This window comes from Frankia sp. CcI49 (assembly GCF_001983215.1).
GTDB classification, from domain to species: Bacteria; Actinomycetota; Actinomycetes; order Frankiales; family Frankiaceae; genus Parafrankia; species Parafrankia irregularis.
The window spans coordinates 57,672-113,053 of record NZ_MOWP01000032.1; the positions used below are offsets into that span (position 1 = coordinate 57,672).

Below are 55,382 nucleotides of genomic sequence, written 5' to 3' on the forward strand. Positions count from 1 at the left end.
TGATCGGGCCCAGCAGGCTCGCTGCGGATCCGATCTCCACACCGCGCCCGATGTGGGGAACGGTGGTGCGAGGCGCGGCCGATCTGGCGAGGCCGATCGTGACGTTGTGCCGCAGGAGACAGTCGTCGCCGATCACGCTGAACGGCGGTATCTGCACAGCCTGGTGATGTCCAATGAGGACGCGTCGGCCGATCACGGCCTGCGCGGACACCTCGGCCCCGTAGAGGTTGCGGATGACGAGGTTGTTCACCGTCTTACACAGCAACCCGACGGCGCGGGCGGCCGGGCCTGCCGTCGCCGTCGACCAGCGGGTGAGCCGGTAGACCAGCAGGACATGGAAACCCGGATGCGCTATCGACCCGTAGTGGCGTTTACGGTCCTCCCGGAGGAGCGTTGCCAGACTAGCGGTACTCGCCGCCCCACCGGTGCGGTCCGCTGCCTCGGGCCCGTCTCCCTGCGGACCCGGCTGGATGTCTGGGCGGTCAGGCCGGGGGCGCGCCGTCATGCGGCATGCACCCGGGACTCCAGGAAACGTCGCAGTTCACCAACGTTCGCGAAGCTCGTCAGCTGATCGTCCGTGAACCGCACACCGAACTCGTTCTCGATCGAGAACATGAGGTTGATGTGAGCGAGCGAGTCCCAGCCAGGGACCTCCTCCGMCGTCGTGGAGTCCCGGACAACCAGGTCATCGTTCCCGAAGACCGCACGGAAGACTCCCACCAGACGCGCCTCAACAGTCACCGCGTACCTCCCTCATCGACAGACCGCTGCCTCCCACTTGCGTGTCGATCCGTGTGCGGCGAACGGCTGACGATTCCCTCCAGTCCGCATACACCCCCGAACTCGACACTAACGTAAGGGTAGAGTTGTCCTTGTGACGCGATCCCACCGGGTGGGGTACGCCCTCCTGAACCAGCCGTCCCCCCGCTCGCAGCCACACAGCGCCTGACCACGCCGTGGGCAAACCCCGCTTAGGATCCGGCCAGGAGACGGGGACTCCCCGCGCGACGCCGCGGACACCAGCACCAGCGAGCTGCCCGCAGGCAGCGGGGCCATCCGCGACGCCCCACAGCACCCACCTGGTCACCCACCTATGGCGGCGGGAGCCGCCTACAGAACGCGACGGCGGGCGACAACAACACGGCCTGCCCGTGCTACCACGCCCTCCCGACGCTGCGGCGGCACGACGAAGGCTCTGTGGACAGTCGTTGACCAAGTCGCATCCGCGGAACGAACGCCGCGGTCAACATCGTCAACCGCACGGCGCGCAGCGCCGCCGAGTTCGGCGCGTTCGCCACCTCCTACACGATCTTCGCCCTGGTCGTAGGCCTCTCCCTCCTCACCTCGACCGCACCACTCGGCATCCACTTACGTGACCGCCACCCCTGACGACTTTCGCTCGGCAGCCAGGGCCTCCAGCGGCACGGCGCTCACCATCGGCGCCGCTGCCGGGACAATGCTCCTTGCCAGTACTGCGGTGAGTACCGGCACTCTGGGCGTCAGCCTCGCGGCCATGGGCATCGTGATGCCCGCGCTGCTTCTCCAAGACTCCTGGCGTTACACCCTCTTCACCGAAGGCCGCCCCACGGCCGCCCTCCTCAACGACCTCGTCTGGGCAGCAGCGATGGTCGCCGGATTCGCCGTACTGCCCGCGTGCCTCAGATCCGAGATGGCCAGCCTGCTTCTGGTGTGGGGCACAGCCACGCCCCCGGGGTCCTCGCCCGCGCAGCGCACCCGACCCCACCCGCACAGTCCGCTGGTACACCACGCACCACGAGACCACCGGATTCATGACCGCCGAGTACATCGCAGTACAGGGCGCCCAACAGACCTCCAACCTGATCATCGACGCCGTCGGCGCACCGTTCCCTGGTCGGCGCCTCACCCGCGTGAACCCTTTCTTAAAAACGCAGAACATTGCCACAGAATGAACGCCCCCATAAGGAAAGCGCGCCGAAGAACCGCTGACACACGCAACGGATCGGAACCTGAGATGAGGTGAGGGGTCGTACACTGGAACGGTCCGATTGATCCTGGATGACATGGAGATCCAGTGGATCAGCTGTGCGCGGGATGACTGGCCTACGAGGCGAGATTCCAGATCAAACAATCTAACAGTCTCGCGAGCACGACGATCAACGGAACGGCTTTCTGCGCCCAAGACGTCAGACTGGCCAACGGCCGCACCAACAGGATCGATCAACGTCAGATCCTCGTGCGCAGGCCCCTGATCGGAACACTCGACTGGTCTCAGTTGACCCATCCGACTCGGAATCTTGGGTCACCTGATGTGAGTTCAGGGACGGCGGTACGGAAACCTCACCGGACCCCGCCCTGCGGCGCGATCGAAGACGCCGCCCATGCAACAGTCTCACGATCCCCGCAACGTCGAGGGGTCGGATCTCGCCCTTACCGCGCGGGGCCGAAGACAGCGGCGAGGCTGTTCATGGCACCCGGGACGGGCCGGAAGTAGGCCCAGACGCCGCGTTTGTCGCGGGTGATCAGGCCGGCGTCGACGAGGACTTTCAGGTGGTGGCTGACGGTGGGCTGGGTCAGCCCGAGGGGTTCGGTGAGCTCGCAGACGCAGGCCTCGCCACCCTCGCGAGCGTAGATCATCGACAGGAGGCGCAGCCGAGTCGGGACGGCGATCGCCTTCAGAACGGCGGCGAGCCGGTCGGCATCGGCCGCCGAGAGGGGCGCTGCGGCCAGCGGGGTGCAGCAGGCCGCGATCGCACCGCCGAGGTCGTCAGGGATGTCCAGGGCGGCGCTGGTAGTCGGCCGGGCGGATGCGGAGGACGTGGCCATGGGGGCCAGCATGCCATCCGGTATTGACAGCGGTCTATGTCTGCGGGCATGCTCGCTCCCGCCAGGACATAGACGCATGTCGATGTGTGAGGGGTGAGGGTGATGGCGCGGGTGCAGCTGGCGTTGAACGTGTCCGATGTGGACGCGGCGGTGGTGTTCTACACGAAGCTGTTCGGGGTGGAGCCGGCGAAGCGCCGGCCGGGGTACGCGAACTTCGCCGTGGACGTGCCGCCGTTGAAGCTGGTGCTGATCGAGAACCCGCAGGCCCGTGGCGCCGGGGTGGCGGGGGCGTTGAACCATCTCGGGGTGGAGGTCGAGTCCACCGACGAGGTGACCGCCGCGGCGACCCGGCTGGCGGGTGACGGGCTCGCGACCGCAGTCGAGGAGAACACGGCCTGCTGCTACGCGGTTCAGGACAAGGTGTGGGTCRATGACCCGGACGGCGCGCCGTGGGAGGTGTACACGGTGCTGTCCGATGTGGTCGACGGGTCGGTGCCGATGCTGCGGACGGTGCAGCCCGACGGCGGGCCGGGGTCGGCGTGTGCCTGCGGTCCGGGGGTGGACTGCGGCCCGGCCACGGACACCAGCGGCGTCATGGGTGTCGAGCCGGCGCCGGCTGCGGCCGGCTGACCGCGGTGGGAGATGCCGACAGGCCGGACAGCCGGCCTCCGCTGGGGCGGCGTCTGGTGGCCGAGGCGGTGGGCAGCATGCTGCTCGCCGCCCTGGTCATCGGTTCCGGAATCGCGGCGACCACGTTGAGTCCCGGGCAGGTGGGGCTGCAGTTGGTCGAGAACGCGGCGGCGACCGCGGCAGGCCTGTTCGCGGTCATCCTGATGGTCGGGCCGGTATCCGGGGCGCACTTCAACCCGGTAGTCAGCTTCGTCGACGCGGCGTTCGGGGGGTTGTCGTGGCGGGACGCCGCCGCCTACCTGCCCGCCCAGGTCGCCGGCTGTGTGGCGGGGGCGGTGCTGGCGAACCTGATGTTCGACCAGTCGGCGGTGTCGATCTCCACGCACCATCGGGCCTCGGGGGCACATCTGCTCGCCGAGATCGTCGCGACCGCCGGCCTGGTCCTGCTGATCTTCTCGCTGGCCCGGTCGGATCGGGCCGAACGGGCCCCGGCGGCGGTCGGTGCCTATATCGGGGCGGCGTACTGGTTCACCAGCTCCACCAGCTTCGCGAACCCGGCGATCACCGTCGGGCGGATGTTCTCCGACAGTTTCGCCGGGATCGCCCCCGCCTCCGGCCCAGCGTTCATCGCCGCGCAGGCCGTCGGCGGGGTGGTCGGTTTCGGACTGGTCCGGCTGTTCTACCCACCCACCGCGGCGGCCCGCGCCCAGGCCGCGCAGATGCTGCTACCCCCCGCGGGCTCCGAGGCGACGGCGAACAGCGCCGCGCCACACGCGACCCGAGGGGTTTCCTGACCGGCACCAGCAGCCCACCGCGCCGGGCCTGTTCGGAGCCTTTGACCCGTCGACCGGCCGGGCGCCCTGCCGGCGACCCTCTCGCGGCCGGCCTACGACGACACGACGTTCACCGCCGACGCGGTGGACGAGGTGCCCGCCGGCTTCCTTCCTGCCGCTCGCGCCTGACCTCACATGCCTCACCGCTGTGAAAGGACCTGTCTGCCGTGCATCTGGTCGCGATCGGGGGCAGTGACGCGGGGATCTCCGCGGCACTGCGCGCCCGTGAACTCGACCCGTCCGCCGACGTCACCGTGATCGTCGCAGACGACTACCCCAACTTCTCGATCTGCGGGATCCCCTACTACCTGTCCGGCGAGGTCGGTCACTGGACCCACCTGGCCCACCGCACCCACGCCGACCTGGAAGCCACCGGCATGCGGCTACGGACGAACACCCTGGCCACCGGCATCGACGTACCCGGCCACCGGCTCACCGTCCGCCGCCCCGACGGCGGCGAGGAACAGATCCCCTACGACAAGCTGGTCATCGGGACGGGGGCCTTGCCGGCCGTCCCGCCCATCGCCGGGCTCGCCGACCCCGGTGACCTGCTCACCCCCACCACCGGCACCGGGTTAGGCCCGGCGGACGGGGTGCACCTGCTGCGCTCCATGGCCGACACCCACGCGATCATGCGGGGTCTCGTCGATGACCAGCCCGCGACCGCGATCGTCATCGGCGCCGGGTACATCGGCCTGGAAATGGCGGAAGCCCTCACCACCCGCGGGCTCGCGGTCACCCAGATCGAGATGGCTCCGCAGGTCCTGCCCACCCTGGACCCGCAGCTGGGTGCGCTCGTCACCGACGAACTCACCCACCACGGCGTCACTGTCCTGGCCCGGACCACCGTGCGGTCCCTCACCCGCGCCGAACCCGGCGCGCCGGGTCGGCTCCGCGTCGACGCGGCCACCACCAGCCCCGACGGCACCACCACCCCCACCATCCGCCACGCCGACCTCGTCCTCGTCGTCACCGGTGTCCGCCCCGACAGCCGCCTGGCCGCCACCGCCGGAGCCACCCTCGACCCACGCGGCGCGATCATCGTCACCGAACAGATGGAAACCGGCCTGCCCGACATCTACGCCGCGGGCGACTGCGTGCGGACCCACCACCGGCTGCTCGGCACCACCTGGCTGCCACTGGGCACCACCGCCCACAAACAAGGCCGCGTCGCCGGCGAGAACGCCCTCGGCCACCGGCGGGCCTTCACCGGCAGCCTCGGCACCCAGGTCGTGAAGGTCTTCGACGCCATCGCCGCCCGCACCGGTCTGCGTGACCACGAAGCCGTCGCCGCCGGCTACCAGCCCGCGACCAGCCAGACCCGTGCCGACGACCACAAGGCGTACTACCCAGGCGCCCAGCCCCTCACGATCCGTCTCACCGGGTCGACGACCACCGGGCAGCTCCTCGGTGCGCAGCTTGTCGGCCGCCGCGGCAGCGAGATCGCGAAACGGGTCGACACCTACGCCACCGCGATCCACCACCACATGACCATCGACGCCCTCAACGACCTCGACCTCGCCTACACACCACCCCTGGGCTCCCCCTGGGACGCCGTTCAGATCGCCGCCCAGACCTGGACCCGCGAACACAGGAGCAGCACACCCACCGCCGCTCTCTGACATCCCCCCAGCACCCGGCACCGWCATCCCGAGCGCCCTGCCCCGCCACGGTCACCAGCGGGCACGGCAGGCCGCGCATACTCGGCGTCCTGCCAGCTGTCGGCGCCGAACGCGTCATCCTCCGGCCCCATCCGCGGCGTCACCGGCCCCCCATTCCCTGGGGCATCCTCCTCACGAAAGATCGCCCTTTCATGACCACGAAGCCGTCCGTGCTATTCGTCTGCGTCCACAACGCCGGCCGCTCCCAGATGGCCGCCGGCTGGCTCACCCACCTCGCCGCCGGCCGCATCGAAGTCCGCTCCGCCGGCTCCGCTCCCGCCGACCAGATCAACCCCACCGCGGTCGCCGCCATGGCCGAAGTCGGCATCGACATCACCCACGAGACCCCGAAGATCCTCACCATCGACGCCGTCGAAGCCTCCGACGTCGTCATCACCATGGGCTGCGGCGACGCCTGCCCCGTCTTCCCCGGCACCCGCTACGAGGACTGGAAACTCGACGACCCAGCCGGCCAGGGCATCGACGCCGTCCGCCCCATCCGCGACGAGATCCACAGCCGTGTCCAAAAGCTCATCGATGAACTCCTCCCCACCCCCTCCTGACCCCACCCGCCATGAACGACCGAGCCGCACAGCACGCCACCGCCGTCAGCCGACGCCGGCACCCCCACGCATCCGCGGCGGTGCCGGCTCCGCGCCGGAACACACCCCGCATTCGAACCGCCGGTCGGTTGACCTGGGGATCACTACTGGTCAGCAGCCTGCTCCTCACCGGCTGCTCCCCACACCCGCCCACCACCGAGCCGACGACGCCGCATACCTCCCCAGGCCCTTCCCTGACGATCCACTCCACCGGCGACCCAATCAACGACACCTACCTCCAGTTCTGGGCCGCCTTCACCGACGCCCAGAGCCGCGGCGAACCGGACTACCCACTCATGACCCGCCACGCCGACGGACAAGCCCTCAAATGGGCACAAGCAGTTATTCGCGGCTACACCAACAGTGGATATATACGCACGATCAAACCCGGCTACGCGTCCCACCCACAGGTCACCAACAGAAGCAACGACGCCGGCCAGGTCACCGACAGCCAGGACTGGACCCTCTGGCCCCTGGAAGACCGCCAGACCCGACGGCCCATACCCAACACCCCGTCCCAGCAGTGCATCACCGCCGCGCTGACCCGCCACGAAAACACCTGGCTCGTCACCACACTCACATTCACCAACAGCAAATGTTGAACCCCGCTGCTGGCACTCCCCTAGAGAACGCAATGAAGCTGTTGATCGGACACTCTCGATGTTGATGGCTATGTAGGTGGAGTGGGGACCGTTCGGGACGAGGCGAAGTCTTCGATGCCATGCAGGCCGACGGACCCTGCGTCCGTTCCGAACGCCAGCAACGCTGAGGACGAGCCGACCGCGATCCTTCTCGGGCTGGTCAGCAACGTGTGAAAGCATCCGGTTGCACCCCGGCACGCCATCCCGTCCCGTCCAAGTAACGCCGGCTACGGCGCGGAAGGATGTGTGGCCGGCGGGTGCGCACCGGCTACCCGCTGGGGGTTTTCCGCGTCGCCCGCAGAAGCACCACGAGCGCGAGCGCCATCCAGGCCGCGAGGTAGCCGAACCCGAACACCGGTGAGGCCACCGTGTACAGGAGCCCGGCGACGCCACTGGTGTCGATGTTCCCGACCGCCTGCATGGTGGCGCGGCCCGAACGCCGACCTGCGGATCTTCTCCGGAGCGGACGCGGCGACCTCCGCGGTCTCCGCGCACCCGATCCCGATCCCGACGCCGGCCAGCACAAACGAGACCCCCAGCAGCCAGACCTGCGGCGCGGACACAGCGGACAGCAGGCAAGAGACCAGAAACGCCATCACAGCGCCGGTCACCAGCATCGGCTACGCGGAGGCCAAGCCGATCGGAGATCCCTCCAGCGGGGAACGACGGCGATCAGGCCAGCTGCCCCTACTCGGCCGCGAGGTCACGAGGACCTAGATGGATCAACAGGCCATCAGCCTCACTCCGCGCGCCCGCACGCGGCCCGGAAAAGCTCCCCCGCGCGCGCCACCGATCCGCCAGCATGATCACAAAATTGCCCACGGACCTGTACGGATCGATACTGCGACACGGATCGATACTGCGACGAAATCGCCACACCACTACGCTCCGCAGTCGGAACCTCCGGCGACTTCCAAGGAGTCGAACCAACCGATCAACGCCCCGACCTGGGTATCTACTACTCGATCAAACGTCAAATCTCATAGCTCTTACCTATTTACCCAGGTCAGGGCATTGTTACGCATCGTGGTGGAGGTGGCGGGAATCGAACCCCACCGGCCACCGGGTGAGCGAGAGTGCGAGTAGGCGGAATCCCCTGAAACATAAGGGGTTTTGAGCCTCGGACGGGTGCGGACGAGGGCCGTCGGATGGCCGAAAGTGAGCCCGGTGTCCGCACCATGTCCGCACCGGTACCCGCACCGGGCCATCCCGCGACGGGGTGACAGTCCGTGACGGCGGCCGGTCGTCGTACCGCGGACCTACTTAGGGGCAGAAGTCCTCTACCGGGGTGCCGATGACGTCGGCGCAGCGTGGCGGGGTGGCAGTGAGTGCCTGGCGGGCGGCGTCGCCTTCGCGTGCCGCAGCCACGGCTTTGTCGTGGAGGGTGCTGTAGGTAGCGCCATCGAGGAGGTCGACGCCTTCTTGGCCGCGGCAGAAGCCTTGCCGCCAGGAGAAGCGGACGTATTCGGGTCGGGGGTCGAGGGTCGGCGCATCGGTGGGCGGGGTGGTTGGGGTGGCGCCCTGACAGATGACGGGATAGGCGCGCTGGTACGGGGTGAGGGCTGGTGTGGTGGGTGCCGTGACGGCTGATTCGGGCGTGGTGYCGCATCCTGCGGTGAGCGTGAGCGCGGCGATCGCGAGCGCGCCAAAGACGGTGTGTGTCCGCATGTGTCCCCCCGTGTGAGGGGGTCAGGGTAGCGGGCCGCCGCGTCGGGGCCGACGTGCCCTTCCTCGCCAGCCAACGACCACGCCGCAGCCGGGGCGCTGCTTCAGGAACCAGGTGTGACCGGCGGTCGGCATGCCCATGACTACCCGGCTGACAGGACGACCCGGCCGGTCGAGGGGCTCTGGCCTAGCGGGTGTCTGGACGGCTTCGTCGAGGCACCGCCTCGCCACTCAGTCGGAATCTAATACCGCAAACCCCGCAATCCCCGCAGTACCAGCTCTGAACTGCGGTTTTACAACTGGATCTTCGCGGGTTTTGCAGGCTTTTGCGGATTTCGGGTTGCGACCTACTCCGCCTTGTCTGGCCTGTTCTCGCCGGCCCACCGCTCGATGTCGTCTGCGGACCACATGCGGATGTGCCCGACCCGGCCGATCGGGGCGGGGAACGCCTCGTCGTGACTCAGCTGGCGGGCCCGCTCCCGGCTGATGCCGAGCCGGGCGCCGATGTCCTTGGTGGTCCAGAGCTGCGGCACGTCTCCCATGCGGACATCGTACTTGTGCAGTACACAACTCCCCTGTAGGTTGTGCACTGCACAACCTAAGTGGCCCCGAACCGGGACTCCTACCTCCCAGCCGGGGCCTACGGACCACCTGCCAACACAGGAGACCCGCGATGCTGTTCTACCGCGTATCCCGCACCACCGTCCGCCAGCGGCTCACCCAGGCCGCCCACCGGGTCGCCGTAGCCACCGCCGTCCGCATCCTTGAACGCCTGGACGCTGCCACCACCGGACAGGTTGCCTTGGCGCCGGTCATCTCGGCACCGCCCGCGCCCGCCTGCTGTGACCACGGACCCGATCAGCACAGCTCCTTCGGCTGTGAGGCCAACGTCGGCTTCCCCGGCCTGCCGATCGCCGAGTGCGACTGCCGCACCCCAGCGCCCACCCCGACCGTCGAGGCCGCCCCGGTCGTGCCGATGCTCACCATCGACAACCTGCCGCCGGTCGAGGTCATCGAGGCCACTGCCGGCGACTACGACCAGGCCGCCGACGACGCCCGCGCCGCAGACCGGGCCAAGCGCAAGGCCCGCAAGCTCCTCGACCGCATCCCAGCCGGCGTGTACGGCCGCGCGATCGTCGAGCGTGTCGAGTCCGCCCGGCAGACCCCCGACCTTGACCGGATCCGCGCCGACTACGCCCGCGCCGGTCTCGGCGAGGTTCCGATGCGACCGGTCGCGGCCACACTGAAGGTCACCTTCACACCTGCCGTCGAGGTAGCCGCAGCGGCAGCCTGAGCAATACGGCCCAACGCGAGGTGAGACTGGTGGCGCGTCGAGCGCGCTACAGCGGGGGTTCGGTCAGGCCACCGCCCAGACCACGCAAATGCGGTCCATGCTCACCGAGCCTCAGCATCCCATAGGGGTGCTCTGACTCCTCATCGACATCGATGTACTTGACCGTCACTTTGAAGCCACCAGGACGAGGCTCATCTTCGATGTCTTCGTCCTCATGCGCCTTTGCCTYGTCCTCGTGGTAGCCGCACAGCAGTTCGTCCTCGAAGACGAGCCCGAGTGTGGAGGCGTCAACGATCTGCCGGCGAACTGTGGCCTCACTCTCGCATCGCGCGCACGACTTCTCTGGCTCGCTCCCGCTCCCGCTCCCAAGATCGGCGAAGGTCGCGGCGCCGCAATGGATACACGCAGTCGCACGGCTCTCCAGGCATGGGCAGTCCTCCGGGATCTCGCCAATGAGGCGGGCCATCGGTGTCTGCCCGCAGGCAACACACATCGACGAGTGCGTGACGCTACCGAAAGCACCAAAATTAACCACGCAAGGTAGTTGACCTCAAGTTGCCGACGAAAGCCGATCTCGCGTGAAGCTTCGCGGTCCCCGTGACATACTGACCGCTTCGCCCGATTTGCCTCGATGGTCTGAGCGTGGTCCCCGGCGATGGCTGGGCACGGCATGAAACGGCCATGTCCACGATGAGACATGGCCGTGTTCACCTCTCGCCGATGGATGTCGCTCCGCGAGGTCGCCGAGATGAGCAACATGCACTACCAGACGATCGGCGACAGATGGCGATCCGGCGATCTTCCTGGGGTCAAACGAAGCCCGGGGAAGTCCGCTCGCGTCTTCATCCCGATCGAAGCTGTCGAGGCGTGGCTCGTCTGCGACCACGCCACCGTCGCGAAGATCGRCAGAGAACTGGAGGCCGCCCAGACCCGGCGTCGCGTCACCGGCCCGCGGAAGCCGAAAGCAGAGTAGGCGGCCAGCCGGCTACCGCCGCTGGCGACGTGCCTGCTCTGCCTTGGCCTCCTCCCGTGTCGGGTCGGGATCATCGATCCGACGATAGTGCCAGAAGTTGCCGATCTCCTCGGCCGAGTCAGGGAACGACCCGAGATCCGTTCCGGTGTGCACGACGCCTTCGATGTGGTTCCCCTGGTCAACCGTGGGGCCGGTAGTTCCGGCCACAGGGCGCTCTTCATGGTGGAAGACGCCCCAGGCCAAGAGCGCCTCGTCGATCCACAGCACATCCTGGTCGGGTTCCTGAATGTAGATTGCCCGCCACCCAGTCGCAGCGCTGATCGACAGGGGTGTGCGGTGAATATAGGTCCGTCTTGCGCTACTCATCGTCGCTCCCAGCCCGAGGATCTAGACAAGCCGGACCATACCGCCATGCGTTGCTGCAGGTGCAGACTGGCACGACTTCGCCAAAGCAAACAAGAACGCCGGAAAGCCTCCAGGCTACACCGGATGATCCCACTTCCGGACCGCTTCAGTCGATCCCAGTACAGGGAACACGGAGCCCCTCACCATCGCGGTATGACCTTGCCCGAGACGCAAGCCCGCAACCGACAGATCGCCGTCGAAGCCGCGGGCAGAGTCTACGAGGGATACGTCGCCACCGGAAAACATAGCGACCTTGACGCACGAAGTCGAGCAGTGGTGATTGCGGAGGAGATGGCTCATCTGGCCGACCAGCTGGAACAGTATCTGAACAGGGCATGGTGAGGCACGCCTTATGGAACTTCCAGCAGACCGGTCGGACATCGACCTTCTCCTAGACCTCCTCGACCTCCTCCCCGCACCGTATCTGAAGACGAACGGCGACTTCTGGACAGCTGCGTCAAACGCGCGTTGGATGGACAACGATCCGGCGTACATCGTGGGCAAGCTGGCTTGGTATATCCACCGCCTGTCGACCGACGAGGCTAGCGCCGGAGACGCCCGCGACCTAGCTTCGTACTGTTTGATGTTCTTCGACGGTGAACAGCCGGCCATGTGGAGTGTTCTCGACCAGGAGGTCGGCTATTCCGGCGTCGAGGGTGCGGCAGGTCGCCGTTTGGCTGACGCTATTTGTGCGGTCGCCTGGCGAATCTACGTCCCAGCCGAGGCAGAGCAGCGGCGCGTCCGAGAGCCGACCCGGCGCCACGTGCACACAATATGGGCGCTTGAGACGTTCAGCGACTCACCATCACCGGATGCTTAGAACGCCGAGAGGGCCTGCACAGCTCCGGGTGGGCGCGTCGACTCAGGACACGGCGATTTCATAGGCGAGCACGTACCGGTCGGTGGGGATCACGATGTCAGCTGTCTCCACCGCTCGGTCGCCCGCCCAGTGGGTGCGCTCGATCTCCGTAACCCAGATCCCAGCCGGTATGTCGAGTAGGCGCTGTTCGGCCTCGGTAGGCGGTCGTGGCCGCGGGACCTCGGTGACGCGATCCACGTGCACGCCGATCGTGTCCATGCGGGCGATCACACCCGATGGGCCGTCTACGCCTTCGGGCTCCTCGATCGGGGTGCCGCCGACGAGCGCGAATGGCTCCCAGCTTGTCGACGACTGAGTGGGCTGGCCGTTGGCGCGGAAGACGTAGGCCGTTCGCATTACGTACTCCCCGGCCGCGATGCCGAGCCGCTTCGCGATCTTCTCGTCTGCGCGGACGCGCTGCGTTTCCCACGTCCAGTCCGGCTCGGCACCGCCGTTCCGGGCGTCTTGCGCGAACGGTGACGACTCGCCCGCGGTGGGCCGCCTGTAGCGGGTAGACCAACGGACCGCGACGGGTGGGCGTCGCCTCACGAACGATCCTTGTCCGTGGCGCCTGACGATCAGGCCTTCGGCGACGAGGACGTCGAGTGCCTCGCGGATCGTCTGGCGAGTGGTCGACCAATCAGCGGCCAAGGACTTCTCGGAGCCGATTCGCTGGTCGGGAGCTAGATCACCGGAGGTGATCTTCCTGCGCAGGTCGTCGGCGATGCGCAGGTAGAGGGCTCGTCCGAGCGAATCGCCTGCCATGGAAATGAACGCTACCGGATCGCTGTCCTACCTGTCTTTACAAGGCCCGGCGACACATCCCAAAACTCCCCTAGACATGTCTAGGCAAGTCGCCGTATGATCCTCATGTCAGATCAACCAGATCAGCCGAAGGAGCCACAGTTGCCGGATCCCCCGGCCGCGCCGATCGACGACGACACGGAGCTGATGACCCCGGCAGAAGTGCAGCGGGAACTAAGGATCAGCCCCAGCACGCTGCGCCGATGGGCCAATGACGGTGACATCGAGGTGGTCAGGCTGCCATCCGGCCACCGCCGCTACCCAGCAGCCGTCGTGACCGCGATCCGCCGCCGCATCCCAGACCCGGCCGCCACCTAGGGCCGAGAAACAAGCGGCCCCGCCCGGTGCTCGCAACACCGGAACGGGACCTCGACGACACACACTCCCAACCACGAAAGGCGTGTTCGCCGTGCCTACAAGCATGCCCGAGCCCGAGCCGACCACCGAGCAGCTCGCCGAGCTGGACCAAGACGGCCACATGGGCCGCCAGATCAAGAACATGATCCCCGGCAGCAGCGGCAGCCAGCCCGATATGTTCGCCACCCACCCCGACCTGCTGAGCCTCGCCCGCGGCCCCTTGACCGCCTTCAACGCCGCAGTCACCCCGGCGACGATGTTCCACCCGGCCTGTGCGCATCCCGACATCGTCGACCTCGACGCCCGTAGCGGCCAGAAGTTCGCGATCCTCGCAGACTGGCTCGTCGAGCAGATCGCCGACGGCTGGCCGCTCGAAACCGCCCTCGACGAGGCCGCCCGCCGGATGCTGAACATCCAGCACCACAAGCAGGGCGACGTCTGATGGCCCCCACGCCCGACATGTTCGCCACCCACCCCGACCTGGTCGAACTGGCCGGCAGGCACCAGGACGCCACAACCAAAACCAGGCGTTACAGTCCCGGCCACGAAAGCCAGCTGCGGGAACTCGCAGAGCTGACCGGCTGGATGGACGACGACGGACTGCACGAGCTGGGAGCCCTGCTGTCCATCGCGACTCTTCGCCCCTGGGGCTACAGCCCGAGTGAGCTTCCGGGCAACCCCGTGGCCACCGGTCCCGCCGTTCACGATGCCATCACCGGCCTGCTGCATGCCCTGTTCCGGATCCTGTCCCTGGTCCCGTACTCAGCGCCGACGGGCCAGGCCGCCGGCTTGGACGCCCTGCAGCAGGCCGCAGCCATGCTCAACCAGGTTCGGATGGAGCCGCGTCCGTGGACGATCGCCGAGCTGCGGGAACTCGCCGCCGACGGTCAGGACCTGTCCGACGAGGATCAGGCCCGGCTCGACGCCGCCAACCGGGGCCAGTAACCCCCCGACAGCCCATGAGCCTGATCGATGAGACCTCGGTGGCCACCGCACGAGCGGTGGCCCTGAGCGTCGCCTACCGCGAGGCCCTCGCCGCCGCATTCGCCGACCTGTTCACCGAATCAGTGGAGCTGCTCGTCACCGAGCTGGGCACCTACCCGGATCTGAAGAACGACGCAGGGGTGACCGTCACCGAGTTGTACCGGCTGGCGATTGCCTGGCGGGCCACGCGTCCCGAGGTCGTCACCGACCCTGATCCGCTCCTCGCCCCGCCGACCTGTGGGAGGTGCCATGTCCACGCCGGTTACGCTGCCTGATCTTCCTGGCTTCGGCGACGAGCCGGAGCTGACCGCGGTCGCTCGCTTCCACAACCTGATCGGCGACTTGGCCGATCACCGCCGGATGGCTGGCGGGGCTGCCGCCTCTCCGTTCGGCAGGGCGCACGCCGCCGGATGGGTTGCCGGAACCGAAGCCACCCTCGGCGCCGCATCGGCCGCCATCTCCGCACACCGTTCGATGCGGGCACCGTCCGGGCAGCGTCACACGGCCCTGCGGGGCCGTCTGGTGGCCGCCACCCGCCTCAGCCGCCAACCGGGAGATGTTCTACGCCGCGTGTCCGAGGCCGGTTTCCTCGCCGGGGCCTGTGCCACCTACCGGGCGCTTATGGCCCTCGCCGACGCTCGCATTGGCGAGGCCGCGGAGCAGGCGGTGATCCCCCGATGAAGTACAAGATCGAAAAACGGGAATACACCGAAGACCACACGGTCGACGGTGTCACCGAACCGGTCACCCGCACCCATCAGGTCGCCGTTCCCGTCCTCCCCCGGGACTGGGACGCTCTCGCCRTCCGCGCGGTCGGCGGCTTGGTGCTGGCACTCACCGCCGTCTCGATCACCTGGTCGACGGTGAGCATCGCGCACCTGCTCAACGGCACGTGGACCGCCTACTTGGCCGGCGGCGTGTTCGACCTTGCCTGGTTCGCCACCCTCGGCATGGCGTACATCGTTCGATTCCGGCCGGATCGGCGGAAGGTGGTTGACCGGGTCGGTTGGGCGCTGCTGGCCGTCGCTGTGGCCGCTATCGGGTTGGAAGGGCTGCAGACCGGCGGTGTCGCCGTCGCCTGCATCGGCGCRTCCGTGTCCATCACCGCGAAGCTGCTGTGGTGGACGCTCGGACGGGCCACCCGCCCGGAGTTGTCCCCCGCCGACGCGCAGTGGGTCGCGGCACAGATCTCCACGGCCAGTGCGCAGCTTGCCGTCGCGTCGGTGCGCCGTCAGGTGGCTCGTGCACAGGACCATGCGACAGCCGAGCTGCTTGCGATGGAGGCGTCGCGGCGTCCGCCGGTCGATACCGCATGGGTGGGTGACGCGGCGCCTGTCGAGGCGCCACACGGAACGCCGGTCGACCTGCCTGCCGCAGCACCTCATCCCGCTTTGCAGGCTGCGGCGGACGATGAGGAGGCTCCGCGACGTACAGGGTCTGACCTGGGTGAATTCGATGCGGCGAGTCATGACGCGAGCCAGCCCGCGAGTCAGGTTGAGGAGCCTGCGGCACAGTCCGCGAAGCGCCCTGCGAAGCAGTCCGAGAGGCGGCCGACGCGCACCAACCGCGGCGTGTCCGTGCCGCCTTCGGCGCGGTCGACGAAGCAGACCGACGACGAGCTTTTCACCAAGCTGGATCGGCTCGGTGACACGGTCACAGGTCAGTCGCTACGTCGCACCGCAGCGGACCTCGGCATCGGTGAGACCCGTGCAAAACGGATCGTCGCTGAGCATGCCTCACGCCGCACCAAACCCTTGGCCGTGGTGCGGGACGGGGAGGCGTCGTGAGCCAGCGCCGCCGCCGGTCTCCTGAGTGCCGGCAGCGTCTCTTCGAACAGGTGGGCGGGATGTGCGTGTATTGCCGCATACGTCCCGCCGACCACCTTGATCACATTGTGCCGATCTCCCGAGGCGGGGCGAATGCGCTGGCGAATATCGCCCCCGCCTGCACCCCCTGCGGGACGTCGAAGGGTGCGCTGACCGTCGCTGAGTGGGTGACGGTTCTTGCCGCTGAGATCGCAGCCGGTTGCGGCTCACCGGTCGCGGCGGCAGCCGGGCAGACCTCCCCGTACCTCCCTGTGGGCCCCGCGACGGTTCGCCGACCGAGAGACACGTAAACGATCAAAGTCTGGGTGAAGGCAGGCACCGAGAGACAGGGACGTGTGTGGAGCCATTGCTGACCCCGGATCAGGTAGCAGAGATCTTGTGTATCAAGCCGAAGACACTGGAGAACTGGCGGGCGATGTCTCCGCCTCGCGGGCCGAAGTACATCAAGATCGGTAGACAGGTGCGGTACCGGACACTCGACCTGTTGGCGTACGTCAAGGAAAACACGAGCAGACGGTGAGCAACTAGCCAGCCCGATCAAGATCAACACATGGAGTGATGGGGCTCCCCTCTCCGCCAGTTCAGGAGGTATTTCAACAGTGGGACGGCCCACCCGCGTCCAACTCGCGGAACAGCGCCGCCGCGCCGCCGCACACGTCCGCCGACAGGACGTGTTCCGGCGGCGCTACCGCGAAGCCCGCAACCCGTCTCAGCGGGTGTCCGCGGCCGTCGACTTCCTGCGCGCGGTGATGAACGATGTGTCGCCGGCAGCCGCCTAGGAGACCGCGCGGGACGTCACTCGGACGCTCGTCCGGCTTGCCGACGAGCTTGCAACATCCCACCATCGGTAACAGAGAGTGAAACCCTAGAAACCCCACTGGAGTTTCCGGCTGACCCCCTCCGGACGGTTCGGTACGCCCACTGCGCGCCCGTGCGCGCACGCGAGGCACCAAACCCTGACCGGCGGTCGGGGACCAGGGTTTCAGACCCATGATTGAGCACAGAACGTTACGATCCGTGGAGCAGGATGCCGGCGAAAAACTGCGGGACAGCCACGAAGCGGTCTCCTGCCGCCACAGAGACACGAACATCCCTTCCGGGTATCCGACAGTGGGCCAGCCGTCTGCGACCCACTGAGCCGCTCCAGTCGGATGGCGGCCCGCAGGACGCGCCCAGGCGCCAGACCTCCGAGGGTGCCGTCGTCCTGTGACGGCGGACGCGCCTCCCGCCGGACGGCTACGGCAACATCAAAATGCTGGCCGGTTGCGCGATCAGCGGTGGACACCAGCCAGGGCGGCTGTTACGGAACGTGTTCGGCAGTGACCGGTACGGATCAACCGGTCGTCGTCTGGGCAGCGAGCACGACGGCGCGACGCGCTTCCCAGACCAAGCCCCCAAGCTCATCCGCCAAGCCCTCGGGCAACACCCGCGCCACCGCACCCAGGAACGCACGGAAGTAGGGGACTGCCAGAAGGAACGCGCGCCGCTCGGCCCAGTAGACCCGGACGTCCGCAGCCTGCCGGGCGCCGCGAAGCACGTAGGCGATGCTGACGACCTTGTCCGCTGCGAGGGCGGCTGCGATGTCCGGGCGAAGCTGGGCCAGCCGGCGCGCAGCCTCGTCCGGGTCATAACGGTGCAGCTGCATCGCCATGTGCTCGCCATGGATCAGCCACAGGTCGATCAGGGTCTCGCTGCCGCACTGCTCGCTGACCTCGGCACCGACCCGCTGCGGGTCCATGTAGTCCGGGACGTCATGCAGGAGCACTGCGGCGACGAGGGCGGGTGGAGCGTCTGGCATGTGATGGCCGAGGGTGCGCGCGACGCGAACGGCGTGCACGAACGCGGGTGCCCCGTCGATGACATGACCAGCGCACCAGCGGCGCGCAATGGCCATCGCCTCGGTGACAACCAAGGGTCGTGGAGGTGCGAGGACAGACCGTCGAGCCGGCCCCCCGACCGGCTCGACCGCTGGCGATGATGGGCCGGTGACGGCCAATGGCGACGACATGGATCCCCCCTGGGACGAGGATGATCTGTGTGCGGTGTGCCCCGGGCAGGTGCACGACCCGGGTCGTTTCGACATCGCGGACGGGCTGGGCCCGGCCAGCCGGTACGACACCAGCCGGGGCTACCGGCGGGACCTAAAGTCCGGGGTGCCGGTGTGCGTTCACCCGGAGAAGATCGGTTTTCCGGCGGGGCGGTACGCCTCCGGCGGGGAGTCGTGGCCGGCGGATACGTCGGAGGGACCTGCCCCGGGGCCGTTGCCGGACCGAGCAGAGGGCCTCGCCGCGTGGATGACGGCGCTGGTCCGGCACACAAACCCGGGGCAGGTCGATCAGGTGCTCGCCACCGCTGAGCAGGCCGCGGCGGGCAGATTCCCGCCGGCGGTCGTGGTGGACGCGCTGCGGGCTGCGCTGGCCGCGGTCGGCTAGCCGGTGGTGTAGCTGAACGTGAAGTTGTGCCGGCGACCGCCCTCTTCGATACCGATGGACTCGTAGTGCTCGAAGAGGACGCTCAGCCGGCGCTCGGTCTCGGCCCGGCCGATCCAGTACCTGCGGGGCATCACACCCCAGTTCGCCGCGGCGTAGATCTGGTCGGTGTAGCCGTTCTTGTCGTACTGGAACCGCTCGTTGTCCGTGCTGTGGATGAACACGAGTCCCAGCTCGGCCTGCACCCGGCAGAGGATCGTGAACTGGGCGGTCAGCGCGTGCACCATCTCGTCGACGGGCGCGGACACGTCGAGTTCGGCCAGGCGCTCGTCGCCGGTCTCCTCGTAGACCGCAGCCTTCATGGCCATGACCTTGAGCGCCTCGGTGAACAGGTGTGGGCCGTCAGCCTCAAGGTCCCATTCGGCGATGATCGGATACCCCGTGAAGGTGGCCCAGCAGTCCGGGTACTTCAGCGTGCTGGTGCGCAACCGGTCGTACTGGTCGTGGTCCCGGATCGCGTCGAAGATCTCGCCCGCGCGTGCGGCGACGGAGCGCGGATCCGGCTTGGTCTCCGGCTCCAGAGTGGCGGTGCTGGCGTCCATGGGAGCCTCCTGGCTCGAAGTGGGGCAGGCAGTGCGTTCCCGGACGTCCAGGAGAAGGCCGTTGGCCCCTGGACGGGCGCGCGAATCGAGCGTTCCGTCTCACCTGCACAGGGCACTCGGCTGCGGCGTAGGCCGTTGGATAGGCGCACACGTGAACGACTAGGCGAGCACCTAGACCACGTGAGGGCCTATTCACAGTCCGCACCAGCCCAGCTACTTTGCTGGCATGGGAGGCAACGCTTTCGGGCAGGAGCTCCGCCGGCGGCGTCTTTCGGGCAGGAGCTCCGCCGGCGGCGTGAAGCCTCCGGACTCAATCAGCGTCAGCTCGCCGAGGCCCTCGCCGCTCTCGCGTATGACGAGCTGCGGATGCGGGTCGGCGCTGACGGCAACCTCGTCTCTCGTTGGGAGCGGGGGACCGCCGCGCCGCGTCCGCCCTACCCGGATCTTCTCGCGCGTCTCTTCCGCTCCACACCGGAGGAACTGGGGCTGCGGCCCGGCCTGCCGTCCACCGGCGACGCCGACGGAGACCGCGAGCCAGGTTTCGAACCGACGATGACGATCCTTGAGCGGATGCGTCGCACGGGATTGTCCAACGTGACCGATGCCGCCCTCGACCAGATGGAACGGATGACCGAGGACGTCGTCGGCGAGTACGAGCGCCTCGGCCCGCTGGTGCTCGTGCCGCAGCTAGTGAAGCAGCGTGCCTACGTCGAAGCGCTCACCGACGGACGGCAGACGCTTTGCCAACGCGCCCGCCTGTACGGGGTCGCTGCCCGGCTGTCCGGCCTGCTTGGCTCGGCGGCTGTGGACCGCGGCGACATGGCGACCGCGCGGGCCTACTGCGACGAGGCGTTCCAGCTCGCTGACGAGGTCGGAGACGACAACCTACGGGCTTGGGTGCGAGCCACCCAGTCACTCGCCGAGTACTACGCCGGCGACTACCACTCCAGCCTCAACCTCGCAGTTGCGGGGCTGGAGTACGGCCGTGGCGGTCCGCAGGAAGCACGGCTCCTCGTCCAAGGGCAGGCACGTGCCGCCGGCAGGCTCGGCGACACCCGCACAGTGAGGGCCGCGGTCGACCGGGCACAGGAACTCGCCGCCGACTACCCACCCGGCGCTGTGAGCCCCTGCCTCGCGTTGGATGCCTACTGCTCGGCCCGGATCGACGGGTGTGCGGCCACCGCGCTACTGTCCGCCGGCGACGTCGACGGCTCCCGCCAGGTCGCGTTTTCCGCGCTCGCCCGGTTCGACGCCGCAGGCATGATCGGTCCGCGGTCCCTCACCCGGATCGACATCGCGATGACGTTCCTGTCCACCGGTGAGCCGGAGCAGGCCGCCGAACTCGTCGCCCAAGCCCTCACCATCTCCTCGGCTCGGCCGATCGCCACCGTGGCGACGAGGACCGGCCAGTTCCTCGATGCGGGCCGCCCGCTCCTGCCTACCGCGTCGATGCGGAACCTGGTCGAGTTGGCTGCCGACTGGCAGAACGCGCCCCGTCTCGCCCTGTCCCGGAGCTAGCGTGCCGCCCATGACACGTGAGCAGGAACATGTCGCCGCGCGCCGTGAGGCGTTCGCCCACCTGGACCGGATGCGTGATCACTGGTGGTGGCGTCCTGGCTGGCGGCTCGGCCGCAGCTTCTACACGTTCCATGTCACCTTTGACGGTGCACCGGAGGTCGCCGAGCTTGCCGGCCACTACCGAGCAGCGCTCGACCTGCCCGGCCTCGACCCGGTGCCCGACGAGGGTCTGCACCTGACCATGCAGGGCATCGGGTTCACCGACGAGGTCACCGATGCGGACTTGGCCGCGATCGTCGAGGCGGCACGTGTCCGCCTCGCCTGCCTCGCCCCGTTCGACGTGGAGCTCGGCCCGGTGGATGCGGACCGGGAAGCGGTGATGCTGCAGGTTGCACCGTGGGCGCCGCTCGACGAGCTGCGGACCGCGGTCCGCGAGGCGATCGGTTCCGTGTGGGGGGACGGCCGGGTACCAGATCGGGTCGGTCCTTGGACTCCTCATGTGTCGGTTGCTTACTCCGGCGCGGATGCTCCTGCCGAGCCGCTACGTCAGCGGATCGCCGCGGCCGAGCCCAGGACGGCGCGCACGACGATCGCAGCCGCGCAGCTGATCAATCTGAACCGGGACGAGCAGGTGTATCGCTGGTCGACGGTCGCGGCACTGCCCCTCGGGACGTCAGGTGAGTGAGGCGACCGGGCCAGCGACCCCGAACAGTGCGTGATGCCGCCACCGCCGAAGGTTCGACCTGCGGGGAGTGACACGATCCGACCGGAAACTCCAGCCCATGTGTATAAGGCTGTCGGGGCCGGACACTGGGCGATCAATGTGTGGCTCCGAACCTGGCGTCGCGGGCCGCGCAAGGGCACGTACGAGGTTTTCGTGCCGGTCGGCTCCGGAACCTTCGAGAAGCTCGAAATGCGGCGGTCGGTCGGCCGTGATTGGAACACTGTGGCAGCCCTGCCCTACGAACTGCGCGCGAAAGTCGCCCAAGTGCTGGAGCGCGACCTCGCGGAGCTGAGTACCAGCGGATCACTGCCTCACGTCGAGTGACCGGAGTAAGAGGCCTCGCAGCCGGTCACGCGAGCTGCGACATCCGCGAGCTGCGACATCTCTGACGCCGGGGCGTCAGCGCCCGGTGTAGGGCTGCAGCCAGTCACGTCCGGGGGGGGCACGCATGGGAGGGTTCGCCGCCACGCAAGGTGACAACATGCTGTCGACCTAGGCGGCGCATCCCCACCGGCCACCCACCACTTGATCAATCGCGAGACCGCCCTGCATCAACCGATGGCCCTTCAGGTGAAGAGAGGACGACTTACCGCTAGCCTTCGGAACCCAATCAACGCATCGGGGGCGACGAATGGCGTGCCAGAGACTGACAAGAAGTTGCCGAGTGCCTGCGGTCAGCAGCGCTTGCAGATCCTCTACAGGGAATCTGCGGCCCGACCGCACTCCGTACCCCGGCAGCCCGTCCTCGGCGCCGTGCCGCACGCCGTAGATGCCCCGTCAACGCTCCGCCAAGCGCCGCTGGCCTGAGCGCACATCCATGGGGCCGCGCATCCGACCCGTGGCCGGCCAGGTGGAGTCCACAGACATCCCTAGCCGGCATCACTGAACGAGCGAGTCGGGGCTCGCTCGTTCAGCCCGGGGTCCAGCGGTGCATGCCGTAGGCACAGGAGCTGCGGTGATCCGCAGCGGCGGAGCTAAAGCTGGACCGCTGAGACCACACCACAGGTGTTATTGATCAACGTCCATCGCGGCTCGATGCCTGCTACGTTGCAGGCGGTGCCGCGTGGCATGTCGGGGGAATGATGGACAGTAGATCCCGTGTTGTCCCAACGGCACCGCTTCGGAAGCGCCTACCGGGGGGAGGTTCCGCGCAGATGCCGACTGTGCACGACGTCGCCGCCTACATACTCGACCAGGCCGGGCCGATGACCGCGATGAAGCTACAGAAGCTGGTCTACTACTCCCAGGCATGGCACCTCGTCTGGGACGACGAACCCCTCTTCCCCGAACAGATCCAAGCTTGGGCCAACGGGCCGGTCGTCTACGAACTGTTCGACAAGCACCGCGGCCAGTACACCGTCGAAGCGCCTTGGCGCTGGGGCAGCTCGAATGCACTGACCTCCGACCAGCGGGAGACCATCGACGAGGTACTCCGGTCGTACGCGGAGTTCACCGCACAGCAGTTGAGCGTGTTGTCTCACAGTGAACTGCCGTGGCAGGAAGCCCGCCGCGGGCTGCAGCCCTTCGATCGAGGTTCCACAGTCATCGACCCCACGGTCATGGCCGACTACTACGGTTCGCTTCTCGACGACGATGCCGGCAGCCAGCCAGTCCACGGCTCCTCGACACCTCACAGCTGATGTCCAAAGCACGGCAGCAGAGGAAGACGCCCTCCGTCGAGATTCCTGAACAGCGGCATCGCGCTCCCCGGCGAGTGTCGACCGTGCCGGGCGCGGACACCAGCCACGAGCGAATCTGCTGGCGGTTCACCCTCGTCGACACGGGTGGCCCATGGGCGATCACGGCCGACACCTGGCCGGAGGTCATCGGTCACCTGCGTGACGTCGAGTCGATGACCGTCAACGAGATCTTCAGCAACGGCGAGGAGCCAGGTAAGGACTATCCGCTGAACGAGGGCTTCCCCCGCGAGAGCGCCGCGAACAAGCGCTGGAGCGACCTCGAACTTGACGATCAGGACCGGGTCAGCCGGATCCGTTTCGGCGGGAAGCTTCGGCTCTACGGCCTCCGCGTCGACAACGTGTTCCACATCATCTGGTGGGATCGGGAACACAGGGTGTGGCCCAGTAAGAAACGGTAAGGAGCCTGCACTCGGCCTCCGATCACAGCGGCTCAGCTGACCTGCGGATGATCAGTCACGGGTCAGCTGGAGCTGGTGAGTTCTACGCAGGCGGCACAGTCCTCGGGCGCGCCAAAACCGCGCCTCAGCTGCCGCTTCTCGAAGGTCTCAGGCTGGTCGAGGAGAGCGAGAGGGCCGATCGCCTCGTCGCACAACGGGTAAGGACTGTTCTCCGGACTGACTGCGTGGAGCACTTCGTCGAACTGCTGGATGACCTGCGAGGGGCGACGGAAGGCGCTGCGGCCCCCGACGGACTTGCTCCGCAGCTCGCCTTTGGACCGGTGCTCTACGCCGGCACGGTGATCAGGCATGCCCATGATCGTAGACCTCGGTTCGAGCGGCTTGACCACGACTGCGGGTGCCTGCTCAGAGCGCCGTCTTGTGGCCCGCCTCGGTCGCCGAGCTGGATGGGTCCGAGGATCGCTCAAACCTCGGGCGATCTGAGCATGGCTAGCGGCTGGTGTTGTTGCGCGTGCAGGATCGGCTGCCATAGCCGAACAGCTCAGCCGGCGCGGGAGATTGAGATCAGATGTTCCCCTCGCCCTGCTGCAGCATCCGATCCAGCTCGGCGAGCATCCGCTCACTGGCCCGGCCGATCGCAGCCTCGACCGCGGCCGGATCAGTGGCGTTCCGCGCATCCACGTGGAGCGTCAGAGCAACCGAGCCCCGCGTCGGTTTCACAGCCACCGCGGACTTGGGAACCACCCATTCGTCCCTGCCGGTGCCGTTCGCCGCGAGCGTCAGACCGGGCTTCAACGGGCCGCCCTGGTCGTACCAGTGAGGGGAGCGGCCCAGCCACGTCGAGTAGGCGTTGCCCGGGGTGCCGTACCGGCCGGCAATGTAGTCGAGCATCCAGCGCAACTGGACGTGGTAGTCGTTCCGGTTCCCGTAGGCGTCCAACTTCGACGGCGGGAGCGCCTGCGGGATGCCATACGCCCCCGAGGACGGGTTGCGGGCCGCCGGGTTCCAGCCCGATTCCCCCATGACCAGCGCGTTGAAAGCGTTCCACTGACCTGCCCAGCCGCGACCGGTCAGCAGCTCCATCGCATAGGCCTGGATCTCACCGCGCGGGGCGGCAGCCACCGGAGCCCCACCGGACGACGTGGCCTCGGCCTGGTCCTTCTTGTCCTGCCCGCGGAGCATCTCCACGATCTTGTCGAGCGGTTTGATCGCGATCTGCCCGGTCACACCCTTCCAGTCGTGGCCGGTGCCCAGCGTGGCGTGGATCGCCGCCCGGACCGGCGCGAGGGCGGTCTCCGCTGCGGTGGCGAGCGCACCCCGAACCCAATGAACAGCCTTGCCGAGCACGTCGAGGGTTCCCTCGCCTAGCGACTCCAACGTGTCCAACGGATGGGTGACAGCGTGGGTGACCGCGCCGACGACACCACCGAGCGCGAACCCGGGGATACCTCTCTTCCTCGCCCAGGGCGCCATCTCCGGGACGAGATGCTTCGGCACCACAGCCTCGCCGGGTTCGAGCATGGCGGGGATGATGTCCCCACCGCCGTAGCCGGGGAGCCGGCCACCGGCCTGCAAGCCGTTGACCTTGTCGAGCTTGCCCTCGTGGACGATGCCAGCGAAAGCATTCCACACCGGGCGGATTCCATCGTTGTATACGGTGTTGATCAAAAAGTTGATCGGAGTTTTGAAAATATCCTTCAGGCGGTCCCACTCGGCCTTCACCCAGCCAACCGCCGTCTTCACCGAATTCGACACATCGGTTTTCACCTTGTCGAACCAGCCGGTCACGTCTTTCCACAGATTCGACGCCGCCGACTTCGCGTCGTTCCACATGTTGGTGAAGAACCCGGCCACGTCATGCCACAGCCGGGAAACCCAGCCAGTCACATCACGCCACAGATTCGAGAAAAAGCCTGAGACATCAGACCAGATTCGGGAGGCGAATCCGGTGACATCGCGCCACAGATTCGCGTAGAACCCGACCACGTCATGCCAGGTGCGAGACACCCAGCCGGAAACGTCCCGCCACAGGTTCCCATAGAAGCCTGCGACGTCGTGCCAGATTCGCGAGGCGAATCCGGTTACATCCGCCCATATCTTAGAGAAGAAGCCGGCCACATCGTGCCAGGTACGCGACACCCATCCGGACACATCCGACCAAAGCTTCGAGAAGAAGCCGGCGACGTCATGCCAGATCCGCGAAGCAAACCCAGACACATCGGACCACATTTTCGAGAAGAAGCCGGCGACATCATGCCAGATCTTCGCGACGAACCCGGACACGTCCGACCAAAGTCGAGAGAAGAATCCGGACACGTCTTTCCAGATTCTCTGTGCGAACCCGGAAACGGCTCGCCACATCACCTCGAAACCGCGAATGATCCGGTCTTTGGCGTTGACGATCATAACGATGATCAGGCCGATGGGGCCGGTGATGAGCACCAGCAGAAGCCGCCAGTGGCGGCCTACGAACCCGAGCACCGCGGACACCGCCGTGGCGATCCCGTTGTAGATCGCCTTGAACACGCCGACGACGAAATCCTTCGCCGAGTTGAACGCCGACTTGGTGAAGTTGACGATCTGCTGCCAGTACTTCCAGATCAGAATCGGAATGGCTGCAGCGCCACCGGTCATCACGATGGCGAACACCGGCCACCACTTCTTCACGAAGTCGACAGCCACACCCAGCCAGTGCTTCACATCCTCGTACAGCCTCGCGAAGAACCGACCCACGGCCTTCGCCGCGCCCTCGGCCTTCCCGAACGCGTCGACCAAGCCGTGGCCGAACGCGACCGCCACATGGGCGATCCACTCGCCGGCCGATTTCAGTGCCCGCCCGACCGCGTTCACCGCGTCACGGAACCAGCCGACATGCTTGTAGGCCAAGATCGCCCCGGCCACGAGCGCGGCGATCGCTATCACCACAAGCGTGATCGGATTGGCGGACATCGCCGCGTTCAACAGCCACTGCCCCGCAGCCATCGCCCGTGTCGCCACCGCCGAGGCCAGCATCGCGACCTTCTGCGCGGTCCACACCGCCACCGACCGCACGAGAGTGACCAGCGACGAGTTGTAGGCCGCTGTCAGCAGCCTGGTGCCGATCAGGTTCCGGGACTTCGCCACCGAGTTCGCGCCGAGGGCGGCGGTCAGCCCGGATGTGCGGGCTGTCGTGATCAGCGTGACAATGTTCGACGCGGCCTGCGCTGCGGTGAGCGTGACTGTGGCAACCTTGTTCGCCAGCATGATCCCGCCGATGGCGATGAGTGCCACTTTCAATGTGCCGGTGTGTTCGGACGCCAGATTCACCGCGCCCTCGAATGCGTGCAGGCCGATGATCAGCCCGCCGCCGACCACCTTCGCCAGTTGGAGGAACGTCGGAGCCAAATCGGTGACGATCTTCTTCGCGTTGCCGAGCGTGTCGCCGAGCCGCTGCATTTCCTCCCGTGCCCGAACACCCGCCAGCTCCACCTGACCAACCCACTTGGTGGACGATGTGGTGGTACCGTCCCCTCCCGCAGCACCGGCGAACGCCGCAGCACCCATGCCCAGTTTTTGAAAAGCGCTCGCACCGATCCCGGCAAGCTTCCCCTGAACACCCTTGGTTGCATCACCAAGGCTGATCAGCATGGCGTCGAACGAGCCCTTCATCTCGTCGATCTTCTGCTTGGTCGTGTTCTGCGTGCCCGCCCACGACTCGGCGAACGAGTCCGAGCGCTCCTCGATCTCCCCGTACTTGCCTTCAAGCCGGTCGAACTGGTCGACCAGCATTGCAAGGCCGACGCCGGCCTTCTTGCCGAACGCGGCGGTGAGAACCTCGCCTTGCTCCTTCGCGCCGATCCCGGCCTTCTTCAGCCGCTCATGCAGGTCGGTGATGGCTGCGTTCAAACCACCCTTCTGCATGTCCTTGGCAAGGGTGTCCTGGGCCAGGCCGAGCTTCTCCAACGCGGCCTTACCGGACCGGGCGGGGACGGCCAAGGATTGGACGGTCATCCGCAGGGCGGTGCCGGCCTGGGCACCGCGGATGTTGTTGTCACCGAACACGGCGAGGGCGGCCGACACGTCGTGGATGGACAGGCCGTAGCCCTTGACGACGGCCACCATGCCTGTACCGAAAGCGTTGGCAAGGTCCTGCATGGTCATGTCGCCGGCGCCGACGGTGGCGTTTAGCGCGCCCATCGCCTCGTCGAGGTTTTCGACGCCGGGGATGTTCGCGGCAACGGCGGCGGTCAGGGCGTTGGTGACGTCGACCAGGTCGGCGTTGCCGATCTTCGCGCCCTTTGCTGCCACCTCGACGAGTTCCAACGCCTTCTCGGAGGTGATGCCCATCGATTTGAAGTTGGACTCGACGTGGAACAGCGACTCGGCCAGCGACTCCGGGTCGGCTCCGACCTCCCCCGCAAGATCGAGGACGCCGATTTTCAAACCTTCGATCTGCGTCTCTGACACGCCGACCTGCGTGTTCAGCCGGGCCAGGGAGGCGTTCAGTTCGTTGCTCTCGTGTGTGCCCTTGTAGACGGCGGCGGCGAACCCGGCCACACCAAGAATCGAAGTGATCTTCGTGGCGGAAAGGAGGAAGCCCTTCGCCCGTTCGCCCGCCGCCCCCAGGCCGAGACCAAACGTCGACGTGTCCTTCGCTGCCGTCCGCATCGCCCCGCCGGCCTTACCAGCGGACGCCCCAGCCGCACCGATCTGCCCGGCAGCACTGCCAGCAGCCTTACCGGCAGCACCCATCTGCCCGGCCGCACCCCCAGCAGCCTTCCCCGCTGTATTGAGCTGCCCCGCTGCACCCGCGGCCGCCTTGCCTGCCGTGTTGAGCTGACCCGTCATGCTGCCTGCGGCAGCACCGACAGTGCCGAGTTGGGCGCGGGCCTGCGCGCCAATCGTCCCGAACCCCTTGAGGAACGGCACTATTACGATCTCGGCGGTTCCCACGACTGTCATAGCGACCGCCCCTCGTCAGGGCTGTCGTCACGGACATAGCGGATGACCGGCTCGCCGTGTTCGTTCACATCGCGCACCGGGCGTAGTCCGGCGGCTTCCAGCTCGGCAGCCTGCGAAATGACAGCTATGACCTCGGCAACCGCGGCAGCGTCCGGACGCGGCGCTCTGCGTAGAACGGCAGCAAGTCCGTCGAGCCACCGGCGGGGAACCTTCCAGTATCGGCCGGCAGCGATGAATGCCAGCGCCTCTTCGGGGAGCGCGATAAATGGGTCAGGCATCGCAGGATGGACCACTGCATACGGCGTTAGCTCGTGGAGACGGGGATCGTCCGGACTGATGCTCGTTTCGATCGCTGCGGCGGTGCGGAGGATCCGTGCTGCCGTTCTCTCGTCGATGTGCGGGCCACACGCGGTGCCCTGCCAAGAAGGGGCGGACATCCCGCAGGCGTGTGCCCGGAGTGTGTAAGCGAGGTCCTGCGGGGTGACGATGGGGGCGAGAGGATGAGCCTCAAGATCGCCTGAGGATGAGAGCATCGAAGGGGCCTTTCGAGCACGCCAAGGGGGAGGTTCGGCGTGTCGAGGCGTCTATGACCGCCCTCGGCTCAGCACCCGCTATGCAGGTGGTGCCGTTGTTACACGAGGACCGGTCCAGCTTCCGAACACGCCGGAGTGCTTCGGCGTGTCGGGGCGTCTAAGACTGTCCCCCGGCCCATCAGCCTCTAAGAGGCCGGTGCCGTTGTAATTCTACCGCGAAGGGAAGCCGATCGGTACTTGCTACCGTTAGGTTTGGACGTTCACGGATTAAACGGGAGCGGAAACTGATGAGCATGGCTGTACCTTTCGCAGCCCCGCAGCTGGCGCCACCGGCGGTGTCGCTGGTGCGGGCTGCAAGCAGGCCGACAATGCCCGACGACCGGTGGGCGCTGGCCGGCGTCTCCTATTCACCGGAGGCTGCCGCACAGGCCATCGTGGACGACCCGTGTGGGCCGGCAGGTGTGGGCTTGGCTGCAATCGCCACGCCGTCGTCGAGCACGGCCGCGTCGGGCGGAACGCTGGCGGCGGCCACCTACGGCTACAAGATCACCGCTCTGTCGCAGTGGGGTGAAGGTCTCCCCTCGGCCGAGAAGACGCAGACGACCACCGGCACCACGAGCACGGTGACCGTTTCGTGGACTGCGGTTGCCGGGGCCGAACGGTACCGGGTGTACGGCAGGGTGGCGGGTGGCCCGTGGGGGCACCTCGCCACAGTCACGGGGCTGTCGTGGGCAGACACCGGCTCGGCGTCGGCTGGTGCGGCCCCGCCAACCTCGGACACCACAGGCACGTATTCGTACACGGCGCCGGGTGTTGTCGAGTGGACCCCCTACTCGATCAGCGCCTACGACCGGTGCACGTTGATGGCTTCCAGCGGCCGGGATTTCGTTGGCAGAGCAACCCGGCTGCTGGAAGGTGCCACCCCGAAGGCTGTCGAGCGGGAGTTCTGGGACGGCACCAGGGCCCGTACCACTGGTCTCGGGAACCGGTACCTGACCAAGAACGGCGCGTCGACCGTGGTGAACCCGACCCCGGGCACCTCGGTGAGTTTCAAGCGCGGGCTGAACCTGCTCGAACAGGCGCTGGCTGACAGCGGGTTCGGCGCCCCCGGCATGATCCACTGCCGGCCCGAAGCCCTCGACGACACCGCCCAGCTGTTCCGCCGCGAAGGCTTCCGGATCTACACCAGCCGGAACACCCTCATCGTTCCCGGTGTCGGCTACTCAGGCCGCGGCCCAGAAGGTGACGCCAACGAGGTGCCAGCCGCAGGCAAGACGTGGATGTTCGCCACCGGGTTGGCGGAATACCGGGAAACGCCGGTGGCGATGGATTCCGGCTGGACCGCTGGYGGACAGCCACCGCCGTCTGCGATCGACCGGAGCATCAACCAGGTCACCGCATGGGCGCGCAGGACCGCCATCGCCTCGTGGGACTGCCAGGTTCACGCCGCCGTCTACATCGACCTTCCGGCGTAACTGCCTCAGATCGCGACGTTGGCGAGTGGATGGTTCTTCCACCTGTCGGTCTGCCGGGTGTAGCGGTCGAGCGCGTTCGACGTCGGATTCCACCGGCCTTGCTCGGCGATCGCGGCCCGGGTCGCCCCAGCATCAGCAGCCGACGTCGCCGCACCGGCCCGCAAGCTGTGTGCGGACATCTGATCGCTGAGCCCTGCGTCGGCACCGAGCCTCTTGACGATGCGGTCGATGGATTGCCCGCCCAGCCGTCCGCCGACGTTGCCGTGCCGGTCCACCTGGCGCAGCAGCGGGCCGGTGGTGATGTCCAGCTCGGCCAGGTGGGCGCTCCAGGCCCGGAACGCGCGCACCGGGCAGGCGTCCGGCCGTGCGGCGAACGGCACGGCCACCTCGCGGCCCGCCGCCGCCTGATCCGTTTTGCTCCGGGCGATGTGAACGACCAGCCCCTGCTCGGTCTCGACGACGTCGGCCAGGTCTAGCCGAGCCAACTCGGACCTTCGCGCCATCATCGCGAAACCAAGCAACAGCAGAAGCCGGTCACGTAGGCCGCGGGTCGTCCTCGGGTCGCAGGTATCGAGCATCGCCCGGATGACAGTGGCGACGGCGGCCGGTGCCTGCCCGTCACGGATTCCTGCATCGACGCGATCGCGGCGGTAAGCGCGGACGAGGAGCCGCGCGGCGCGGGTGTCAGGCAGGACGACGCCAGCGAGCCTGTGCATGGACCGGATGACGGAGAGTGCTACCTCGATGCTGCCGGGCGCCTTGCCCTCTTTGATCAGGTACGCGACGTACTCGGCGAGGGCATCGCCGGTCGTCGGCAGAGCCGGCCAGTCTTCCCGTTCGCACCAAGCATAGAAGCGCCGGGACTGGGCGCGGTACGACCGGGCGGTGTTCTCGGGTACCGATGCGGCGACCTTCGCACGGGTCTCGTCGCTCATGCGCCGGTCGGCAGCGACAGGCGCGGAGGGATGACCTTGCTCAGTGACCACCAGCGACATCGCGGACCCCCGCATCGGAACTCAGCTTCTGGGTACCGATTATAAGAGAAATCGGTACCCAGGAGGTCGAGGGGGCTCAGAGTGTGACCCGCCGGAAGGTCGCGGATCCCCCGGGCAGACGGCGGAGTCACCCGCCCTACCCTGACCGGATGGAGATCACAGCTCTGGTCGTGTCGATCATCTCGATCGTGATCGCTCTCGGCAGTGTCGTCTACACGCGCCGGTCGACCCATATCGAGGAGGATCGGCGACGGCAGGAGCGGACTCCCCTGTTCACCTGCAGCATCGAGGCGATCAACGATGGAATGGCACATCTGCTCCATCTCCGACTCGACACCCCATGGCCACTGGCCGATATCACGGCAGAGATCGTCGACGGCGAGGGCGTTGCGTTCACTCCCAGCCAAGATGGTGTCGAACGGACGTCGGCACCGATCCGGACGGCGACCTTCGGCCGACTGGTACTTGGAGAACGTGCCACCTGGCGTATCGACGTAGCCGATCAGCGCGCCGCGCAGATTCACGCGCGGCTGACCTGCACAGACCGACGGGGCACGAGTTGGCCGGTTCTCGTGTCTGTTGACACACCACCTCGACGGACGCGAATTCGAGTCCTTGGCGGGTGAACGGCCGGGAGGTCCTGAGTCGCCGCCTGTTGGGGCGGAGAGATCGGCAGGATATCTCCCCGCCTCGACGGCCCCGGCTGGCCAGGGACCCCTCCGACCAGCCGGGGCCGCCCCATCCCCGCCACCGCCAGCGGGTCCAGGCGCCACCATGGCGCGACATACGCAGGCGGCCAGGCCGAACCACAGACCAGACCGCCTGCCTTCACTCAGTAAGCGAAGGTCGATGGCGGGGTGATGCCAGCCACCGACGCCCCGGACGGCTTGACGGGCACCACGACCTGCAGCGACTCGGCGCCACGCTTCGCCAGGCCCTCGAACGGCTCGACGAACGTCTGGTACTGGTTGGTGGCGTTGAGCGTCGAATCGGTGATCACACCGAGGTCGATCCTCCCGCCGTCCAAGAACAGCCACGTTCCCTCAGGGAACAGGAAGAACGTCAACCTGCTCGGCCAGTAAGTGCCAGCCGCAGCCGACCCCGCCGAAGCGTCCGCGGGCGGCGCGGAAAGCGACGAGTTCGCCCCCGGTGCGGCGAAGAACTGGTCCGGGTAGTCGTACGCGTTGGTGCCCAGGGTGGAGCCGCCGGTCGACCGAGGCAGGCCATCCATCACCCAGGTGGGGATGATCCCGCGGGCCGCGAACATGGTGGTGATGTACGCGTCGGTAAGAGCCAGCACATCCGACGATGCGACAGCCCGATCGTGCGCCAGTTCACGGGTGAGGTCGGTACGCAGCGCGCCACGAACCCATGACGGGAAGACGGCCCGCAACGGGAACACGGGGGCGCCAGCCTCGCCGTTCGGCAGCCGGTGCCGGTAACGCATGCCCGTCGCCAGAACATCGAGAACCGGGAACAGGTCACGGCTGAAGGAAACGAGAGAGCCGGCGCCGGTCCGTGTCGAGCCAGAGGCCATTTTCACAAGCAGGTTGACCTCGGCGACCCGCGCGGCGTTCGCCAACGCCAGCTCCGTGTTCGCCTCGACGATCTCCGGGGAGAACCGGCCCTGGAAGTTGGAGAACTGCAGCCGGGTCGGAAGCGCATCGACGAACTCTTCGACCGGGTTCGGGCAGGCGAATGTCTGCACCGGCTTGGTGGCTGGCGACGTCGGGTTGGCGTCGTTCGCCGCGGTCCACACCGCGGTCGCTGAGCCGCCGACACCGGCGAGAGTGGGCGGCGGGGTGAACCGCACACCGCCCCGGACCGCCTGATAGGAGGGCAGCGAATCGCGAAGCGGCCGGGCCTGCGATCCCAGGACGTCTACCTGCCAGTCGGCTGCCGTCGGACCGCAAATCCCACCGGCGGCGACGATCGCCTGCAGGCCGCCCTGCTCCTCAACCGACGCAAGGATCGCCACTTCGCTCAGATGCTCGTCCAGCCGTGCAGTGTTCGCGAACACGTCGTCGCCGAGCCGCCGGTCCTCCGGGTACTCCCAGACCATCGCCGCGGTCGCGTGACGCTCGTTGCCGGTGGAACGGCGGAGTGCGGCGAGCTTGTCCATCGTGGCCTTCGCCAGCTCCGACCGGGCGATCTCCGAGCCGGAGAGCGGCCCCATGTGCGCGCCTGCGGTCAGCGCCGCCTGCAGTCGCATCCGCGGCCGGGTGGTAGCCGGGGTCTGCGGGCGGGTCTGAGCGGCGAGCTGCGCCATAGTGGGCCGGCGGGTCTGCCCCGATGCTGCGATCGCATCGCGACGGCGCCGCAGATCGGCCACACGATCCGACGCATCGACCGGGCTGTCAGCTGGTGCAGCGAGGGCTGCGGCGAAACGTTCGACAGCAGCGAGGACCTGCTCAAATTGGTCGAGTGCGGCGTCGTCAGCGCCATCTACGTCAAGTTCGGCGGCGTGTGTAAGAAGCGCCGCGTGGAGGGCACGCTGCTCGTCCGGTGGAATGTCGTTCAGATCGAGGTCGCTGGAGAGCGCCCGTTCGACGCGTGCGGTGATGGTCGGATTCATGAAGGGGTCGCCTTTGCGCGGTGAGGTGGCGACGCGTCGTAGCGACTGGGGTCGTTTCTCGACACGCCGAAAGAAAGGTTCGGCGTGTCGAGGCGTCTATGACCGACCCCCGGCTCAGCACCTGCTATGCGGGTGGTGCCGTGATGGGCGCAGGTTAGCAGGCAGCACCGAGGGTTTGTCAACAGTCAGGCGACCGCGCTGCGCAGGCGATCGCTGTTATGCCGCACGCGACTCCGGATTCAAGAAAAACGCGGCAGCCAAGTTGACGAAATCCTGCGAGTACCGGTCTCCGCATGACGTGCACAGGCACAGAATCGGATCGGCGGTGATGGTGCCCGCGGCGAAGACGGCGACGCTCCCGTGGAGCACCCGAACCGGTCCGGCGAGGGTGAATGCCATAGTCCGGGGCACAGTGGCGCCACGCCGGTTGCAGACAGCACAACGTGCGCGGCTGGCATGCCCGTGCCGGGTCTGATGGCTGCGGTGGCAGTCGTCGCACCGAAGGCTGCCGCGACAGGCCGGGCACCAGTGCACGGCAGGCACTCGTGCCAGCCCAAGCGGCGAGCCATCCGTATTCGCCTGCCGGCCGGTCATGGCGGCCAGGTCGCCGTCAACGTCCGCGCCAATCGCCGCATCGGCCATGTGGGCGCAGGCGTGTGCGGCCGGGCCGTTCAGCGTTTCGTGCAGGTTGATTGCAGCGTCGCGTGCCCGGTCAAGAATGAGGTCAAGATGAGCGTGCTCAATCATCATTTCTCCAGGTCGGGTCGGTGCCGGCGGATCCACCGGTCAATGTCGTCGGCGAGCCACACACGGCGGCCGGAAGGCTTGCCGACCAGCTTCGGCCAGCTGGCGGTGTGGGAGAGCTGGCGGACGCGTTCCCGGGACAGGCCCATCCGCACGGCGATCTGTCCTGTGCTCCAGACGATGCCCCTAGCCCCTGCCGGACCGACGTACACGGGAATGTCACCGTGGAGCAGCCGGAACGGCTGCCGAGCTGCCGGATTATCGATGGGCCAAGTCGGCAGGTACGGACGCCCGGATGGGCAGGCCTTGGTGCCCCGCTGTGGCGGGAACGGACCGCGAGGCAGACTCTCCATGTCGGGCAAGGTCCAGTCCAGCAGCCACCAGTAGCGGCGCCAACCGGTGGTTGGTGACAGGCCGAGGGTCGCCGCTGCCTGCCGTATCGAACTGYCGGCCACGACCAGGCGGTGCATCGCTGTGCCTTGCTCCAGCTTGACGTGGGCGGGGGTCTGCCTCAGCAGATGCGGAATCGGGCCGGCGCTTCGCCCTGACGTCACGGTGTTTCACCTCCTCCGAACTTTGGAGGCGCAACCCGGGAACGGCTTCCTTTGTGCGACTTCCATCGGGCCAGCGGATGTCACGGGTTCACCGACTCGCCGCGTTCGAAGGCTTCCCGTGCCTGCTGGTAGCGCCGGGCGCGGGGGCTGTCGTCGTCGTCGTCAAACCAGGTGAAAGCGTGGTAGGCGTGCGGTCCGCGGTACGTGCACCTGGCGGCGGGGTTGCGGTCGAGAAGGACCGTGCACCGGGGTTTCTGAGGCGGATGCTCCGGGTCGTAGCGGCCGTCTCGCCAGCCGTCGACGCCGACGGCTGACACAGGCTCGTGGGTTGCACGATGGGTCGGCCGCTTCGGCTTGGCACGATGGGTCGCGTCTTCGAGCTGGTCGAGTGCCACGACCAGCGCCCTGCGGGTGAGCGCTTCCGGATCGTGGCGGAGAACAAGCGCCTCGCCAAGGATGGCCAGCTCGTCGAGCAACGCCGGGTCGATGCGGCCGAGGTGAGCGACCACATCGGCCAGAGGCCGAATGGCGCTGCGGGCGGATGCACGATGTCCTAGCGGAAAAAGGCCCTGCACGATGCTCTGGCCGCTGTCGTCGGTCATCAGAAGCCCTCGGAGGTGTGGGCGAGCCGCAGGTGTCGTCCGCGGGTTTCGTAGGGGCCGGTCTGGTCGAGCAGGCCGGCTTTGACGGCGACTGCGAGGAAGTTTTGCCGGGAGCGGAGGGTCATCGGTTCGGGGGTGTTGGCCATCGCTTCGATCACCTTGGGGTAGGGCTGCCATCTGCCGTCGCGGAGGACTGTGAGGGCTTGGCGCCAAGCGGCTGTGCGCCGCGGCGCTTTGTCGAGCCCCGGCGGGAAGACCATTGCAGTCGGTATTGCATGGGGTTCGTCCCACTCCGGGGGTTGCCAGGGGTACCTACCGGCGCGGGTGGGCTCGGGCGCCTTGTCCAGCCCGGGTCGGCAGGTCATTCGAAGCCGTCGGACAAGAGGGCCGCTTCTGCGATGTCGGCGCTGGTGTGGAGCGCGTCTGCGAGTGCATGGGCATCGGCCGTGGTGAAGCGCTGGCCGTGGCCGGCGGTGCCGGCTCGGACGAGTTCGAGCACGCCAAGCGGGTGAAGCTCGACGGCGGGCTGCCCGTCGACGATGACCGCACGGAGCGCTGCTGACGCGACGATCGTGCTGGACACCGTGGTGTGCTCGACAGTCATGCCGCTCTCCATTCGGTGACCTCGACGAACTCGGTGAGGATCGCCAGGTCCTTTGTGGCCCTTGCCGCAGCTGCAGCGAGGGCTCTGACGTAAGCCGGATGGACCCGGGCCTGGCATTCCGGGCCCAGCAGGAGGCCGATCGAACGGGGGTCTGTGAGGGGGTGGCCGCACATGCGGCAGCGCGGCCGGTCGTCTCGGCGTGGGGTGTCGGTCATCGTGCGTTCCTCTCGATCGCTCCGCTCGTGAAGAGAGGAACTGATACCGCAAACCCCGCAAACCCCGCACGATCATGCCTGACCTGCGGTTTCATAGATTGATCTTGGCGGGCTTTGCCGGTTGCCGCAGGATTTGGGTTCTCGTCTGCGGGATTTGGTCGCGGAGTCCGCGGGGTTCCTTCGCGGGTCTGCGGGGTTTGGCAGGCAGACTCCCCGAACGCATCGGTGCAGCTCATCGGATCGGTTGCGGGGTCTGCGGGGTTTGCGGGGTGAAATCCCGCATCCACACGCATGCGCATCATGCGTCCTTCCGTAGCTCGACGGACCAGAGCGCGGTTTTGCGGTGCGGGTCTTCTCCGCGCCGGAGGACATACGACCCGTGGAACCGTCCGACCTGGCCAGCCAGACGGCGGCCGAGGGACTTGGCCGACAACAGGCCACCGCGGTCATCCGTGAGGAACAGCCCATCCCACCGGTCGACCGGCTCACCTTTGACTAGCTCGACGTCAGCAGACTTACGGATGACCCCAGCCGTCTTCCGCTCCGAATCGAACAGCCGATGCCACTGGCCAAGGAAGACTTCCCACTCGTTGTTCTCGTCATCCATGTTTCGGACGTCGGCCAGGTTTCCCAGGAACCCGCCGATGTGGTGATGGGCGAGGAACCCGCCGACCGCCTGTGCCCACGGGGTGAACTGCCGCATCACGTGGTCCGATTTCGGCGCACCAGCGGCCATCCAGCCCATGACCAGCACCAGGAGGTGTCGGAGTACGACCCGCTGGTTGGCGGGCTCGCGCACCCACCGGTCCAGCCCAGGGATGGCGAACCCGGTCCGCTCCTCCGGGTGAGGCATCTTCGGATCCAGGCGCACAAGCACGGTCCGCGTGGCGATGTCTCCGCCCAGCCGCAGGTTGTTGCCCGTGGTGAGCCACAGCCGGTCGTTGGCGTGGCGGACCGTGGTGTTGGTGCCCAGCCGCCGGTCGGACCACTCGGTGGTGGTCAGCAACTGCGCCAGCACCGGCGAGTCCACCACCGTGCCCTCACGCAGGTTGTCGAACACCAGCACCGGAGCCGGCTCACCCAGCGCGGACGTGATCGCCTTCCGGAGTTCGGCCTCGGCCTCTGGCCACGGCAGGACCCGCTGCCCGTACAGCAAGCCGATGCCCTCGGACAGGATTGTTTTCCCGGAAGCCTGCGTGGTCGCCGTGATCATCCCGTGGGGGGTCACGGTCCGGATGTACGGGCGCAGGATGCCCGTCGCCAGTAGACCGATGTAGTTCGCTCGGTCAGAATCCGAGACCCACGGGAACCCGCCGAGAAAGTTGACGAGGAGAAACCTGCGCGCGGCTTCCATCTCGTCACGATCGGGCCGCGCCGACACCCAGGGGATCTCCACCTTGGGTGCGTAGAACAGGCCGGTCTCAGCGTCGTACCCGGCGGACTGCACCAGGGTGCCATTCGGGCGCAGCACCGGTGAGCCCACGATGCCCTGCAGCGGACGCACACCCGGCCAGTACCGGCCGGACAGGACCGCGGCCAGCACTCGCGTCGAGGGCACCGCCTCTTCCTCGGTGACGAGGATCTCGTCCGGCTCGCCGTCCTTGCCCTTCTTGACCTTCTGCCGCAGCCGGAAGACGTACGCGAACCGCGCCAGCACCGACGCCAGCCCCGGCGGTGTCAGCACCGTCGGCGCGTACGGCAGTGGCGGCGGGTCTGCCAGCCCGAGCGGGGTGCCGATGTCGCCGGACACCCGCTCCAAGTGGACGACTTCACCGTTGATCACATAGAGGTCGGGCAGCTCGTTGCGTTCGATCGCCCCGCGAAGCTCCCGGATGGACGCAGCCTCAGCCGAGATCTCGATATGCGGTCGTCCAGTCGCCGTGGCCACGATCTGGTGTGTTTCCTCGCTGATCGTCACGCTCGCACCGCCCGACCGAGAGCGGACCGAATCGTCCGGGCGGCYTCACCCGCGGGCAGGCCCTTGGCCTCCGCTGCCCCGATCAGCGCGTCGACCACGACCTGTTCGGCGAGCCGGCCGGCGGCAACGTGCTCGGCACCTCGGCACGCGGCCCAGAACAGCCGGTTGTTGCGGTCGGTGTCCGGGGTCGCGTCCATCACGACCTGGACGAGGGAACCCAAGAGTCGATCAGGCGACGTGCCCACCCCTGTCCGCGCGGGCAATGCCAACCTCACCGGCTTCTGTGGCGTGGACAGGGTGGCGAGCCACTCGGGCAACGTCGCCAACGACCCGCCCGACCACTGGTAGCGGCGTCCGGAACGATGCCGTGACGGTGGCGCGATCACCATTCCGCCATGCCCGTCGCCATCCCGGTTGACGTTGCCGCGAACGTCGACCCCGGGCCCCAACAGGCCGGAGGAGTTCGGCACTCGCGCGTCCCCTGCCTGGAACCACAAGTGAGTCCCACCGTTGTCCCGGCCGGTCGAGACAGCACAGGTGAACACCGGACCGTGCTCTGCGGTCAGGCGGGCCCAGGACTCCATCCCGGCGGGGCCGTCTAGGTCGACTACGACTAGTCCGGAAAGGCGGCAGGCAACCCCAACTGAGGCTCCCGGCCAGCGCGACCACCAGTCGACGATGGTGAGCGTGTCGATTGAGGCCTCGGTGCCCCACGGCACGTACGACCGTTTCGTCCCCGGTGGCACCGGGAAGACGTAGATGCCGCGGGCAGCAAGTGTCAGCGCAGCGCACCCCGTCTCACTTCGAAGAGGCGATAGCATCGTGATCACTCGGTCTCGTGGTGGTAGCCGCGGTCCATGGGTTAGGTGGCCGGCCGGGGGTGGTGCCCCGGCCGCCATTTCTGTCGGGGCTGGCAAAGGCAGCCGAGCGCAACGTCATCCGGCGTCCCGCACGTCATCGGCCGGCTCGACACCCAGCAGAGCCAGAAGCGGGCGTGACGGGACGACGTACCGGCAGCCATGGCGGTGAACCGGAACGGGGAACGCACCCGCACGCACGAGCTGACGGGCTTTCCAAAGCCCCATTCCCAAGATCGACCCGGCAGTCTCGACGTCGACTGTGACGGGCAAGGCCTGTAGCTGACGAGCGGTCCACTGGCCGCGCACGGGCGTTTTCGGCGCGGTCACGCGGACACCCGCCGAGCAGACTCAGCGCGCTCCTGCGCGGCAAGCCACTCCAGAACAGCGGACCTGCGATAGAGCACGATGCCCCCAGCCTTGAGCCRGGGCGGCCCGTACCCACGGCGTCGCCACTGTCGGAGGGCTGCCGGCGTGTTCCGGACCAGCTCGGCCGCCTCGTCGCTCACCAGTAGCTCGCGCCACTCCTCGTGGCTAGCTGCACCCATGCCACACATCCCATCCAGTCGTGTATGTGACTAGATGACAGTGCTACACGACCGATCTCACCGTTGTCAACCAGTCGAAGATGCGACTGGACGACGTGTTACTGTTCGTCACGTGACAGAACGACAGACCCGGACCTTGCGTGAGGTCGTAGGGGAGGGCGTGCGGCGCGTGCGGATGGCCGCAGGCTCCCCCCAAGAGGAGATCTCCCGGGCTGCACGACAACGTGGCCTCGCGTGGAGCCAATCCCGTATAGCCGCCCTGGAACGCGGCGAAAAAGCGATCAAGGTAGAGGAACTCGCACTTCTGCCAGAGATCCTCTCCGAGGTATTCCGACGGCCCGTTGGGCTYGGCGACCTGGTCTCACCCGATGCCCGGATCGCCTTGACCCCCCAGGTCACCATCGGCGGACGGGAGCTTGTTCAAGTTCTCGGCGGACGGGCGGCGATGGTGCCCGCGACGTTCCGCGAGATCCCTGACCCGACCAGCCTGCCCGTTGGCACCGAGCTCTCGCCGGGGCTTGTCGTCCTCAGCACCCCCGACCCCAGGGTTGAAGTAGGCCCATTCCGTCCGATTCGCGGCGAGTTGGAAGGGTGGCTGCGAGAGGCAGGCGACGCCGAAACGCATGCGGCTCGCAGGCTGGGACGTTCCGTGGCCGAAGTTGTGATCGCGTCACGTCCGCTATGGGGCCGCGGGTTCACCGCGCATCGGGACATGGAGGCCGCGAGCATCTACGGCCCCGACGCCAGTTCGGATCGGCGGCGGGCCGTGCGCGGCCAAGTCAGCCGACGCATGCACGACGAGCTTCGGGATTACCTAGAAAGATGCGACGAAGCCCACTCGGAGGGACGACCGCTGCCCTCGGGGCGCTCAATCCACACCGATGAGATGAAGCGGGCCATGCAGGCCAGCCGACATCGAACAGAAGATCCGGAGCAGCAGTGAAGATCACAGCTAAGCACCGGTGCGGGTGCCGCGACCCGGAGACCAGGCAGAAGTACCCGGCCGGGACCTGCCCCGACCGCAACAAGCGGGGCCACGGCTTCTACGCCGGAGAGTTCCGCGTCCCGGCCGAGCTTGTCGCCTTGGCGGGAACGGACCGCATCCGGTTTCGCGGCGACACTCGCAAGGCCGCCGAGGATGACGGCGACCGGAAGTGGGCGGCGATCCGCGCCGGGCAGCAGCACATCGGCAAGCTCACCGTGCACGTCTACCTCGATGACTGGTTGAGCCGGAAGAACGCGCTACGGCCAACCACCCGGGCCCGCTACGAACAGTTCATCCGGCTGCACCTGGTGCCGTTCCTCGGGGATATGCCGCTGTCAGGTCTACGCTCCGAGCACATCGATGCGGCGCTGAAGCTGGCGGTGAAGGCATCCCAAGAGCGGCCAGGGCGGCCGGTCGGGCCTGCGACCGTGAAGGACGTGCTGGAAATGCTGCGCACCGCGCTGAACGACGCGGTACGACAGCGGAAGCTCGACTTCAACCCAAGTCAGGGCGTTGAGCTGGCGTCCTACTCGACACCTGAGGTCGAGCCGTGGGAGGCCAAGGAAGTCGGTCGGTTCCTCGACGAGGCGGCCGGGGACAGGCTGGCCGCAGCCTACGAGCTCATCGCGCTGCACGGCCTACGCCGCGGGGAGGTATGCGGAGCGACCTGGGGCGGGCTGGGCGAGGAAGCCCGGGTGCTGGTCATCCGCCAACAGATCACCCGGTCCGGGGCGTCACTCGGGGTGTGGGCGCCGAAGACGAAGTCCGGCCGTAGGAAGGTCGATCTGGCCGAGGTCACGGTGGGGTCCATCGGCGTGCACCGGCTTCGCCAGGACGAGGAACGAAAGGCCGTCGGCCCGGCGTGGGACAACGGCGTGTTGCCCGACGAGCACGGCAGGCCTGTCCAGCTCGAAGATCTGATGTTCACTCATCCGTCGGGTCGGCATCTGGCCCCGGAGTACCTCACCCGGCAGATGCAGCGGATCGCTCGGCGGGTCGGCCTGCTCGGCACGGTGAAGGTCGCGGCGGCGGCCGGCGCCGGCACGGTCGTCATCGGCACCCGATACCGGCCGGCGGCGGGCGTGTGGACGCTGTATCGGGACCGTGAGCCGGTCGGGCAGGTGACCGTGGTTGGCGCCGCGGTCCAGGGCTCACGGTCGGTGCTGCACCTGGCCGAACCGTTGCCTGCCGACCTGGCGGCGGGAGACGAGATCGGGGAGCAGCTGCTCTCCCCCAAGCGGCTACACGATCTTCGGCACGGGTCGGCCTCGATCATGTTGGGCGAGGGCATCGACATCACGACCGTGTCGAAGATCCTCGGTCACTCTTCGACGTCGATGACGGGGAACACGTACGCGCATCTGCTGCGGTCGACTGGGCAGGCGGCGGCGGAGACGGTCGCCGCGGCGATCCCCCGTCGAACGGTTCGTCCGCACCATGTCCTCACCAGCGGCGCTGACGGTGGCGGGATCGCCGAGCTGAAAGGCGTTCCTGCAGGTAGAGGGGCCGTCCTAGGTGGACGGCCCCTCTCGGCGTCGGTGGACCTAACGCACCACAATAAGAACCGTTCGATCTTGGTGCAGGGCCCTGACATCGCTGTCCGGCCGGTCGCTACCCGGGCCCTGACCAGGGACGACGCCCAGTGACCGCGCCACTCGTAACATCATCTACCGAATCGAACAGGCGTTCCGCATACCTGGCGGTTCCGGACACCTCGACCCGTCTCGTAACCCTGATCGTCGCCATGGTGGTGGCGCTGACGTTCCTCTTCGGGTTCGGGAACGTCCTCGCGCTCGGGCTCCGTCTCGGTGTTCCGATATGGGTGGCGCCACTCGTGGCGCCCGCAGTCGACCTGTCGATCGTCGGCCTGCTGCTCGGCGGCCGGCAACTCGCCGTCAACAACGGGCCAGTGGAGGTGCTGCGTTCGACGCGACGACTACTCGTCTTCGCGAGCCTGCTAACGCTGGCCCTGAACATCGCGGAACCCCTGATCGCCGGCCAGTACGGCAAGGCCGCGTTCGACTCCGTCGGGCCGCTTCTCCTTATCGGCTGGGCCGAGGTTGGCCCGCGGCTCCTCCACGCCATGCAAACCATAGAACCCGGCCGACGCCTCGCCACAACGCGGGCTCCTGGCAGCCCGCCCCCACCAGTGGCACAGCGTCGACCGCCGACCGCCCCATCCGCCGTCGAACCGACGCGGGACGGGACCGCGGCCACACGCACACCGTCACGCGAGGCACGCAACCAGGACCTGCTGCACCGAGCCCGCGCTGAGGACGTCCTGCACTGGCAGCAGCACCAACGCCCGATCTCCGCGGAAACGCTGCGCAAGCGGCTGGCAGTCGGCACGGGAACCGCACGCGGCCTGGTCACCCAGCTGCGCACCGACACCCACACCGCGCTCGACGGACAGGACGACCCAGCGTCGTAGGGCGCCGACCCCCAGCACGCTCACGGCCCGCGTCGTCCTAGCGAACGCTCCCGGCTGGACCGACGGCACCAACGAGGCACGCCGGCTGTTCGACGAGACGATCCCCGGCCGGGGCACCTCCTCCCCAGCACCAGCCCGGTGCTGCTTTCCGCACCCGCGAGGCACGCCCGGCTGCTCGCCGCCGTCGACGCACGGGACGAGGCACGCTCCGTGTTGGCCGAGATGGTGGCCGCCTGCGAGCGAGTCCTCGGCGCAGAACATCCCCACACCGCCCAGACCAGGGCTGTGCTGACCACGCTGGCCGGCGACGACCGCTGATCCGGCACCGGCGGTGCCCTGTGGCGGGCCAGGCCGGGATACCGGCCGAGCTGCGCACCGCGACCGACGTCGAGATCGACGCGGCGCGTTTCCAGATCGACCAGCTCGCCGGCGGCAGCTACGCGGGCGCCTACGGCGCGTTCAGTGCGGTCGCGTCAGGACAAGGCCGAGCGCGCGGTCCGCGCCCCACCTATCGGTGACCGCGCGGCCGCTCGACCTCATGCCCGCTCCGGGGGTATCGACAGGTTCTTATTGAGCTGGCGCAGGTACTCTTTGTCTATCTCTTCCTTACGCGTGCGTAGGACTGACGGAGGAAAATCGTCAATTAGGCGGCAGATCTCATGCAAGGGTCCCAGTTCCGGCCGCGGCTGCAGGACATTCTCGAACTCGGGCAGAATCAGCCTGTCGTCCGTTTTGTCCGGGTAGAGAGGCGCTCCCGCCGGGATCGCGGCGATGTTCCCGGCCCGCTGGTGCAGCGCCCGCGTACGGAGGATGAACGCCTCCCAGGCCGACACCACCTTGAGCCGCAGCAGCCCGAGCAGCTCGTCGCGGAGCGTGCGGAGATCACTCCACGATGACTCGTACCTGCCAATGAGGGCGCCCGCGCGGCGCGACCGTCGGAGATAGCGCCCCCGCACGATCGCGAGGCGGCGCCCGGCAGCCCCCGCGTGCTCGCCGTCCGGATCGTCGGCCGCGATCTTCACGGCGATGGCGCTGACCGAGAGCATCACCAGGAGAAGCGCGACCGAGGCCTTCGGGTAGCCCTCTTCGGGCGGTGCCGAGGACGCGGCGCGCAGCCCCGCCCAGTCGGCGACGACGCACAGCAGCGTCAGCACGAACGCGACCGGCAGCAGGTAGAAGGTCAGACGGACTATCCGGCCGCGCGAACGGCCCGGGCCCGGTTCGTCCCCGGGCGGACCGTCCGCGGCCGTCTCCGCGCTTCCTCCCCGCTCCGGCGACCGGGGCGAGAAGCGCTGAGCCGCCGCCTGCCAGGCTCGAAGCGGCAGGAGCAGCAACACGCCGCTGGTCGCCAGCGCGGCGGCCAGCACTATCCCGGGCGCGTACGCGGCGTAGCTCTCCCACAGTCTGACGAAGCCGCCTCGCTCGGTGCCCTTGTCACCGGTGGACGATGTCAGGTACTGGAAGGTCTGGGCGAAGTACCAGGTGTCGAAGGCCCCGATGGACAACACGACGGGCCACCGGACCACTCTGAGCCACCGTGGGCGGCGACGGCTCGCCGCGGCTCTCGCGCCAGCGACGTCCGCCTCCTCAGCGGCACGCCCCACAGTGCCCGCCCTGACTCGCAACTYCAGGTCGTCGAGGTACGCCCACGCGGCGCCGAACGCCGCCTGAGCCGCGTGCCGGCGCTCCGCCAGGCGGCGATCGGTCCTGACATCCTCGTAGCCGCTGCGCACCGCGCTGAGCAGCGCGCGCATCTCGGCGTTGTCGATCGTCGTCGGCGCGCGCGGCTCGGTCAGGCGAGCCGACTCGATCATGTCCCGCACCCCGCAGACACAGCTGTGTGAGCATGGTGTGAGTGCACCGCCGTCCTGGCCGGCGGGATTGTTCTGGCTCATCGTTCCTCGATGTGGTTCTGTCCGCCGTCACAACGGCCTGGGGCGGGGCGGCGGGCCGCGACCGGGCTGACCATCAGAGATGGACCAGGATCTCGACGCGGCGGTTGCACGCCATGGCGGCCTGGTCGGGGGCACCGTTGACGATCTGCACGGGGCACCGCGGCTGCCGTTCACCGAGACCCACCGCGCTGGTGTCGTGGGCTCCCCTGCCGGTCAGCACCTGCCTGACCGCTTCCGCGCGCCGCTCGGAAAGCCCCTGGTTGATTTCCGGCGGCCCTTGGGAATCCGTGTGGCCCTGAATCTCCACCCGCTTGTAGTTCATCTTCGCGAGCATGGTGACGACCTCGCCTAGCGAGCTCTGCGCCCGTGGCGCGAGGGTCGCCGAGCCGAAGTCGAACAGCAGCGGTTCGGGCACGACTATCGCGACCGGGTTGGTGCCCCTGACGGTTATCGCCGGCATCGGGACCAGCGGGTCGTCCGGCGCGGGCGCGGAGAGCTCCCTGGTGCTCGCGTCCGGCGTGCCGGAGCTGACGTCGCAGGTKGCTCCGGTCTTCTGGCACAACGCGGTCCAGAGGCCGACGAGCCACTCCCGGTTCGGGGTCGAGATGTCCGGCCAGCCGACGGCCGGCCTGCCCAGACCGACGATCTCGACGTGGACGTCCTTCGGCAACACCGGGATCTCCGGGCCGCACGACTGCACGATCTTCGCGATCACCGACCCGTCCCCGATCGAGGCGGCTCTGAGATCACTGCAGCCGATGTTGCTCAGCCCGTCGGTCGCGAGGACTATGCGCTGCTGCCCGCCCTTCCCTGCGAGCTGCTCGCCGGCGTCGGCGAGCGCGCGCAACGGGTCTGTCCCCGGCGCGTCGGGAGCGGCTGTGAAGGCGGTCCGCAGCCTGGCGGTCAGGCAGGCGGCGAACTTCCTCGCGTCGTTGCCGTCGCRGGTGGAGTTGTCGCTCCCACCCGGTGTGGCCACCTTCCCGCGCGGGTTCAACCGGCCGCCGAAGACACCGAACGACACCAGCGTCTTCGGGTCGTGACTCACCTTGGCGGCCAGAAAGGCGGCCCAGTCGGGCCGCTGCGCCGCGGTCTGGCCGRCCGCCTGCGGGATGGTGGAGGCGGACCCGTCCGCGACGAGCTGGACCAGGCCCAGGTCGGCGGTGTCGGTGTCGGCCGGCACGGCGAGCAACGCGTCGCACGCCTGCTGGCCCGGCGCCGCGGCGGACGTCTGGCCCTCCGAGCCGGTGCTCTGGAACATCGAGCAGGCCGAGAGCCCCAGCGCGGCGCACAGCACGAGCGAGGCGGCCCGCCCGAAGGGGGCCCGGGTGCGGGTCACGGCGCCGTGCTCCGGCCGAAGTCGTCGCCCGCCCCGAACAGCGAGTCGGGGCCGGGGTCGGGCACCGGGATGCCCAGCAGGTCGTAGGTCTTGCGTAGCGCCGAGTCGCTGGCGACGGCGAACTCCAGCAGGTCCAGCCGCTCGTGGCCGGCCGCGGTCGCCGCGACGACGTCGACCAGCCCCTGGGCCTCCTCGCGCCGGTCCTTGCGCATCGCGAACAGCTCCTTCGCTGCCAGCTCCGGCTGCTGGGCGAGGCTGACCGCGTACGGGGACTCCCACTCGGGCAGGCCCTCGCGGACGAAGTCGCGCCAGACCACCCGCAGTTCCCCGAGCCGCCGCGCCCACAGGGCGCTGAGGTCGAACCGGCCCTCCAGCCGGACCTGCTCCGTCACCAGCGGGCGCTGCAGCTCGCGCAGAGCGGCGTCCATGTCGACCCGCGTGCGGGGTGTGCAGGTCACCACGGCGCCGTACTCGTCCGGCGTCGCCGCGAGCGTGTTGTCGACAGCCTCGCGGATGGCGTCGGCGATCGGCTGCTCGGCGTCGTCCGGGCGGTACGGCGCGTACCGGCGCCCGACGGGCCGGGCCGCCGCTTTGATCCCGGCGATGACCTCACCGTGCCGCGCGTCGATCCGCCCGCGCAGCTCCTCCGCGGTGCCGCTACCGGTCACACACCAGCACAGGTCGACCTCGACGGTGAATTCGTAGGCGTCGCCGCGGCAATGGGTGTCGAACGAGAAGGTCTCCTCGTGGTTCGTGGTCCACCGGGTCGGCGGCACGGAAACAGTCGAGTAGGGACTGGCCAGTCGGCCGCGGCGGTCCCGCCAGCGTGACCACAGCCGGGACAGCGGCCCGGGCCGACGCCGCGGCCGGGATGGATCTGTATCCGTCAGAGACATCGTGACACTCGCACCTTTCACAGCAAGAAGGCCGCCACATGAGCGGAAAGGAGGAATCGGGGGGGCACGCGCCCGGTCCGCGCGGTTGCCGCGCGGCCATGGCGTCAGCCCCGAAGAATGGACGGGATGATGGTGATCTGCCGCTGGTCGCGAAATTCCCACAGATGGATGAGAAACCTCAGCCGGCGCCGCCTGTCCCGGTCTACCTGCGTGTCACCGGAAGCGAGTTCACTCAACAGCTCGTGCGTCAGCGCGCGGAACTGGACCGCCTCCGGCGTCTGCGGCGCCGGGTCCTTCCCGACGGCGGAGGTCGACATTTCCTGATCGGCCCGCTCGGCCATGCCGATGAGCCGGTGCAGGGCCTTCGCGGTCGGCCCGGGGTTCTCGTCCAGCGCGTTGCGCCACAGCGCGAAGACGTCCATCCGCAGCTCCGGCTCGACCTTGATGAGCTCCATCAGGATGGGCCAGCTGGAGCCCGGGTCGCGGCGCCCGGCCAGCCGCACCAGGCATCGTCCGGCGCACTGCCGGCAGCGCCAGACCGGCATCCTGGTCCACTCGGCCAGCTCCGCCACGACCGTCTCCCGCGCGCCGGCGACGAAGACGTCCACGATCGACTGCTCGACGATCTTCGCGAGCACCCGTTCCGTCTGCTCGACCCCGTCCCGGCGGCCGTCGGACCGGCGCACCCGGCCGCCGGCCGCCCGGCGCATGCAGGCGAGAGCCTCATCCGCGTATTCGGAACCGAGGTAAGTGCCGTAGGCGACGATGCCGGTGGCCTGGCGCGGGACGTTGTTCTCCCTGGACCAGCCGCGGACCAGCGCCCGCACCCGGGCCGCGTACCGACGGTCGTCGATCAGCGCGAGCGCCTCCAGCGCCCACGCGGCCGTCTGGCGGGAGCGGGCACCCCCGTCGTCGGCCCACGGGCGCAGCACCTCGTTCCTGATCACGTCGAAGTCGTACGTCGCCAGCTTGGCCACGGCCTGCGCGGCCTTGACCCGGACCCGGATGTCCGGATGCGTCGCCGTGCTCTTCAACCAGGCCAGCAGCGGGTCCCGCAGCGGAATGTGCTTCTGCCAGAGCGTCTCGAGGACGAACGGGATGAGGCTCGGATGAGCCAGCCGCGCCACCAGGCTGGTTCCCACCTCCGGCGCGCCCACCAGCACGCACTTCGACCAGTCGCTGATCGGTGTCGGCGGCGCGGAGACGGAGTCCCGCTCGTCGGCCGCGCCGGTGCGCGGCATGACCGCGGCGAGACGCGACGCCTCCCGGGTCACCAGGCCGACGGCGAGGCCGTCGAAGATCGCCCCGGAGACAAGGAAGGCCCGCTCCCACCGTGATCCCTCGGCGAGTTCCTTCTCAGCGTCGTTCAGGAGCTCGGTCGGATGCCGCGCCTTGAGCACCGTCTCCGGCTCGAGCCCGTCGTGCCAGCCATCCGCCAGCTCGATGGCCAGCCGCGCCACCTCCCGCGGCCGCCGGCACAGCTTCAGCTCCTCGCGCACCGCCTGCAGTGCCTGGATTCTCGCGACCACCCTCTCGTCGAGACGGGTCCGCAGGTGCTGCGCGAGGACGTCCGCCAGCCGCGGGACGGCGTACTCGACCAGGTAGGCGGTGTTGTGCGCCGACGTGGCGGCCGGTGGCGTGTCCGCGACGACCACGAGCACCGCCTCCGGCGGCAGCCGCCCGGTCACCTCGTTCTTCCAGGCGACGCCCGGGGCCCGTGTCCCGGGAGCGAGGACGAGGACCGCGCCGGCGCCGGCCGGCAGGACGCCGCCGTCCATCGACGTGCTCAGATCGTCCGTGTCCATGATGTAGACCAGGTCGGCCAGGTTCCCGCCCGACGGCGCGGCCCAGTCGGCGACCGCGGCGAGGGCGGTGGTCGTACGCCCGTAGCCGGCCCTGCCCAGCAGGACCTGGACCCGGTGGCGCTCGAATCCGCTCAGGAGCGCGCGGTGGGACTCACCGGGGGCGTAGGAACGCCGCAGCTCGCTCAGGTCGTCGGTCGACCAGGTCCCCCGGTGCGACCGCCCGGGYCGCACACCCTGGACGACGGTCATCGTGTCGGCCTGGAAGATCCGGTTTCCGTCGCCGGTCAGCAGGTTGCCGGCGCCGGCCGGCAGGTTGCCGTCGCCGAGCAGCCACTGGAAGCCCGCGAGCCGGACGTTGTGGGCCTCCTCCTGGCCCTCCTCTCCCTGCGGCCCGGCCACCGCGCCGTCCTCGGTCTGGTCGTCGCGCAGCGGGGAGTCTTCCGCGTCCCCGGCGGCGGCGTCGCCGCTGGTGCCCCCACGGCCCCGGTCCTCGCCCGGCCCGGCCGCTTCCCGCTCCCCCTCCCGGTGGCTGTCCGGCCCCACCGGAGTGGCGTCGCCGCCGTCGGGCGTGGGTTGCAATGGCGACGCGGCGGGCTCGTCCGGCCCGGGTTCCTCGGTCGGACCGGCGGGCGAGCCGTTCTCGGTCACGAGCCGTTCTCGTAGTAGTTCATGGTCTCTGCCTGCCAGTTCCTGGCGTCCGGGCCGTGCTGGTGGTTGACGAAGGTGACACGGGCCTTCGGCCGGGTCTCGCCACCGGGCTGGGCCGGGTCAGGCGCGTCGGATCCATTCGCGCGTTCGGCGGCGGCGACCTGACGGAGGCCCTCGTACAGATCGCGGAGACGGCGCGCCCGCTCGTCCGGACGCAGGAGGGGAGCCATGTTCTCGTAGACCGCCAACGCCTTGGCGAGGTCGCCGCACTTGTGGTGCGCGCACATCAGCAGCCGCACGACGTCGGCGTCGGCGCGGCCGTCCTCCGTCCGCGCGAGCCTGGCAAGCCGCCCGACCAGGTCGGCGTCGCAGTCCTGCGCGAGCTGGAGGTCCAGGTAGTCGATGAGGACGTCCCGGTGCTCGCGCCGGAGACGCTGCTGGTACTGCTCCACGCGTTTCCCGGAGAGACCGCCCAGCGGCATCCCACCGAACAGGGTCTCGCCACGGCCCGGCCACACGTCGAGCGCGCTGCGGTAGTGGTTGGCGGCCTCGGCGGCATCCCGGCCGGCGGCGGCGCGGGCCTGGTCCGCGAGGTTCCGGAAACGCAGGACGTCGACTTCCACCGGTTCCACCGCCAGCCGGTAGTAGCCGCCCTCGCCCCGTTCCTTCGGCAGCGGGTCGGTGACCGCGGTGCCCGTGGTGTCCAGGGTGCCCGGCACCCGGAGCTCGCTGCGCAGCGCGTTCCTGACCGTCAGCGCGAGCGTGTCGAGCATCGAGCTGTAGTCAGCCGCCGCCGGGATCTTGTCCCAGATCCACTCGGCGAGCGCCGCCTTGGTCAGCCGATGCCCGTCGGCCAGGCACAGGGCGGCCAGAAACGCCTGTGACTGGGCGGCCAGCCGGGCACCCGGCTCGCCGCCAGAAATCCTGACGCCATCGAGGAGTTCGAACTCCACTGTTCTCACATCACCTTCCGATTGGCGCGTCAAAGCAGCCTCTGGTCGACATGTAAAGCACCTGCAAACAATCTCTGATGAACTGATGAAAGCTCCGCCCGCGACCAATCGACATGCCTGGGGAGCCACTGAGATCCTGATTTCAAGACGCCAGGGCGTCGGCCGGGAAAGAGAGAAAGGAATACACAGTGGAATTCAACAACGAGGACGGCGCGATCAAGTTCATGACCGCCTGCGACGGCGGTGCGGGCTGCGTCGAGGTTGCCCGCGGCGAGAGCATCGTCCTGATCCGCGGGTCGCGGATGCCGGAAGTGGTCGTGGCCGTCAGCCGGTCGGAGTGGGACGAGTTCGAGCAGGGCGTGAAGAGCGGCGGGCTCGACGGGCGCTGAGCGGGCGGTGTCTGGGAGCGGCCGGCACCGGCCACTCCCAGACACAGGCGCTGCTGCCTGGACCAGGCCGGCTCGCATGGTCACTGGGCGGGTGCGGCGTGTCCGCCCGGCAGTCAGCGAGTTCTGTCGAGGTCGGCCGCAAGCCCGGCGAGAAACGACCGGGCCTCGTCGCCGAATATGGCCATCTGCTCCAGCAGGGACCACTGGTGGCGGTACACGGCGACATGCTCGCCACGTACGGTCAGGCTGGCGTGGATCGTTTCCACAATTACTCTCACCTCCTGTTCACCGTCCGCTCCTCCGGTCGCCGCGTCGCTCTCGTCATCCCCCCCGAGGATGACGAAACCGTGCGGGACGCTGGTGAGCGCTTCCACCTCGTGCGGGATCACCCCGACGGAGACGTTCTCCAGCGTGCTGACCGAGCCGATGCGGTCGAGCTGCGCGCGGAGTACGCGCGGCGGCCCCGGCCGCCACCGCAACGCGGCCTCGGTCAGCAGAAAGCTGAACTCGCGGCCCTCTTCGTACAGAGCAAGCTGCCGGTCCAGGCGGCCCGCCACGACCGCCGGGATGTCGCGTTCCGCGTACGGCGGATGGAACATCGTAAAGACACGCCTCGCGTACTCGGCTGTCTGGAGCAGGCCAGGCACCAGCGTCGGCTGGAAGCCGCAAATCCTGCGCGCCTCGCGTTCGCGCTGCTGGATGTCATCCTGCAGATGCGTCCGGTCACGTAGCGCCTCCTTCCAGGCGTACACCTCTGTCAGGGCCTGTTCGGTCAGTTCACGCAGAAGCTCCCGCGTCCCGGCGGGCGCCGAGACAGCGTCGGCCCACGCTCCGACCTCGCCCGATGTCGGGATGGCGGAGCCCGACTCGATCCGAGAAACCTTGGACTGACTGACTCCGATACGCTGCGCCAGCTCCCGCCCCGAGAGCCCGGCAAGGTCACGAAGCCGCCGCAGCTCCACCGCCAGCCGCTGCCCGTTGACCCGTGTCTCGCCCCAGCCAGCTACACCCATGCCCAAGCCTGATCTTGAGAATCTGATTGACTCTGATGCATGAAGCGTACCTGTTACGCAGAACCATGCGACAGATTAGAGTTGGCCACCACCTCGCCTGTCAAGCGAGGGTTCGTTTGAGTTACCAGTTTCGCCCTATGATGTGGGGCTACATCCCCATCCTCCCACCCATGGCGAGGTCGCAATGTGACCCAATTTGATTCAAAGCCAATCAGAGGCGGGTCGTGATGCCGCAGCCGATCCTCTTCGTGTCCCACGCGGCGGATGACCAGCAGTGGGCCGAGTGGATCAGCTACCAGCTGACGCACGCCGGCTACACCGTCGAACTGGGCGCCTGGGAGTGGACCGCCGGCCAGGACTTCGTCGCCGCCATGCAACAGGCGCTCCAGCGGGCGGACCACGTGGTCGCGCTCTACTCCGAGGCCTACTTCTCCCACCCCTACGCCCAGGCCGAGCATCGGGCCGCCTTCACGGCGTCCGTCACCGGCCGGACCGGCGGCATCCTCCCCGTACGCGTGGAGGAGTGCGTCATCCCGCCGCTGTACGCCAGTCTCGTGCATATCGACCTCGCCGGGCTCGACGAGGACACCGCAGCCCGGCGACTACTCAGCGGCGTGCGCCGCGCCGCCGGTACGCCGGGTCCGACGAGCCGGCCAGCGTTCCCGTCCGGCACGGCCCGCTGGCCGGCAGCCACCGAGACGACCATGACCGATCAACCGACATCGCGGCCGCCCGTCTGGAACCTGCCGCGGCGCAATCCGTTCTTCGTCGGCCGCGGCGACCTACTCCACCGCCTCCAACACCTGCTACGTCCTCCGACGGGTGGCGAGGCCGGCCACGGCTCCGCCATCGTGCCACTGGTCGGGATGGGGGGTGTCGGCAAAACCCAGCTCGCCTGCGAGTACGTCCACCGCCACGGCGGCGGGTTCCAGGTGGTCTGGTTCGTCGACGCTGGCAGCCCATCCCGTGCCGAGACCTGCCTGCTCGAGCTGGCCGCCGCATTACGGCTGCCCGTGGCCGGGCCACGGCGACTAGTGATCCACCAGTTGTGGGGCGTCCTCGGTCGGCGCACCGACTGGATCATGATCTACGATGGCGTCGGCGAGCCCGGCCACCTTGCGGCGCTGACACCACCGGACAGCGGCCGCGTCCTCGTGACCACCAGGAACGCGGCGATCGCCCAGATCGCGCCGGCCCTGATCGAGGTCCGGGAGTTCGCCCGGCCCGAGTCCGTTCTGCTCCTGGCACGGCATTGCCCGTCGGTCGCGTCCCGCGACGCCGACCGCGTCGCCGCCGCGCTCGGCGACCTGCCGCTCGCGCTCGAGCAGGCCGGCTGCTTCCTCGCGGAAACCGGTCTGCACCCGGATGACTACCTGCGTGTTCTGGATGACCAGCCGGCCGCCGCCGGCCTGTCCGATCCCACCGTCGACCGCCATCCCGGCCTGGTCGCGGTCGTCGCCGCGAGCCGGCAAAGGCTACTGCGGGCCAATCCGGACGCCGCGCGGACACTCGACGAGATGGCGTTCCTGGCAGCGGAACCGCTACCGCTGACCCCCGCGGACGCCTGCCTCGGGCCAGACCGCTATGGAATCCAGGTCGCCGGGGCGTCGGGGACGGCCGCGTTCATCCGTCACGTCACCCGCCTCGGCCTCGCCCGGCGGACCGGGACGTCCCTGCGGATCCACCCGCTCGTCCAGGCGCTCCTGCGGTCAGCCCGGTCCGCACCGGCCCGAGCCGACTCCCTGCGTGGCGCCCAGCATCTGCTGGCCAGCGCGGACGTCGCGGAGCTCGACGTCTCCGACGCCCGCAGCTGGCCCGCCTACGCCGCGCTCGAACCGCACGTCCAAGCACTGGCCGCGCACCTGGACCAGACCGGCCAGCTCGCCGGCGCGGAGGTCGGGCCCTTCCGTGCGCTCCTCCTCCGGACCGCCTCCTACCTGTTCGTCTCGGCGCAATACCAGCGCGGGCGTGACCTCGCCCAACGGGCGCGGCACCGTTGGCAGCGGCGGCTGGGCCCGGACAACCCGGACACCCTCGCCGCGGCGCACATTCTCGGCGCGATCCTGGGCGACGGGTTCGACGAGCACGCCGCGGCCCGCGACCTCCTGCGGGACACTCTGGCCAGACAGCGCGAGACGCTCGGCGGGCACCACCCCGACACGCTTCGGACCGCCTGGATCCTGGCGTACACACTCGGCGAGATTGGCGACCACGCCGCCGCTCGACGCCACCACGAGGAGACCCTTGCCCAGCAACGCCGGCTGCTCGGTGGCGATCATCGCGACACGTTGCTGTCCGCGCACAGCATGGGGTACCTGCTGACCTCGACCGGTGACCACGCCCTCGCGCGCGACCTGCTCCAGGACACCCTCACCCGTCGCCGACGGGTCCTGGGCGACCGCCACCCCGACACCCTGAGGACGGCCGCCGTCCTCGGGATCGCGCTGCGCGGCACCGGCGACCACACGGCCGCGCGCGACCTGCATGGAAACGCCTTCGACGCGGCACTCGAAGAGCTCGGATACGCGCATCCGGTGACGCTGTTCAGCGGCCTTCACCTCGCGCTCGACCTCGTCGCCGCGGGCGAGCCGGACCTCAGCCGGACGACCCTTGCCCGAGCCCTGCACGGGCCAGGAGAGGCCCGCGCGTCGATATCTCCGGACGATCACTGGATCAACCGTCACCGAGACGAGATCCGCCGGGTTTTTCCGGATTCCGACGACCTGAAGGAGATCCAGAACAACTGAACATCACTCATCA

65 protein-coding genes (1 of these 65 only partly in view) are annotated in these 55,382 nt (G+C 68.3%); 34 read left to right on the forward strand and 31 right to left on the reverse strand.

All coding sequences use genetic code 11. From position 1 onward, the window contains the following. Positions 1–505, reverse strand: the 5' portion of a protein-coding gene (locus tag CcI49_RS39995) for a hypothetical protein (RefSeq protein ID WP_083749774.1). The gene continues 188 nt to the left of window position 1, outside the view; 505 of the gene's 693 nt are visible here — the first part of the coding sequence; the start codon lies at positions 503–505; its stop codon lies beyond the left edge, outside the window. Next, complete coding sequence (locus tag CcI49_RS28660) at positions 502–741, reverse strand: acyl carrier protein (protein ID WP_076831305.1); 240 nt, start codon at positions 739–741, stop codon at positions 502–504. Before CcI49_RS28660 ends, CcI49_RS39995 begins: the two co-directional genes overlap by 4 nt. A 1,049-nt stretch (positions 742–1,790) precedes the next feature. Between CcI49_RS28660 and CcI49_RS42255 the strand changes: the two genes are divergently transcribed. After that, the gene (locus tag CcI49_RS42255; protein ID WP_158230825.1) at positions 1,791–1,931 is read left to right on the forward strand and encodes a hypothetical protein; all 141 of its coding nucleotides are present in this window, start codon (positions 1,791–1,793) and stop codon (positions 1,929–1,931) included. Positions 1,932–2,409: 478 nt separating this feature from the next. Here CcI49_RS42255 and CcI49_RS28665 read toward each other — a convergent pair whose 3' ends face one another. Next, a complete protein-coding gene (locus CcI49_RS28665) occupies positions 2,410–2,805 on the reverse strand; it encodes a metalloregulator ArsR/SmtB family transcription factor (protein ID WP_076831825.1) in 396 nt (131 codons plus the stop codon). Positions 2,806–2,907: 102 nt separating this feature from the next. Between CcI49_RS28665 and CcI49_RS28670 the strand changes: the two genes are divergently transcribed. From CcI49_RS28670 to CcI49_RS28690, 5 genes are all read left to right on the forward strand, one after another. Continuing rightward, positions 2,908–3,435 (forward strand): ArsI/CadI family heavy metal resistance metalloenzyme, encoded by a 528-nt coding sequence (locus CcI49_RS28670; protein ID WP_076831309.1) that lies wholly within the window; start codon positions 2,908–2,910, stop codon positions 3,433–3,435. 5 nt (positions 3,436–3,440) lie between these two features. Next, positions 3,441–4,229 carry an MIP/aquaporin family protein gene (locus CcI49_RS28675; RefSeq protein WP_076831314.1) on the forward strand — a complete coding sequence of 263 codons (789 nt, stop codon included), beginning with the start codon at positions 3,441–3,443 and terminating at the stop codon, positions 4,227–4,229. A gap of 197 nt (positions 4,230–4,426) precedes the next feature. Further along, positions 4,427–5,890, forward strand: coding sequence for an FAD-dependent oxidoreductase (locus CcI49_RS28680; RefSeq protein ID WP_116437530.1), 1,464 nt, complete (start codon positions 4,427–4,429; stop codon positions 5,888–5,890). 191 nt (positions 5,891–6,081) lie between these two features. Continuing rightward, the gene (locus CcI49_RS28685; protein ID WP_076831321.1) at positions 6,082–6,492 is read left to right on the forward strand and encodes an arsenate reductase ArsC; all 411 of its coding nucleotides are present in this window, start codon (positions 6,082–6,084) and stop codon (positions 6,490–6,492) included. Between the two features lie 128 nt (positions 6,493–6,620). Next, positions 6,621–7,133 carry a hypothetical protein gene (locus CcI49_RS28690; RefSeq protein ID WP_076831828.1) on the forward strand — a complete coding sequence of 171 codons (513 nt, stop codon included), beginning with the start codon at positions 6,621–6,623 and terminating at the stop codon, positions 7,131–7,133. 307 nt (positions 7,134–7,440) lie between these two features. On the opposite strand, the gene CcI49_RS42260 is transcribed toward CcI49_RS28690, so the two are convergent. From CcI49_RS42260 to CcI49_RS28700, 3 genes are all read right to left on the reverse strand, one after another. Then, the gene (locus CcI49_RS42260) at positions 7,441–7,593 is read right to left on the reverse strand and encodes a hypothetical protein (RefSeq protein WP_158230826.1); all 153 of its coding nucleotides are present in this window, start codon (positions 7,591–7,593) and stop codon (positions 7,441–7,443) included. Positions 7,594–8,435: 842 nt separating this feature from the next. Then, a complete protein-coding gene (locus tag CcI49_RS28695) occupies positions 8,436–8,840 on the reverse strand; it encodes a hypothetical protein (RefSeq protein WP_076831325.1) in 405 nt (134 codons plus the stop codon). A gap of 344 nt (positions 8,841–9,184) precedes the next feature. After that, a complete protein-coding gene (locus CcI49_RS28700) occupies positions 9,185–9,379 on the reverse strand; it encodes a sigma factor-like helix-turn-helix DNA-binding protein (protein ID WP_076831328.1) in 195 nt (64 codons plus the stop codon). Positions 9,380–9,510: 131 nt separating this feature from the next. On the opposite strand from CcI49_RS28700, the gene CcI49_RS28705 reads away from it, so the two are divergent. After that, a complete protein-coding gene (locus CcI49_RS28705; RefSeq protein ID WP_076831331.1) occupies positions 9,511–10,131 on the forward strand; it encodes a hypothetical protein in 621 nt (206 codons plus the stop codon). A gap of 46 nt (positions 10,132–10,177) precedes the next feature. Here CcI49_RS28705 and CcI49_RS28710 read toward each other — a convergent pair whose 3' ends face one another. After that, positions 10,178–10,597, reverse strand: coding sequence for a hypothetical protein (locus CcI49_RS28710; RefSeq protein WP_076831334.1), 420 nt, complete (start codon positions 10,595–10,597; stop codon positions 10,178–10,180). A gap of 231 nt (positions 10,598–10,828) precedes the next feature. Here CcI49_RS28710 and CcI49_RS28715 point away from each other — a divergent pair, with 231 nt between their 5' ends. Next, on the forward strand, positions 10,829–11,104 hold the full coding sequence (locus CcI49_RS28715) for a helix-turn-helix domain-containing protein (RefSeq protein WP_076831337.1): 276 nt from the start codon (positions 10,829–10,831) through the stop codon (positions 11,102–11,104). 12 nt (positions 11,105–11,116) lie between these two features. On the opposite strand, the gene CcI49_RS28720 is transcribed toward CcI49_RS28715, so the two are convergent. Beyond that, positions 11,117–11,470, reverse strand: a complete 354-nt coding sequence (locus tag CcI49_RS28720; RefSeq protein ID WP_131831222.1) for a hypothetical protein — start codon at positions 11,468–11,470, stop codon at positions 11,117–11,119. Positions 11,471–11,662: 192 nt separating this feature from the next. Here CcI49_RS28720 and CcI49_RS41720 point away from each other — a divergent pair, with 192 nt between their 5' ends. Next, positions 11,663–11,851: a hypothetical protein gene (locus CcI49_RS41720; protein ID WP_131831223.1), complete on the forward strand. Its 189-nt coding sequence runs from the start codon at positions 11,663–11,665 to the stop codon at positions 11,849–11,851. 10 nt (positions 11,852–11,861) lie between these two features. Next, a complete protein-coding gene (locus CcI49_RS28725) occupies positions 11,862–12,329 on the forward strand; it encodes a hypothetical protein (protein WP_076831344.1) in 468 nt (155 codons plus the stop codon). Positions 12,330–12,371: 42 nt separating this feature from the next. Here the strand turns inward: CcI49_RS28725 and CcI49_RS28730 are convergent, their stop codons facing one another. Beyond that, positions 12,372–13,133 (reverse strand): GntR family transcriptional regulator, encoded by a 762-nt coding sequence (locus tag CcI49_RS28730; RefSeq protein ID WP_076831347.1) that lies wholly within the window; start codon positions 13,131–13,133, stop codon positions 12,372–12,374. 141 nt (positions 13,134–13,274) lie between these two features. On the opposite strand from CcI49_RS28730, the gene CcI49_RS28735 reads away from it, so the two are divergent. The 9 genes from CcI49_RS28735 to CcI49_RS28775 all read left to right on the forward strand — a co-directional run bounded on the left by CcI49_RS28735 (position 13,275) and on the right by CcI49_RS28775 (position 17,118). After that, entirely contained in the window at positions 13,275–13,490 is a 216-nt protein-coding gene (locus tag CcI49_RS28735; RefSeq protein WP_198955653.1) for a helix-turn-helix domain-containing protein, read from the forward strand. A gap of 91 nt (positions 13,491–13,581) precedes the next feature. Beyond that, positions 13,582–13,971, forward strand: a complete 390-nt coding sequence (locus CcI49_RS28740) for a hypothetical protein (RefSeq protein ID WP_131831224.1) — start codon at positions 13,582–13,584, stop codon at positions 13,969–13,971. After that, positions 13,971–14,474, forward strand: coding sequence for a hypothetical protein (locus CcI49_RS28745; RefSeq protein ID WP_131831225.1), 504 nt, complete (start codon positions 13,971–13,973; stop codon positions 14,472–14,474). The genes CcI49_RS28740 and CcI49_RS28745 overlap by 1 nt, the downstream gene beginning before the upstream one ends. Positions 14,475–14,488: 14 nt before the next feature. Then, complete coding sequence (locus tag CcI49_RS28750) at positions 14,489–14,788, forward strand: hypothetical protein (protein ID WP_076831356.1); 300 nt, start codon at positions 14,489–14,491, stop codon at positions 14,786–14,788. Further along, positions 14,763–15,194 (forward strand): hypothetical protein, encoded by a 432-nt coding sequence (locus CcI49_RS28755; protein WP_076831359.1) that lies wholly within the window; start codon positions 14,763–14,765, stop codon positions 15,192–15,194. The genes CcI49_RS28750 and CcI49_RS28755 overlap by 26 nt, the downstream gene beginning before the upstream one ends. After that, positions 15,191–16,300, forward strand: coding sequence for a hypothetical protein (locus tag CcI49_RS42720; protein WP_198955654.1), 1,110 nt, complete (start codon positions 15,191–15,193; stop codon positions 16,298–16,300). Before CcI49_RS28755 ends, CcI49_RS42720 begins: the two co-directional genes overlap by 4 nt. Before the next feature lie 59 nt (positions 16,301–16,359). Next, complete coding sequence (locus CcI49_RS28765; protein WP_083749801.1) at positions 16,360–16,629, forward strand: HNH endonuclease signature motif containing protein; 270 nt, start codon at positions 16,360–16,362, stop codon at positions 16,627–16,629. Between the two features lie 47 nt (positions 16,630–16,676). After that, positions 16,677–16,859, forward strand: coding sequence for a helix-turn-helix domain-containing protein (locus CcI49_RS44540; RefSeq protein ID WP_076831364.1), 183 nt, complete (start codon positions 16,677–16,679; stop codon positions 16,857–16,859). Positions 16,860–16,938: 79 nt separating this feature from the next. Continuing rightward, a complete protein-coding gene (locus tag CcI49_RS28775; RefSeq protein ID WP_076831367.1) occupies positions 16,939–17,118 on the forward strand; it encodes a hypothetical protein in 180 nt (59 codons plus the stop codon). A gap of 554 nt (positions 17,119–17,672) precedes the next feature. Here the strand turns inward: CcI49_RS28775 and CcI49_RS28780 are convergent. Continuing rightward, a complete protein-coding gene (locus tag CcI49_RS28780) occupies positions 17,673–18,233 on the reverse strand; it encodes a hypothetical protein (protein ID WP_241840286.1) in 561 nt (186 codons plus the stop codon). Between the two features lie 91 nt (positions 18,234–18,324). Between CcI49_RS28780 and CcI49_RS28785 the strand changes: the two genes are divergently transcribed. Continuing rightward, on the forward strand, positions 18,325–18,771 hold the full coding sequence (locus CcI49_RS28785) for a hypothetical protein (RefSeq protein WP_241840287.1): 447 nt from the start codon (positions 18,325–18,327) through the stop codon (positions 18,769–18,771). Here CcI49_RS28785 and CcI49_RS28790 read toward each other — a convergent pair. Next, a complete protein-coding gene (locus CcI49_RS28790) occupies positions 18,768–19,370 on the reverse strand; it encodes a hypothetical protein (protein ID WP_076831375.1) in 603 nt (200 codons plus the stop codon). The two genes, CcI49_RS28785 and CcI49_RS28790, sit on opposite strands and share 4 nt — an antisense overlap. A 366-nt stretch (positions 19,371–19,736) precedes the next feature. Here CcI49_RS28790 and CcI49_RS28795 point away from each other — a divergent pair, with 366 nt between their 5' ends. The 5 genes from CcI49_RS28795 (at position 19,737) to CcI49_RS28815 (ending at position 23,710) form a co-directional block, all read left to right on the forward strand. Further along, positions 19,737–20,888 carry a hypothetical protein gene (locus tag CcI49_RS28795; protein WP_083749776.1) on the forward strand — a complete coding sequence of 384 codons (1,152 nt, stop codon included), beginning with the start codon at positions 19,737–19,739 and terminating at the stop codon, positions 20,886–20,888. A gap of 10 nt (positions 20,889–20,898) precedes the next feature. Then, positions 20,899–21,573 carry a 2'-5' RNA ligase family protein gene (locus tag CcI49_RS28800; protein WP_076831381.1) on the forward strand — a complete coding sequence of 225 codons (675 nt, stop codon included), beginning with the start codon at positions 20,899–20,901 and terminating at the stop codon, positions 21,571–21,573. 192 nt (positions 21,574–21,765) lie between these two features. Continuing rightward, the gene (locus tag CcI49_RS42265) at positions 21,766–21,936 is read left to right on the forward strand and encodes a hypothetical protein (protein ID WP_158230827.1); all 171 of its coding nucleotides are present in this window, start codon (positions 21,766–21,768) and stop codon (positions 21,934–21,936) included. A gap of 830 nt (positions 21,937–22,766) precedes the next feature. Then, positions 22,767–23,252, forward strand: a complete 486-nt coding sequence (locus tag CcI49_RS28810) for a type II toxin-antitoxin system antitoxin SocA domain-containing protein (RefSeq protein WP_076831386.1) — start codon at positions 22,767–22,769, stop codon at positions 23,250–23,252. Between the two features lie 83 nt (positions 23,253–23,335). Then, complete coding sequence (locus CcI49_RS28815) at positions 23,336–23,710, forward strand: hypothetical protein (RefSeq protein WP_158230828.1); 375 nt, start codon at positions 23,336–23,338, stop codon at positions 23,708–23,710. Between the two features lie 62 nt (positions 23,711–23,772). Here CcI49_RS28815 and CcI49_RS28820 read toward each other — a convergent pair whose 3' ends face one another. From CcI49_RS28820 to CcI49_RS41725, 3 genes are all read right to left on the reverse strand, one after another. Then, complete coding sequence (locus tag CcI49_RS28820; protein WP_158230829.1) at positions 23,773–24,066, reverse strand: hypothetical protein; 294 nt, start codon at positions 24,064–24,066, stop codon at positions 23,773–23,775. Between the two features lie 208 nt (positions 24,067–24,274). Continuing rightward, positions 24,275–28,651: a phage tail tape measure protein gene (locus CcI49_RS28825; protein WP_131831226.1), complete on the reverse strand. Its 4,377-nt coding sequence runs from the start codon at positions 28,649–28,651 to the stop codon at positions 24,275–24,277. Continuing rightward, the gene (locus CcI49_RS41725; protein WP_131831227.1) at positions 28,648–28,929 is read right to left on the reverse strand and encodes a hypothetical protein; all 282 of its coding nucleotides are present in this window, start codon (positions 28,927–28,929) and stop codon (positions 28,648–28,650) included. The genes CcI49_RS28825 and CcI49_RS41725 overlap by 4 nt, the downstream gene beginning before the upstream one ends. A 623-nt stretch (positions 28,930–29,552) precedes the next feature. Here CcI49_RS41725 and CcI49_RS28830 point away from each other — a divergent pair. Continuing rightward, the gene (locus CcI49_RS28830) at positions 29,553–30,659 is read left to right on the forward strand and encodes a hypothetical protein (protein ID WP_076831399.1); all 1,107 of its coding nucleotides are present in this window, start codon (positions 29,553–29,555) and stop codon (positions 30,657–30,659) included. A gap of 5 nt (positions 30,660–30,664) precedes the next feature. Here the strand turns inward: CcI49_RS28830 and CcI49_RS28835 are convergent, their stop codons facing one another. Then, entirely contained in the window at positions 30,665–31,654 is a 990-nt protein-coding gene (locus tag CcI49_RS28835) for a tyrosine-type recombinase/integrase (protein ID WP_076831402.1), read from the reverse strand. 149 nt (positions 31,655–31,803) lie between these two features. Between CcI49_RS28835 and CcI49_RS28840 the strand changes: the two genes are divergently transcribed. Further along, on the forward strand, positions 31,804–32,280 hold the full coding sequence (locus CcI49_RS28840; protein ID WP_076831406.1) for a hypothetical protein: 477 nt from the start codon (positions 31,804–31,806) through the stop codon (positions 32,278–32,280). A gap of 206 nt (positions 32,281–32,486) precedes the next feature. Here CcI49_RS28840 and CcI49_RS28845 read toward each other — a convergent pair whose 3' ends face one another. The 10 genes from CcI49_RS28845 to CcI49_RS44545 form a co-directional block, all read right to left on the reverse strand. Continuing rightward, positions 32,487–34,229 carry a major capsid protein gene (locus tag CcI49_RS28845; protein WP_131831229.1) on the reverse strand — a complete coding sequence of 581 codons (1,743 nt, stop codon included), beginning with the start codon at positions 34,227–34,229 and terminating at the stop codon, positions 32,487–32,489. Positions 34,230–34,445: 216 nt separating this feature from the next. Next, entirely contained in the window at positions 34,446–34,976 is a 531-nt protein-coding gene (locus tag CcI49_RS28855) for a hypothetical protein (RefSeq protein ID WP_131831230.1), read from the reverse strand. Beyond that, positions 34,976–35,527: a hypothetical protein gene (locus CcI49_RS42725; protein WP_076831420.1), complete on the reverse strand. Its 552-nt coding sequence runs from the start codon at positions 35,525–35,527 to the stop codon at positions 34,976–34,978. Before CcI49_RS42725 ends, CcI49_RS28855 begins: the two co-directional genes overlap by 1 nt. Positions 35,528–35,607: 80 nt before the next feature. Continuing rightward, the gene (locus tag CcI49_RS28865; RefSeq protein ID WP_076831424.1) at positions 35,608–36,129 is read right to left on the reverse strand and encodes a hypothetical protein; all 522 of its coding nucleotides are present in this window, start codon (positions 36,127–36,129) and stop codon (positions 35,608–35,610) included. Next, entirely contained in the window at positions 36,129–36,275 is a 147-nt protein-coding gene (locus CcI49_RS42270) for a hypothetical protein (RefSeq protein ID WP_158230830.1), read from the reverse strand. Before CcI49_RS42270 ends, CcI49_RS28865 begins: the two co-directional genes overlap by 1 nt. A gap of 215 nt (positions 36,276–36,490) precedes the next feature. Further along, the gene (locus tag CcI49_RS28870; protein WP_076831427.1) at positions 36,491–36,745 is read right to left on the reverse strand and encodes a hypothetical protein; all 255 of its coding nucleotides are present in this window, start codon (positions 36,743–36,745) and stop codon (positions 36,491–36,493) included. Then, positions 36,730–36,948: a DUF6011 domain-containing protein gene (locus CcI49_RS43650; protein WP_116437533.1), complete on the reverse strand. Its 219-nt coding sequence runs from the start codon at positions 36,946–36,948 to the stop codon at positions 36,730–36,732. The genes CcI49_RS28870 and CcI49_RS43650 overlap by 16 nt, the downstream gene beginning before the upstream one ends. Positions 36,949–37,246: 298 nt before the next feature. Continuing rightward, positions 37,247–38,866, reverse strand: a complete 1,620-nt coding sequence (locus tag CcI49_RS28875; protein ID WP_198955656.1) for a hypothetical protein — start codon at positions 38,864–38,866, stop codon at positions 37,247–37,249. Then, positions 38,863–39,765, reverse strand: a complete 903-nt coding sequence (locus CcI49_RS28880; RefSeq protein WP_083749779.1) for a bifunctional DNA primase/polymerase — start codon at positions 39,763–39,765, stop codon at positions 38,863–38,865. Before CcI49_RS28880 ends, CcI49_RS28875 begins: the two co-directional genes overlap by 4 nt. Positions 39,766–40,049: 284 nt before the next feature. Further along, positions 40,050–40,280, reverse strand: a complete 231-nt coding sequence (locus CcI49_RS44545) for a helix-turn-helix domain-containing protein (RefSeq protein WP_347280146.1) — start codon at positions 40,278–40,280, stop codon at positions 40,050–40,052. 151 nt (positions 40,281–40,431) lie between these two features. On the opposite strand from CcI49_RS44545, the gene CcI49_RS41730 reads away from it, so the two are divergent. From CcI49_RS41730 to CcI49_RS28915, 5 genes are all read left to right on the forward strand, one after another. Next, the gene (locus CcI49_RS41730) at positions 40,432–41,214 is read left to right on the forward strand and encodes a hypothetical protein (RefSeq protein ID WP_158230832.1); all 783 of its coding nucleotides are present in this window, start codon (positions 40,432–40,434) and stop codon (positions 41,212–41,214) included. Further along, on the forward strand, positions 41,211–42,902 hold the full coding sequence (locus CcI49_RS28900) for a site-specific integrase (protein ID WP_241840288.1): 1,692 nt from the start codon (positions 41,211–41,213) through the stop codon (positions 42,900–42,902). The genes CcI49_RS41730 and CcI49_RS28900 overlap by 4 nt, the downstream gene beginning before the upstream one ends. Continuing rightward, a complete protein-coding gene (locus CcI49_RS28905; RefSeq protein ID WP_076831443.1) occupies positions 42,899–43,687 on the forward strand; it encodes a hypothetical protein in 789 nt (262 codons plus the stop codon). Before CcI49_RS28900 ends, CcI49_RS28905 begins: the two co-directional genes overlap by 4 nt. 138 nt (positions 43,688–43,825) lie before the next feature. Then, positions 43,826–44,005, forward strand: a complete 180-nt coding sequence (locus CcI49_RS28910; RefSeq protein WP_076831445.1) for a hypothetical protein — start codon at positions 43,826–43,828, stop codon at positions 44,003–44,005. A 20-nt stretch (positions 44,006–44,025) separates the two neighbouring features. After that, positions 44,026–44,205: a hypothetical protein gene (locus tag CcI49_RS28915; protein ID WP_076831448.1), complete on the forward strand. Its 180-nt coding sequence runs from the start codon at positions 44,026–44,028 to the stop codon at positions 44,203–44,205. Positions 44,206–44,223: 18 nt separating this feature from the next. Here the strand turns inward: CcI49_RS28915 and CcI49_RS28920 are convergent, their stop codons facing one another. The 5 genes from CcI49_RS28920 to CcI49_RS28940 all read right to left on the reverse strand — a co-directional run bounded on the left by CcI49_RS28920 (position 44,224) and on the right by CcI49_RS28940 (position 51,220). Beyond that, entirely contained in the window at positions 44,224–45,501 is a 1,278-nt protein-coding gene (locus tag CcI49_RS28920; protein ID WP_131831232.1) for a hypothetical protein, read from the reverse strand. 154 nt (positions 45,502–45,655) lie between these two features. Then, positions 45,656–46,918, reverse strand: a complete 1,263-nt coding sequence (locus CcI49_RS28925; RefSeq protein ID WP_076831455.1) for an OmpA family protein — start codon at positions 46,916–46,918, stop codon at positions 45,656–45,658. Continuing rightward, the gene (locus CcI49_RS40930) at positions 46,915–47,814 is read right to left on the reverse strand and encodes a hypothetical protein (protein WP_131831233.1); all 900 of its coding nucleotides are present in this window, start codon (positions 47,812–47,814) and stop codon (positions 46,915–46,917) included. Before CcI49_RS40930 ends, CcI49_RS28925 begins: the two co-directional genes overlap by 4 nt. Before the next feature lie 104 nt (positions 47,815–47,918). Continuing rightward, positions 47,919–50,267, reverse strand: a complete 2,349-nt coding sequence (locus CcI49_RS28935) for a hypothetical protein (RefSeq protein WP_076831462.1) — start codon at positions 50,265–50,267, stop codon at positions 47,919–47,921. Then, entirely contained in the window at positions 50,264–51,220 is a 957-nt protein-coding gene (locus CcI49_RS28940; protein WP_076831465.1) for a bacterial transcriptional activator domain-containing protein, read from the reverse strand. Before CcI49_RS28940 ends, CcI49_RS28935 begins: the two co-directional genes overlap by 4 nt. Positions 51,221–51,408: 188 nt before the next feature. Here CcI49_RS28940 and CcI49_RS28945 point away from each other — a divergent pair, with 188 nt between their 5' ends. Next, positions 51,409–51,609, forward strand: a complete 201-nt coding sequence (locus tag CcI49_RS28945) for a DUF397 domain-containing protein (protein ID WP_076831468.1) — start codon at positions 51,409–51,411, stop codon at positions 51,607–51,609. Between the two features lie 113 nt (positions 51,610–51,722). Here CcI49_RS28945 and CcI49_RS28950 read toward each other — a convergent pair whose 3' ends face one another. Further along, positions 51,723–52,622 (reverse strand): helix-turn-helix transcriptional regulator, encoded by a 900-nt coding sequence (locus CcI49_RS28950; RefSeq protein WP_076831472.1) that lies wholly within the window; start codon positions 52,620–52,622, stop codon positions 51,723–51,725. A gap of 227 nt (positions 52,623–52,849) precedes the next feature. Between CcI49_RS28950 and fxsT the strand changes: the two genes are divergently transcribed. Then, positions 52,850–55,369, forward strand: coding sequence for an FxSxx-COOH system tetratricopeptide repeat protein (gene fxsT / locus CcI49_RS28955; protein WP_131831234.1), 2,520 nt, complete (start codon positions 52,850–52,852; stop codon positions 55,367–55,369). The last annotated feature ends 13 nt before the right edge of the window (positions 55,370–55,382 follow it).

Bases quoted from the DNA above. Each gene is read 5' to 3' on its own strand.
- CcI49_RS42255 (WP_158230825.1), top strand. From the start codon at position 1,791: ATGACCGCCGAGTACATCGCAGTACAGGGCGCCCAACAGACCTCCAAC.
- CcI49_RS28665 (WP_076831825.1), bottom strand. From the start codon at position 2,805: ATGGCCACGTCCTCCGCATCCGCCCGGCCGACTACCAGCGCCGCCCTG.
- CcI49_RS28685 (WP_076831321.1), top strand. From the start codon at position 6,082: ATGACCACGAAGCCGTCCGTGCTATTCGTCTGCGTCCACAACGCCGGC.
- CcI49_RS42260 (WP_158230826.1), bottom strand. From the start codon at position 7,593: ATGCAGGCGGTCGGGAACATCGACACCAGTGGCGTCGCCGGGCTCCTG.
- CcI49_RS28700 (WP_076831328.1), bottom strand. From the start codon at position 9,379: ATGGGAGACGTGCCGCAGCTCTGGACCACCAAGGACATCGGCGCCCGG.
- CcI49_RS28705 (WP_076831331.1), top strand. From the start codon at position 9,511: ATGCTGTTCTACCGCGTATCCCGCACCACCGTCCGCCAGCGGCTCACC.
- CcI49_RS28720 (WP_131831222.1), bottom strand. From the start codon at position 11,470: ATGAGTAGCGCAAGACGGACCTATATTCACCGCACACCCCTGTCGATC.
- CcI49_RS41720 (WP_131831223.1), top strand. From the start codon at position 11,663: ATGACCTTGCCCGAGACGCAAGCCCGCAACCGACAGATCGCCGTCGAA.
- CcI49_RS28725 (WP_076831344.1), top strand. From the start codon at position 11,862: ATGGAACTTCCAGCAGACCGGTCGGACATCGACCTTCTCCTAGACCTC.
- CcI49_RS28730 (WP_076831347.1), bottom strand. From the start codon at position 13,133: ATGGCAGGCGATTCGCTCGGACGAGCCCTCTACCTGCGCATCGCCGAC.
- CcI49_RS28745 (WP_131831225.1), top strand. From the start codon at position 13,971: ATGGCCCCCACGCCCGACATGTTCGCCACCCACCCCGACCTGGTCGAA.
- CcI49_RS28750 (WP_076831356.1), top strand. From the start codon at position 14,489: ATGAGCCTGATCGATGAGACCTCGGTGGCCACCGCACGAGCGGTGGCC.
- CcI49_RS28755 (WP_076831359.1), top strand. From the start codon at position 14,763: ATGTCCACGCCGGTTACGCTGCCTGATCTTCCTGGCTTCGGCGACGAG.
- CcI49_RS28765 (WP_083749801.1), top strand. From the start codon at position 16,360: ATGTGCGTGTATTGCCGCATACGTCCCGCCGACCACCTTGATCACATT.
- CcI49_RS28780 (WP_241840286.1), bottom strand. From the start codon at position 18,233: ATGGCCATTGCGCGCCGCTGGTGCGCTGGTCATGTCATCGACGGGGCA.
- CcI49_RS28790 (WP_076831375.1), bottom strand. From the start codon at position 19,370: ATGGACGCCAGCACCGCCACTCTGGAGCCGGAGACCAAGCCGGATCCG.
- CcI49_RS28795 (WP_083749776.1), top strand. From the start codon at position 19,737: ATGCGGGTCGGCGCTGACGGCAACCTCGTCTCTCGTTGGGAGCGGGGG.
- CcI49_RS28800 (WP_076831381.1), top strand. From the start codon at position 20,899: ATGACACGTGAGCAGGAACATGTCGCCGCGCGCCGTGAGGCGTTCGCC.
- CcI49_RS28810 (WP_076831386.1), top strand. From the start codon at position 22,767: ATGCCGACTGTGCACGACGTCGCCGCCTACATACTCGACCAGGCCGGG.
- CcI49_RS28820 (WP_158230829.1), bottom strand. From the start codon at position 24,066: ATGGGCATGCCTGATCACCGTGCCGGCGTAGAGCACCGGTCCAAAGGC.
- CcI49_RS28825 (WP_131831226.1), bottom strand. From the start codon at position 28,651: ATGACAGTCGTGGGAACCGCCGAGATCGTAATAGTGCCGTTCCTCAAG.
- CcI49_RS41725 (WP_131831227.1), bottom strand. From the start codon at position 28,929: ATGCCTGACCCATTTATCGCGCTCCCCGAAGAGGCGCTGGCATTCATC.
- CcI49_RS28835 (WP_076831402.1), bottom strand. From the start codon at position 31,654: ATGTCGCTGGTGGTCACTGAGCAAGGTCATCCCTCCGCGCCTGTCGCT.
- CcI49_RS28840 (WP_076831406.1), top strand. From the start codon at position 31,804: ATGGAGATCACAGCTCTGGTCGTGTCGATCATCTCGATCGTGATCGCT.
- CcI49_RS28845 (WP_131831229.1), bottom strand. From the start codon at position 34,229: ATGAATCCGACCATCACCGCACGCGTCGAACGGGCGCTCTCCAGCGAC.
- CcI49_RS28855 (WP_131831230.1), bottom strand. From the start codon at position 34,976: ATGATTGAGCACGCTCATCTTGACCTCATTCTTGACCGGGCACGCGAC.
- CcI49_RS28865 (WP_076831424.1), bottom strand. From the start codon at position 36,129: ATGACCGACGACAGCGGCCAGAGCATCGTGCAGGGCCTTTTTCCGCTA.
- CcI49_RS42270 (WP_158230830.1), bottom strand. From the start codon at position 36,275: ATGGCCAACACCCCCGAACCGATGACCCTCCGCTCCCGGCAAAACTTC.
- CcI49_RS28870 (WP_076831427.1), bottom strand. From the start codon at position 36,745: ATGGAGAGCGGCATGACTGTCGAGCACACCACGGTGTCCAGCACGATC.
- CcI49_RS43650 (WP_116437533.1), bottom strand. From the start codon at position 36,948: ATGACCGACACCCCACGCCGAGACGACCGGCCGCGCTGCCGCATGTGC.
- CcI49_RS40930 (WP_131831233.1), bottom strand. From the start codon at position 47,814: ATGTCTCTGACGGATACAGATCCATCCCGGCCGCGGCGTCGGCCCGGG.
- CcI49_RS28950 (WP_076831472.1), bottom strand. From the start codon at position 52,622: ATGGGTGTAGCTGGCTGGGGCGAGACACGGGTCAACGGGCAGCGGCTG.
- fxsT (WP_131831234.1), top strand. From the start codon at position 52,850: ATGCCGCAGCCGATCCTCTTCGTGTCCCACGCGGCGGATGACCAGCAG.